The organism is Streptomyces sp. NPDC048361 (assembly GCF_040651795.1).
In the GTDB taxonomy this organism is placed as follows: domain Bacteria; phylum Actinomycetota; class Actinomycetes; order Streptomycetales; family Streptomycetaceae; genus Streptomyces.
Genome location: NZ_JBEZKW010000039.1, coordinates 1 through 56872 on the forward strand (window position 1 = coordinate 1; position 56872 = coordinate 56872).

Consider the following 56872-nt stretch of genomic DNA (forward strand, 5'->3'; position numbering starts at 1 on the left):
GCATCTGGACCTGGCTGCCGCTCGGCAAGAAGGTCCTGGACAACATCTCCACCGTCGTACGCGAGGAGATGGACGCCATCGGCGCGCAGGAGGTCTCCAGGTACACCTGGCGCAGGGCTTCGAGGACCGCCGGGTCGGGCTTGGCCCACATGCCGCGCGACTCGGCCTCCAGGAGGCGTTCCGCGATGCCGTGCAGGGCCCACGGGTTGGCGTTCTGCAGGAATTCGCGGTTGGCCGGGTCGAGGACGTACGTCTCGGTGAGCTTGTCGTACATCCAGTCGGCGACCACGCCGGTCGTGGCGTCGTAGCCGAACAAGTAGTCGACGGTGGCGGCGAGTTCGAAGGCACCCTTGTAGCCGTGGCGGCGCATCGCCTCGATCCACTTGGGGTTGACGACGCGGGCCCGGAAGACGCGCGAGGTCTCCTCGACCAGGGTGCGGGTCTTGACGGTCTCGGGGCGGGTGGAGTCGCCGATGTACGCCTCGGGCGCGGTGCCGCGCAGGGCGCGCACGGTGGCGACCATGCCGCCGTGGTACTGGAAGTAGTCGTCCGAGTCGGCGATGTCGTGTTCGCGGGTGTCGGTGTTCTTGGCGGCGACAGCGATGCGCTTGTACGCCGTCTCCATCTCGTCCCGCGCCGGGCGCCCGTCGAGTTCGCGGCCGTAGGCGTAGCCGCCCCACACGGTGTAGACCTCGGCGAGGTCGGCGTCGGTGCGCCAGTTGCGGGAGTCGATGAGCTGGAGCAGGCCCGCGCCGTAGGTGCCGGGGCGGGAGCCGAAGATGCGGGTGGTGGCGCGGCGTTCGTCACCGTGTTCGGCGAGGTCGGCCTGGGTGTGGGCGCGGACGTAGTTGACGTCGGCGGGCTCGTCGAGGGAGGCCGCGAGGCGGACCGCGTCGTCGAGCAGGCCGATGGTGTGCGGGAAGGCGTCGCGGAAGAAGCCCGAGATGCGCAGGGTGACGTCGATGCGGGGGCGCCCGAGTTCGTCGAGCGGGATGGGCTCCAGGCCGGTGACCCGGCGCGAGGCGTCGTCCCAGACGGGCCGTACGCCGAGCAGGGCCATGGCCTCGGCGACGTCGTCGCCCGCGGTGCGCATGGCGCTCGTACCCCACAGGGAGAGCCCGACGGAGGTCGGCCAGTCGCCGTTGTCGGTGCGGTAGCGCTCGGCGAGGGATTCGGCGAGTGCCTGGCCGGTCTCCCAGGCGAGCCGGGAGGGGACGGCCTTGGGGTCGACGGAGTAGAAGTTGCGGCCGGTCGGCAGGACGTTGACGAGGCCGCGCAGCGGGGAGCCGGAGGGGCCCGCCGGGACGAAGCCGCCGTTCAGGGCGTGCACGGTGTGGTCGAGTTCGGCGGTGGTGGCGGCGAGACGCGGCACGACCTCGCGGGCCGCGAACTCCAGGATCGTGCGCACCTGTTGGGGCTGATCGGCGGGAAGCGCCGCGAGATCCCACCCTGCGTCGTCCATCAACTGCACGAGGCCGCGGGCCTGTTCCTCGGCCTCGTCGGCGGTGGTGCGGGTGGCGGCGGACTCGTCGAGCCCGAGGGCTTCGCGCAGGCCGGGCAGGGCGGTGGTGCCGCCCCAGATCTGGCGGGCGCGCAGGATGGCGAGGACCAGGTTGACGCGGTCGGCGCCGGCCGGGGCGTTGCCGAGGACGTGCAGGCCGTCGCGGATCTGGACGTCCTTGATCTCACAGAGCCAGCCGTCGAGATGCATGATGAACTCGTCGAAGCCCTCGTCCTCGGGCCGGTCGTCGAGGCCGAGGTCGTGGTCGAGTTTGGCGGCCTGGATGAGCGTCCAGATCTGGGCGCGGATCGCGGGCAGCTTCGCCGGGTCCATGGCGGCGATCTGGGCGTGCTCGTCGAGGAGTTGCTCCAGGCGCGCGATGTCTCCGTAGGAGTCGGCGCGGGCCATCGGCGGTACGAGGTGGTCGATGAGGGTGGCGTGCACGCGGCGCTTGGCCTGGGTGCCCTCACCGGGGTCGTTGACGAGGAACGGGTAGACGAGCGGGATGTCGCCGAGCGCGGCGTCGGGGCCGCAGGCGGCGGACAGGCCGGCGTTCTTGCCGGGCAGCCACTCCAGGTTGCCGTGCTTGCCGAGGTGGATCATCGCGTCGGCGCCGAATCCGCCGTCGGCTGCGCTCGCCGCGATCCAGCGGTAGGCGGCCAGGTAGTGGTGCGAGGGCGGCAGATCGGAGTCGTGGTAGATCGCGATCGGGTTCTCGCCGAAGCCGCGCGGCGGCTGGATGAGGATGAGCAGGTTGCCGCGGCGCAGGGCGGCGAGCACGATGTCGCCCTCCGGGTCGCCGCCGTGGCCGACGCGGGAGCGGTCGAGGAACATCTCGCCGGGCGGCGGCCCCCAGTGCTGCTCGACGCCTGTGCGCAGTTCCTCGGGGAGGGTGGCGTACCAGCGCTTGTAGTCGGCGGCGGGGATGCGGACCGGGTTGGCGGCGAGCTGCTCCTCGGTGAGCCATTCCTGGTCGTGGCCGCCGGCGTCGATGAGGGCGCGGATGAGTTCGTCGCCGTCGCCGGAGACGAGACCCGGGATGTCGCTCTCGGGCCCGAAGTCGTAGCCCTCGGCGCGCAGCCGGCGCAGGAGTGCGACGGCGCTGGCGGGGGTGTCGAGGCCGACGGCGTTGCCGATGCGGGAGTGCTTGGTGGGGTACGCGGAGAGGACGAGCGCGAGGCGCTTGTCGGCGGCGGGGATGTGCGCAAGCTTCGCGTGCCGCACGGCGATGCCGGCGACGCGGGCGGCGCGCTCGGCGTCGGCGACGTAGGCGGGCAGCCCGTCCTCGTCGATCTCCTTGAAGGAGAACGGCACGGTGATGAGGCGGCCGTCGAACTCGGGGACGGCGATCTGGCTGGCCGCGTCGAGCGGCGAGACACCCTCGTCGTTCTCCTCCCAGGCGCTGCGCGAGCCGGTGAGGCAGAGCGCCTGGAGGATCGGTACGTCGAGTCCGCTGAGCGCGCCGGCGTCCCAGGACTCGTCGTCGCCGCCCGCGGAGGCGGTGGCGGGCTTGGTGCCGCCCGCGGCGAGGACGGTGGTCACGATGGCGTCGGCGGCGCGCAGTTCGTCGATGAGCGCGGGCTCGGGGTCGCGCAGCGAGGACACGTACAGCGGGAGCGGGCGGGCGCCGGCGTCCTCGATGGCGCCGCACAGGGTGTCGACGAAGGCGGTGTTGCCGCTCATGTGGTGGGCGCGGTAGTAGAGAACGGCGACGGTGGGGCCCTCGACGGGGCGGGCCGTGCGCTCCAGGGGGCCCCAGGACGGGGCGGGCGCGGGCGGCTCGAAGCCGTGGCCGGTGAGCAGCACGGTGTCGGAGAGGAACCGGGCGAGCTGGTCGAGGTTGGCGGGGCCGCCGTGCGCGAGGTAGGCGTGCGCTTCGGCGGCGATGCCGACGGGGACGGTGGAGGCGGCCATCAGCTGGGCGTCCGGAGCCTGCTCGCCGGTGAGGACGACGACGGGCAGCCCGCTCGCGGTGAGCTGGTCGAGCCCGTCCTGCCAGGCGCGTACGCCGCCGAGGAGCCGTACGACGACGAGGCCGACGCCGTCGATGAGCGCGGGCAGGCTGTCGAGGTCGAGCCGCGACGGGTTCGCGTACCGGTACGGCACGGGGCCGCCGTGTGCGGCGCGGGCGCTGAGGAGGTCGGTGTCGGACGTCGACAGGAGCAGGATGGGGCGGGGGTCCTCCGCGGGCTCCCCGGACGAGTGCAGCATGCGGCGTCAGGCCTTCCTCGGGGTGTCCGCGCCCCGGGTGGTGTCGGATGGTTCTCCCTTGCGGGGAGCGGGAGTTCCTGGCTCACCCGGGCTCCGAGGCTTCCTCGGTACGGGCTCACAGTGGCGGGACCGCGCCGGAATCACACCGGGCTTCCTCCCCTGTCGCCGTGGCCGGCGACGCCGGCGGGTCGGTTGGCCCGCCGCCTGCATAGTAGCGACCCGCCCCACCCCCACCCCGGCCGAGCCCGCACGGGGCCCCTTCCAACCCCGACCTGCGGACCGTGCCCGCTTCCCGCGCAGTTCCCCGCGCCCCTACAAGCGTCGGTCGGCTGCGGACCGTGCCCCCGTCTCGCGCAGTTCCCCGCACCCCTGGGTGGGCTGCCCTTGGCAGGGCCACCCAACCCCGCACCCCACACCCCGCGGATGCGACCTGGGTATGCTCGCCGCCATGCCGCCCCCCTCCGCAACACCCCCCAACCAGGGCGAACCCCCCATAGGGTGCACCCCGGGAGCAGTCACGCGTACCCCCGTCGTACGGGACCGCGACGACGCCTGCCCCGGAGCCCTGCGGCTGCACACCGCTGCCGACGGCAACCTCGCCCGACTCCGCCTGCCCGGCGGCATCTTGACGGCCCGTCAGGTCGAGGCGCTGGCCACCGCCGCCGAGCGGTACGGAGACGGCCACCTCACTCTCACCTCCCGCGGCAACGCGGAGCTGCGCGGCATCGCGGCCCCCCACACCAACGCACTCGCCGAACTCCTGCGCCACACCGGCCTGATGCCCTCCCAGACCCACGAGCGCGTACGCAACATCATCGCCTCGCCCCTGGCAGGCCTCGACGGCCGAGGCCACGACACCGGCCACGCCACGGCCACCGGCGGCGCCACCGGCACCGGCACCCGTACCGGCGGCGGCACCGGCACCGGCATCCGCACCCGCCTCCACGCCCTGGACGCCCTCCTGTGCGCCCAGGCCTGGACGACCGCTCTCTCCGGCCGCTTCCTGTTCGCCCTGGACGACGGCCGCGGCGACGTCGCGCGCCTCGGCGCCGATGTGACGTTGCTCGCACAGGAGCAGGACACCGTCGTCGTACGGATCGGGGCGAGCGCGCTGCGCGTGGCCGCGGCCGACGCACCCCGCGCCGCCCTGGAAGCCGCCCGCGCCTTCCTCGACACCGCCACCGCCGCGGGCAACGGCGCCTGGCGGGTCCACGAACTCCCCCCGGGCCACGAGGTCGACCTCGCCTCCGCCCTGGCTCGCGCGCGCATCCCGGCCACCCCCGCCCCCGTACCGGACGACGCGCAGGAGGCCGCCCCCGCCCCGCCCCCCGGCATCGTCGCGAGCCCCGACGGAACGTACGCCCTGGTCGTGGCCCCCGTACTGGGCCGCGTCTCCGCCGCGCGGCTCCGGGCGCTCCCCGGCCCCGGCGGCGAGGTCAGGATCACCCCGTGGCGCGGGTTCGTCGTCCCCGGCTTCGACGAGCCCGGCGCCCGCGCCCGCCTGCGCGAACTCGACGACGCCGGCTTCACCACCCGCCCCGACGCCCCGTGGGCCGGGGTCGGGGCGTGCACCGGCCGCCCCGGGTGCGCCAAGGCGCTGGCCGACGTGCGCCGGGACGCCCTGCCGGGCACGGGCGGCCTGCCGGTCCACTGGTCGGGGTGCGAGCGGCGCTGCGGGCATCCGCACGGCGACTGGGTGGACGTGACGGCCACCGCCGAAGGCGACTACACGGTGACGGTACGGGGCGTACGGGAGCACCAAGTGCCGCTGGACAAAGGCGGGTTGGGGTCAGCGGTCGCCGGTGCGCGGGGCGACGGCCGGCCGGGAGCGTACGGGCCGGGGCCCCGCACAGGGACAGGGACCGGGACAGGGACAACGACGAGATGAGCGAGAGCACAGTGTTCGACTACGAGAAGGACGGCGCGGAGATCTACCGCCAGTCCTTTGCCACGATCCGCGCCGAGGCGGACCTCGCCGGGCTGCCCGCCGACGTGAGCCAGGTCGCGGTCCGCATGATCCACGCCTGCGGCATGACGGACCTGACCCGCGACCTCGGCTACACGCCGGCCGTCGTGGCCCGGGCCCGCGAGGCGCTGCGCGCGGGCGCGCCGATCCTGTGCGACGCGCGGATGGTGGCGAGCGGGGTGACCCGCAAGCGGCTGCCCGCCGACAACGAGGTGATCTGCACCCTGAACGACCCCTCCGTGCCCGACCTCGCGGCGAAACTGGGCACCACGCGCAGCGCCGCCGCCCTTGAGCTGTGGCGCGACCGGCTCGACGGCGCGGTCGTGGCCGTCGGCAACGCACCGACCGCCCTGTTCCGGCTGCTCGAAATGATCGAGGAGGGCGCCCCGCGTCCGGCGGCCGTCATCGGCGTACCGGTCGGATTCATCGGCGCCGCCGAGTCCAAGGACGCGCTCGCCGCGCACCCTTCGGGCCTGGAGCACCTGGTGGTACGGGGCCGGCGCGGAGGCAGCGCGATCGCCGCCGCCGCACTCAACGCGATCGCGAGCGAGGCGGAATGAACGAGAACAGCAGCGCGACGGGCCGTCTCTACGGGGTCGGGCTCGGCCCCGGCGACCCGTCCCTGATGACGGTGCGCGCGGTGGAGGCGATCGCCGCGGCGGACGTCGTGGCGTACCACTCGGCGCGACACGGCCGGTCCATAGCGCGCTCGATCGCGGCGCAGCACATTCGCGCCGACCACATCGAGGAGAAGCTGGTCTACCCGCTGACCGTGGAGACCACCGACCACCCCGGCGGCTACCGGGGCGCGCTCGACGACTTCTACGAGGAGGCGTCGGCGCGGCTCGCCGTCCACCTCGACGCGGGCCGTACGGTCGCCGTGCTCGCCGAGGGCGACCCGCTGTTCTACGGCTCGTACCAGCACATGCACAAGCGGCTCGCGCACCGCTACCCCACCGAGGTGATCCCCGGGGTGACCTCGGTGAGCGCCGCGGCCGCCCGGCTCGGTGAGCCGCTGGTGGAGGCCGAGGAGGTGCTCACCATCCTGCCCGGCACGCTGCCGGAGGAGGAGCTGACCGCGCGCCTGGCCGCCACCGACTCGGCGGTGGTGATGAAGCTGGGGCGTACGTTCACCAAGGTGCGCCGGGCTCTTGAGCGTTCGGGGCGGCTGGACGAGGCGCGGTATGTGGAGCGCGCCACGATGACGGGCGAGCGGACCGGCCACCTCGCGGACATCGAGGCCGATTCGGTGCCGTACTTCTCCGTCGCGGTGCTGCCCAGCCGTATCGGCGCGGTCAGCCATCTCGGCGCGATCAGCCCTACCGGCGCGGTCGGCCCTGTCGCCGCGGTCGGCCCTGTCGCCGCGGTCAGCGCTGTCGCCGCGGTCGGCCCTGTCGCCGCGGTCAGCGCTGTCGACGCCGTCGCGCCGGAGCGTGCGCGCGGTGAGGTCGTGGTCGTCGGCACCGGTCCCGCGGGCCCGCTCTGGCTGACACCCGAGTCGCGGGGCGCGCTCGCCGCGGCCGACGACATCGTCGGCTACACCACATACGTGGACCGGGTGCCCGAGCGCCCCGGGCAGCGGCGGCACGGCTCGGACAACAAAGTGGAGTCGGAGCGCGCCGAGTTCGCACTCCAACTGGCCTTGCGGGGCAGGCGGGTTGCCGTGGTGTCGGGCGGTGACCCGGGCATCTTCGCGATGGCCACCGCCGTCCTGGAGGTCGCCTCGCAGCCGGAGTACGCGGACGTTCCCGTACGGGTCCTGCCGGGGGTGACCGCCGCCAACGCGGCCGCCGCCCGCGCGGGCGCCCCGCTCGGCCACGACTACGCGACGATCTCGCTCTCCGACCGGCTCAAGCCGTGGGAGGTCATCGCCGAGCGCCTGCACGCCGCGGCCTCCGCCGATCTCGTCCTCGCGCTCTACAACCCCGGTTCGGCGAGCCGCACTTGGCAGGTGGCCAAGGCGCGCGAGCTGCTCCTGGAACACCGGGCGCCGGACACCCCGGTCGTGGTGGCCCGGGACGTGGGCGGCCCCGCCGAGCGCGTCCGCGTCGTGCGCCTGACCGACCTGGACCCGGCCGAGGTCGACATGCGCACGATCCTGCTGGTCGGCTCCTCGCAGACGCGTACGGTACGGCGCGGCGACGGCGAGGAGGTCGTCTGGACGCCGCGACGCTACCCGGAGGGCTGAACCCCGCGCGGCGCTGTACCGGAGCGCAAGCCCCGGCGCAGCGCTACCCGGAGGGCCGGCCCGCGCGGCGCCAGGCGGTGAGCAGGTGCGTCCAGGCGGCCGCCTCCTCGGGGGTGGCCGCCACGGCCACCCCGTCCGGGACGGGTGGCCGGCGCACCACGACGACGGGGATGCCGGCCTCGCGGGCGGCGGTCAGCTTGGGCGCGGTCGCGGCGCCGCCGCTGTCCTTGGTGACGAGCACGTCGACGCGGTGCCTTCGCAGCACCTCCCGCTCCCCCTCCAGCGTGAACGGTCCGCGGTCGAGCAGCACCTCCATCCGGGCCGGACAGGGCGGCTCGGGCGCGTCCACGGAGCGCATGAGGAACCACACCTCGTCGAGGGGGGCGAAGGCGGCGAGGCCCATGCGTCCGGTGGTCAGGAAGACGCGGCTGCCGAGTCCCGGCAGCAGGGCCGCGGCCTCGTCGAGGGAGCCGGCCGGGTGCCAGCGGTCGCCGTCGCCGGGGACCCAGCCGGGCCTGCGCAGCGCGAGCAGGGGAACATGGGCCTGCGTGGCGGCGGCCGCCGCGTTGAAACTGATCGTCCGGGCGAAGGGGTGGGTGGCGTCGATGAGCGCGTCCACCGCGTGTGTACGCAGCCACGCGGCGAGCCCGTCGGCGCCGCCGAACCCGCCGACACGGACCTCGCCCGGCGGCAGCCGGGGTTCGGCGACCCGGCCCGCGAGTGAACTGGTCACGCGTACGCCGCCGGCCCCGGCGTCGTGCAGCAGCCCCGCGAGCCGACGGGCCTCGCCCGTACCCCCCAGAATCAAGATGTGCACAGGATCCGGTTCCGTTCGTGAGTGAGGCCGAAGGTCATGAGTGAGGCGAAGGGCGGGCGTGGGGCGGCGGGGGGACGCGAGGCGCAGGGCGAGAGTGTGGTGGCGGGCGGGGGCGAGGCGCAGGGCAAGCATGAGATGGCGGGCGGACGCGACGCCCAACTCAAGCACACCGGCCTGCGCCCCGGCTGGACGACCGGTGCCTGTGCGACGGCGGCCACGACGGCGGCGTACACCGCGCTCCTGACCGGCGACTTCCCCGACCCGGTGACGATCACGCTGCCGCGCGGCCAGACCCCCGCGTTTGCGCTCGCCGCCGAGGAGTTGGCCGCCGGGTGCGCGATGGCGGCGGTGGTGAAGGACGCGGGTGACGACCCGGACGTGACGCACGGCGCGCTGATCCGCTCGACGGTACGGCTGCTCCCGGCCGGCTCGGGTGTGGTGTTCCGGGCGGGCGAGGGCGTGGGCACGATCACCCTGCCCGGGCTTCCGCTCGCGGTGGGCGAACCGGCGATCAACCCGGTGCCGCGCCGGATGATGACGGACCACGTGAGCGAGGTGGCGGGGCGGCACGGCGCGACGGGCGACGTGGAGATCACCATCTCCGTCGACCACGGCGCCGAGATCGCCCGCTCCACGTGGAACCCGCGCCTCGGGATCCTGGGCGGCCTCTCCATCCTGGGCACGACGGGCATCGTGGTGCCGTACTCGTGCTCGGCGTGGATCGACTCCATCCGCCGCGGGGTCGATGTGGCGCGTGCGGCGGGCCGTACGCATGTGGCGGGCTGCACGGGCTCGACGTCGGAGCGGACGGTGGTCGCGGAGCACGGCCTGCCGCAGGACGCGCTGCTCGACATGGGCGACTTCGCGGGCGCGGTCCTCAAGTACATACGCCGTCACCCGGTGGACCGCCTCACCCTCTGCGGCGGCTTCGCCAAACTCTCCAAGCTGGCCGCGGGCCACCTGGACCTCCACTCGGCCCGCTCCCAGGTGGACAAGGCGTTCCTGGCGACCCTGGCCCGCGAGGGCGGCGCGAGCGCATCGCTGGCCGCGGAGGTGGCCGAAGCCAACACGGGCCTCGCCGCGCTCCAGCTGTGCGAGGCGGCGTCGGTCCCCCTGGGCAACCTGGTCGCATCCCGCGCCCGCGACGAGGCACTCGCGGTCCTGCGGGGTGCGCCGGTGACGGTGGACGTCCTGTGCATCGACCGAGCGGGCCGGGTGGTGGGCCGCAGCACCCCAACGCGCTAGCGCCGGCCCGGCCCCCCGGGGCCCGTACAGGAGGCACCGGGTGCCCTGCAGGGGCGCGCGGAAGGGCGCGGGTGCCTCCACCGGTCCGCACCCGAAAGCGGGTTGGGGGCGCGGGGACCTGCGCGAGAGGCCCGGCGTGGCTAGCGGCCGAGGGGGTGCCGTGGGCCCGGGGCGATGCTCAGGCCCGGCTGCGCGCAGCGCGGGTGGTTCAGTCTCGGCAGCGTTCTGCCGAGTACAGGTGGCTGTCCCGGAAGCCGGAAGCCCCCAGCACCCGCCCCACCAAAATCACCGCCGTACGCACCACACCCGCGCCCTTGACCTGCCCCGCGATGTCCGAGAGCGTCCCGCGCAGCACCAGCTCCTCCGGCCGGGACGCGAAGGCCACCACCGCGGTGGGGCAGTCCGGGCCGTAGTGCGGCAGCAGCTCCTCCACGACCCGGTCGACGTACCCCGCCGCCAGGTGCAGGACGAGCAGTGCACCGCTGCGCCCCAGCGTCGCCAGATCCTCGCCCTCGGGCATCGCCGTGGCGCGCTGCGCGATGCGCGTCAGGATCACCGTCTGGCCCACCGTGGGCACGGTGAGCTCCCGCTTCAGCGCGGCGGCGGCCGCCGCGAACGCCGGCACCCCCGGCACCACCTCGTACGGCACCCCCGCCGCGTCGAGCCGCCGCATCTGTTCGGCGACGGCGCTGAACACCGACGGGTCACCGGAGTGCAGCCGCGCCACGTCGAGTCCCGCCTCGTGGGCGCTTACCAACTCCCCAGTGATCTCATCCAGGTTGAGCCGCGCGGTGTCCACGAGCCGGGCGCCGTCCGGGCACTGCGCGAGGAGTTCGCGCGGCACCAGGCTGCCCGCGTACAGACACACCTGGCAGGAGGCGAGCGTACGGGCGCCGCGCACCGTGATCAGGTCGGCGGCGCCGGGCCCCGCGCCGATGAAGTACACGGTCATGTGGCTGCTCCTGAAGGGGTGTTGACGGATCCGGGCGACGGCGGCGGACCGGGTTTGACGACGGCCCACTGGGTGACCGGCATGGCCTGACGCCAGCCCGTGAAGCCGCCGACCGGCACGGCGTGCGCGACCGCGAGCCGGACGAGTTCGCCGCCGTGGCGCCGGTACCACTCGGCGAGCAGCGCCTCGGATTCAAGGGTGACGGTGTTGGCGACGAGGCGCCCGCCCGGCGCGAGCGCCTCCCAGCACGCGTCGAGCAACCCCGGAGCGGTGAGCCCGCCGCCGATGAACACGGCCTGGGGACAGTCGAGTTGGGCCAGTACGCCCGGCGCTGCTCCGGTGACGACCTTCAGCCCCGGCACACCGAGCCGTTCCGCGTTGCGCCCGATCCGCTCGGCCCGCACCGGGTCCCGCTCGACGCTGACGGCCCGGCAGGACGGGTGCGTGCGCATCCACTCGACCGCGATCGAACCGGATCCGCCGCCGATGTCCCAGAGTGTCTCGCCGGGCGCGGGCGCGAGCGCGCCGAGCGTGGCGGCGCGGACGTGGCGCTTGGTGAGCTGGCCGTCGTGCTCGTACGCGGAGTCGGGCAGTCCCGGTACGGCGCCGAGCCGGAGGGCGCCGGGGGCGCGGCGGCACTCGACGGCGACGACGTTGAGCGCGTCGCCGGGTGCGGCGTCCCACCGCTCGGCGCTCCCCTCGACGCTCCCCTCGACGACGGTCTCGCGCTCGGACCCGAGCTGTTCGAGGACCCGCATCCGGCTGGGCCCGAACCCGCGGTCGCACAGCAGAGCCGCGACCTCGGCCGGGGTGCGGGCGTCGGCGCTCAGTACGAGGACCCGGCGCCCCTCGTGCAGCACCGCCGCCAGCCGGGCCGACGGCCTGCCGACGAGCGTGACGACCTCGGTCTCCTCGACGGGCCAGCCGAGCCGGGCGCAGGCGTAGGAGAGGGAGGAGGGGTGCGGCAGCACGCGGGGCGGGGCGCCCAGCACCTCGGTGAGGGTGCGCCCGATCCCGTAGAACATGGGGTCACCGCTGGCCAGAACGGCGATCCGGCGCCCGAGGTGGGCTTCGATCAGCCCGGGTACGGCGGGGCGCAGCGGGGTCGGCCAGGCGAGGCGCTCGCCGCCGCACTCGGCGGGCAGCAACGCGAGCTGCCGGGCCCCGCCGACGATCACCTCGGCCCCGGCGAGCACCCCGCGCGCCGTGTCCGCGAGCCCACCCCACCCGTCGGCCCCGATGCCGACGACGGTGACGTCGGGGCGGGGTGCTGCGGGAGCGGGGTTCACGGTGTGCGTACCTCGGGGTGTGCGTTGGGGGGCTCGGACGCGGCCCGGGGGGACGGGCCGCACTCTACTGTCCGCCCTGGTGGGCCGGGCGTCCCGGGTCCCGGGCGCCGAGCCCGTTCACTTCGCGGAGACGGACGGCCCCGGGGTCCGCGGGCGCCTGTCCGCCTGCTTCCGGGGCGCCCGGGCGGCCTCCTCCCGGTGTGCCGAGGCCGCCACCTCCCCATGCGCCGCATACACCTCCTCCCCATCCGTCGCCGCCGCGCCGCCCGCCGCCGCCCCGCCCTCCGCCGCGCCGCCCGCCGCCGCCCCGCCCTCCGCCGCGCCGACGCCGCGTCACCTGGCGCTCAGACGACCCGCTCGGACGTCCTGCCGAAACGGAAACCCCTGGTCAGGGGCGTTTCGTTGCGTGCGGGTCCGCGCATGCGAAGGGCGTATCCGATGAGCGCGTGGTTGAGCATGTACAGGCGGGGCTCCTCGCGGCCTCCCTCGGAGAGCTGGTCGACGACCCAGGCGACGGGGGTGGCTCCGTCATAGGCGTCCCTGGGCTCGAACAGGAGCTGGGAGCAGCCGATCTCGCCGAGCACGTTGAGCGTGTAGGCGAACGGATAGGGGCGGTTGACCCGGTCGTCGTCGGTGCGGTTCAGGTCGGGGAAGCAGTCCACGAGCCGGTCGAGCACGTCGTCGCCGATCAGGTCCATCCGGCCGGTGAGCATGGCCGTCTGGATGATGTAGGCGTACGCGATCCCGTTGAGGAAGTAGTTCGCTCCGGGGTCGATGTGCGCCCACGCGCCGACGATGTCCTCGATGAGCGCGTCCCGTTGCGGCACCTGCTCGTCGAGACGGTCGAGGTTGTGCAGGGCGATGATGTAGTACAGCCCCATGTGGGTGCGCTCGACCGGGGTGATGCGCTGCATCAACTCCCGGGCCTCGGCCAGCCGGTCCCGGCCGTACATGAGGTACTCCTGCGGCCGGCTGCTCATCGCGATGGCGTTCAGCATGGTCAGGAGCGGATAGATCTTCGGGAAGCTCTCCGACATGGGCTGCGGAAAGGCCGGGGCGGCATCCAGCTCGTCCGCGCGGTCGAGGTGGTCGAGGACTTCCTTCACATGGTCGCGGCCTTCGTCCCGGATGAACCGTTCGTAGCCGATCAGGCATGTCACCGACAGGAGGACGGCGCCGCCGCGGCCGCGGAAGAACGGCGCCGGGATCTGCTCCAGCAGGGCCAGCGCCTCGCGTACGTAGTTGCGGGCTCCGGTCACCAGCCTTTCCTGGAGGCCGAGTTGGCCGAGTGCGAGGAAGACCGCGGAGTAGGCGGACAGCTTCTCGTACTGGCCGTGGCGCCCGGCGTTCTCGTCCTTGATCTGGTCCGGCTCGATGGAGTCGGCGACGGCGAGGATCTCCGCGGGGAAGTCTGTTTCCGGGGTGATCAGCAGGCCCGTGTCCAGGCCCAGTTTGGCGAAGGCGTCCATCAGGATGCAGCCGGCCATGAGCCGGAAGTACGGATTCCGCTGCGCGCGGACGGCCGCGAGGACCGGGGCCAGGCCGGCTGCCAGGTCGGGGCGGCTCAGGGAACGCTCCGGGTCGGCGGCGGCCAGGACGAAGTCGGCCAGGAGGCGGGAGAACCTGGTGTAGGCGTCGCTCTCCAGGCCCTTGGCCGTGAGCAGCGCGAACGTCCGGCGGATCCGCTCGGCTGCGTCGGGATCGTAGGCGACGGGGTACTGACCCAGGCCGATGCCGCGCACCATGCGGCTCCACGGCGTGGCGATCATGCGGGTTTCGTTCGTCAGGTGGCTCAGGCCGCTCACCGGGACGGAGTGGACAGCGGACGTCATGGGGGACAGCTCTCTGTGGCGGGGGAGGTGGGGTGCCGGCCCGGGCGGCGCGGGGCGCACTGCCGGGGCCGGCGGGCAGGCCCGGGGGAGGGTGCGGTGCGGGCCGTCAGTCGAGCGGGCGGCGCAGCCGGGGCGTCTTGAGGCCGAGGAACTCGGTCCTGGTGCCCTCCAGCATCTGCAGGGCCCAGTTCAGCCACTTGATGCCTTCGCAGTAGATCGCGACGGGGCGGCGCTGGGTCTGGTAGGTGTCCAGGAGCGTGCCGTCCAGTTCCTTCTGGAAGTGGAAGGGAGGCATGGCGGTGAAGTGCTGCCCCATCATGAACACGAAGCGGACCAGCCAGTGCGGGTCGTCCCTCAGGTAGGCCGAGTCGGGGTCGTCGAGACCGAGCGCGGCCGTCATCACGGGAGCGAAGTAGTCCTCCATGCCCCGGGGGGCAGCGGTGTCCACCGTGCCCGCGTGGTGGGTCACGTCGCGTACGCGGTAGGCCTTCTGGTACGGGTTGTCGGCCAGGAACGCGATGTCGATCGCGGGAGTCCGGCCCTCGCCGACGTCGGCGGTCAGCGTGAACTGCTCGAAGTGGATCTCGTCGTAGTGGCCGATGGAGTTGTGCCAGGGCTTGTTGTCGTACATCGCGTCGTCGCGGGTCTCCCTGCCGTCGCTCTTGTAGCCGATCGCCCGGGGATCGAGGAACTTGATGCCCAGCGTGGCGGGCGTGATGGCGTCGAGTGCCGCGTCGATCTCCGTCTGCGGCGCACCCGCTTCGATGAGTCTCTGGGCGTACCGCAGCGGCTCACTGTCGCTGATCTTGACGTTCTCGGTGTTCGTGTCGCCCATGACGAGCGAGTGGAAGGCCGGTTCGAGGATCTCCAGGAAGTCCGGGGCCGCCCTCAACCGCTCCAGTACGGCGGCCGAGTTGAGGTAGGACACGCCGTTGATGACGATCCGCTCACTGTCGAGGAGATGCTCGTTGAAGGTCCCCGGCGCGGTGCGGCGGCACAGGTCCAGGCGGTCCTCGATCTTCTTGAAGTACGAGGTGTTCAGGGTCTCGCCCGGCGCCAGGACGCGTCCCACGCTGTGCACGTTCTCGTTCAGTACGCGGATGATCTGCTCGTAGAGGCGGGCGACGACCGCGGGCGGCGGTGTCTGTTTCTCCACGAACCGGCTGACCTCGTCGCCCGGCACATAGCTCATCTCGTAGATGACCTCCCGCTGGGTCGTGCGGCCGTCGCGCTGCAGATGGGGCGGGACGGGGACCTCGCGTTCCAGGGTGGTGAAGGCTTCGGGGAAGTGGTCACGCACCGGGGCGGGCAGCGACTGGAGGTATTCGGCCTGCTTCTTGGCCTTCGCGAACGGCGGCAGCATCACGCCGTCCCCGTCCGGGTTCCACCGCGCGGTCGTCAGGGCTTCGCTGAGGATCTTGCGTACCGTGACGCGGTCCTCGCCCGGCTTCCTGACGAAGATCGTCATGGATTCGCTGCCGCCCTTGCCGAAGTTGACGATCGCCTCCCTCGGGTTGACGTAGGCGTAGACCGTGCTGGAGAGGACCTTGCGGCTCTGGGCGTTGTCCAGGACGCGTTCGTTCTCGCCGGTCAGGGCGAGGACACAGGCGTATTCGAAGGCGTCGAGGGCCGGGTTGAGCCGCTTGTGCCAGGCCTCGGCCGGTTCCACGACGGCGATCGCGTCCCAGTGGTACGGGCCGGCGTCGACGCTGGTGCCGTCGAGGTCCGAACCGAGGGCGATGATCCGGCAGTTGCCGTTGAGGTGGATCGTGCGCGACTCGGTGTTCAGGGTGCGGCCACGGAGCACGGCGCGGGTGGCGTCCTCCAGGTCCTTCTTCGACTGGATGGGCACGCCCTCGGGCGACACGACGGGAATCACGGCGCCGGTGAGGCTCTGCACCACCAGCGCCACGGCGTCGTCACGCAGCCGCGCCGCGGACAGCGCTACGGCGTCGGCGAGGGAGATCGCGCCGGAGACGGCCAGCGCGACCAGCCAGCCGAGCGCGTCGCTGCCCTCCAGGTAGTAGTCGCTCTGGGTGAACAGCGCCGGCCGGTTCCGCGCCAGCGTGTGGAAGAGCAGGTACTGGTAGACGATGCGGTGGTCCACCGGCGGAACGCGCTCCCTGCTCCCGCGCAAGCTCTTGAGCATCTGGTTGTACGCCTGGAGCGCCGCCGGCTGGGTGCTGAGGAGCAGCTCGGTCCTGATGGCCAGTTCCTCGTCGTCGAGGCCGACCAGGGCGTCGAAGTGGAAGACGACGACCTCGGGGCGGCAGGTGTCGACCGTCCTCACCTCTTCACCGCCCGCACGGTCGATGACGTGGAGTTCGGCATACGCCTTGCCGAGGAGCGCGGGGTCCTCGGTCGTGATCCGCTTCTTCAGGCGGGCCTTGGTGACGAGTTCGCCCCGGTGGACGGCGATGTCCTGCCGGTAGTTGCGGGTGTGCTGGAAGATTTCCAGCAACTCGTGGAAGGAGTCCGTGCCTTCACGGTCGGGGCAGAGCATCTCCGCCATGACGACGCGGCCGAGTGTGCGGGAGTAGTAGTCGTCCCAGTCCTCGCCGGCGGCGGCGAGCCGGAAGAGCTCGCGAAGGACGTCGTAGTCGCCGCTCTCCAGCCGGTCGCCGGTGGTGTACAGCTTTTCCAGCCGCGTCATCAGGTCGTCCGCCACGCCCAGGGCGTGCAGGAAGGCGTCGGTGTCCGCGGGTTCTCCCGTGTAGGCCAGGACGGGGGCGGCGATCTTGTTGTCCTTGAGCAGGTCCGCGGACTTGTTGCCGAGCCCCAGTTCCAGGACCATCTCCACATCGAGGCTGTCGAGGGTCGCGCAGGTGTCCCGTGATGCCATGACCTCGTCGGTCATGGCCAGGATGCCCCGGCGGACACCGTCCGCGGTGGTGAGCAGGGACTTGTCGTGGTTGGAGACCACGGGTACGCGGGGCTCGGCGAACCGGATCCGCTGCATCCGGAGGAACTGCTCCAGGGCCTGGCGGGCGGGCCGCATCCGTGCGGAGTGCGCGAGGAAGACGGTCGGGTCCTTGAGTTCCCGGGTGGCCACGTCCGGGACGCCGGCGATGAACCGGTCGAACGCCGTCTTGATTCCGGAGCGGATGTAGACGTTGGCCTGCGTCGGGGAGTACGCCTTGTGCAGTTCGGCGTCCTCGACCGGGTAGGTGCCGCGCACCGCGGCCAGGGCCGACTCGAGGGCGTCCCGGCTCGACGCCTTCACCGCGACCACGTGGAAAGGTTCCGGCACGAGAGGGGTGTGCCGGACGGATTCCGGCAGGTAGCAGGCGATGTTCCGGGCGAAGGTCTCGTCGCTGCTGCGGCCGCCGGCCGCCAGCAGCATGAGCGGGGTGAACGCCTGGGCGATCTTCACGCCGTCGAAGACGGACAGCGCGCCACTGGCCACCGCGGCCGTCAGGATGCCGAAGCTCTCGCCCGTGTAGGCGACGAAGCTGAGCGGCGTCCCGTTCTGCTCGGCCCGGTCGCGCAGGTAGGCGTCGAGGACCAGGCTGTGCACCAGCAGGGCGGCCCCGATGAAGCCCTGTCGTTCCAGCTTCCCCTCGGGAAGGTTCTCGGATGCCGCGAGGAGCAGGTCGGGCCGGGAGGGGAAGCCGAGGGCCCGGGCGGCCTCCTGGTAGATGTCGGTGATCTCGGGGATGCCGGAGTCGAGGAGGTCCCGGCCGAGGTCCCGGTAGGAGGCCCGGCTTCCCAGACCCGGGAAGAATCCGGCCACGCGTATGCGGTCCTTGGTGCTGAGGAGACCCTCGAAGGGTGCGGCGCGGCGGGTGGTGACCGGGGCCGGCTGGACGGGGGCCGGGGCGGGGGCCTGGACGGGGGCTTGGACGGGGGCCTGGGCGGGGGCCTGGGCGGGGGCCTGGGCGGGGGCCTGGGCGGGGGAGATGAAGCTGGACACGTGCATCGCCTTCTCGCGTTGGACTGTGCGGCGACGGCCGATTCCGTCGCTCCGTCGCGGTGCGTCACGCGCTCGCCATTGGGCGCGGATTGCATTCCCGCAGAAAGTTCTTCCGGTAATGCGACCGATTTCCTGATCGGCCAGCCAGAAGAATTCTGTCCAATCGCCCTGCCTGATTCAATGCATTCCAATACAGGCTTCTTCACATCTCCGCAAGGTCGGCGATGAAGTTTTCAAGAAACGTCCGACAATGTCAGAGGCTCGTCAAACATGCAGGTCAGACCGGTGGCCAGGCCGGTTTTCGCCCAGACATGAAAGCAGGGTCAAGAGGGCGTTGAAGCCCTCTTGACCCTGATAGGAGAATGGCAGGAGACCCCTCCCCTGACCTTTTGTCAGACGACGGTCTCGACCTTCTGCGCCGGAGAGACGGCGCTGCCCGAAATCACCTTGGACGAAGCGGCGCGGGTGCTCAGGGAGCCCCCGGTGAGAGCGACGAGGAGGGCAGCGACGGCCAGGCCGGCGCCGACCCACAGAGGGGACACGAAGCCGAACCCGGCGGCGATGGTCAGGCCGCCGATCCAGGCACCGAGCGCGTTTCCGACGTTGAAGGCGGCCACGTTGGCACCCGCGGCCATGGTGGGCGCGTCGTCGGCGTACTTCATGATCCGGACCATCAGGCCGGGCGCCGCCGAGAGGCCGATGGTGCCCATCAGGAGCAGGGAGACGATCGTGGCGATCTTGTTCTCCGCGGTGAGGGCGAAGACCACGAGGACCACGGTGAGGACGGCCATGATGCCGGCCAGCGCGGCGTTGAGGGACCTGTCGGCAGCCTTGCCGCCGACGAAGTTGCCGATGAACGTTCCCACACCGAACACGACGAGCAGCCACGGCACGGTGCCGGTGGCGAACCCGGTGACGTCGGTGAGCGTGAAGGCGATGTAGGTGTAGGCGCCGATCACGGCACCGAAGGCGAGGACGCTGAGCGCGAGCGAGACCCAGACCTGACCGCGGCGGAAGACCGCGAGCTCCCCGCGCAGGCTCGACCCGACGGACGTGGTCTGCGGCACCAGGGCCTGAATGCCGATCAGCGCGATGACGCCGATGACCGTGATGGCCCAGAACGTCGAGCGCCAGCCGAACTGCTGGCCGACGAACGTGCCCAGCGGCACGCCGAGCACATTGGCCGCGGTGAGGCCGCCGAACATGAGCGCGATGGCGCTGGCCTTCTTGTTCTCGGCGACCATGTCGGAGGCGACGACCGCGCCGACACCGAAGAACGCGCCGTGGCACAGGGCCGCGACGACGCGGCCGGCCATCAGCAGCGAGTAGGTGGGTGCGACGGCCGAGATCAGGTTGCCCACGATGAACAGCAGCATGAGGCCGGCCAGGGACTTCTTGCGGTCGAAACGGGCGATCGCGGCGGTCAGTCCGACCGCGCCGATCGCGACACTCAGCGCGTAGCCGGACACCAGGTAACCGGCGACCGCCTCGGAGACGTCGAAGTCGGCTGCCACCTCGGGCAGCAGACCTACGATCCCGAACTCGGTGAGGCCGATTCCGAAGCCTCCGAGTGCCAGGGCAATGAGCCCGATAGGCATGTGAAAAACCCTTCGTTGCAGTGGCAGGCGGTACGGGACCGTGCCGTGCCGTGCCGGATCAGAATAAATCGAAGTATCGCAGTATTACGATGTGAGGTGTCAAGCCCGCGGCTGGCCCGCGGCTCGCCCTGGGCGCGCGGTCGACGACGGCGTAACGTATCGCCTAACCTCGATGCATAGAACCGGCCCCGCGCCCGCCTGAGGAGGTCCCATGACGACACACGACACGCCCGCGACCGAGGACCCCACGGCCCTGGTCGATCCCCTGAAGGCGCTCGCACATCCTGTGCGCCTCCAGGTGCTGCAGTGGCTGCGCGCCCCCGAACAGCACTTTCCCGTCAACGAAGTCGGCGTCTGCGTCAGCCACATCCAGGCCAAGACCGGACTGGCACAGTCCACCGTCTCCGCCTACATGGCGGTGCTCGAACGTGCCGGCCTCGTCCGCTCCGCACGGGTCGGGAAGTGGACGCACTACCGGCGCGACGAAGAGCGCATCGCCCAGCTCATCGAGCAGATGGGACGCGACATCGGAGCCATCGGTGACAGCGGGTCCCCTCGGTGACAGCGGCGCCATCGGGTGGCATCGGCCCGGTGAAGGCCGCCCGGCGCCGAGGCTGACGCGGTCCGGCTCAGGGGTGCGCGGGCTCATCCGTGGCCCATCCGGTAACCGACCCCGCGGATGGTGATGACCCAGCTGCTGGCGCCGAGCTTCGCGCGCAAGCTGCTCACGTGTGTGTCTATGGTGCGGCTGGAGTCCGCCCAGCTGGTGTCCCACACTCTGTCCATCAGCTCCTTCCGGGATATGACGTTCTCGGGGTCCGCGGCCAGGATGTGCAGCAGCTCGAACTCCTTGCCTGTCAGGCTCACCCGCCCACCGTGCAGGCGGACTTCACGGGTTTTGCCGTCCAGCTGGAGCGGGCCTATGGAGATGCTCCGGGTCGGCTCCGGCCGGGCGTGGGCGCGGCGCAACACGGCCTCGATGCGCGCCGTCATCTCGCGCACACCGCACGAGGCGAGGACGCAGTCGTCCGCGCCGGCCTGGAGGGCGAGGACACGGTCCAGTTCGGTGTCGCGGGCGGTGACGGTGATGACGGGTTTGTCCCCCGCCTCCCGGATCGCCCGGCACACCTCCAGGCCGTCGATATCGGGAAGGTCGAGGTCGAGCACGACCAGATCCGCGTGCTGGTGCACGCGCAACGCCTCCTCCCCGGTCTCGACACTGGTCGCGGAGTAGCCGTGCCGGCGCAGGTAGCGCAGGCGCTCCTCCGCCGCGGCGGCGTCACCCTCGACCACCAGTACGCGGACCTTGAGCGCCTCGGTGACGGTACTGAGCTGCGGACCGGCGGAATCCGCCGCGTCCCGTCGGCCAAGCCATGCGACGTGTCCCCCCAGAGTCATCTCTCCCCCTCCGTACGAGATAAATAATAGTTGCCTTTTTGTTTTTTTGAAACCCCACTCCTGCGAACACCCCTCCGTGCGCCCTCCGGGACCCCGCCTGCGCTGCCCCGATACGCCTCAACTCCCGGGCAGCCGCCCGCCGACAGGGGCACGGAAACCACCGCGCCGCCGCGCCGACGGCTGCCGGCGGGGGCGCGGCGGCAGAGTCGGGACCTCACCCCCTCCGGCCCGGATGGGACGGCTCCACTCCGCCGACGACGCAGGCCGACTCACACCGTCCGAGCCAACGCGGACGTAGGTGATGGAACGTCAGTTATGCTCGTCCGCAGCCGGTTTGCTGTGAACCGATGGGATGAGCGCGAGCACATGGACCCTCCTCCGGGCTGCCCGCACGACAGCCCTGGGCCCACCCCGGAAGCAAGGCCCCGCGGGGCGCGCCGGCCACGTTGGGCACGTCGTACGCACCCGGCCCGGGGCAGGGTTGCGCCCGTGCGTCTGGATCTGCGCGATCGTGGCGGGCGATACCTCGGGGTTTCGATGCCACGATCACTTCCAGACATATAACATAGTGATCGCTACCTTTTTTTTGTTCCCCGGACGTCTCGGCATACCCTGGGTCGCAGTCCCGCCGCAGCTGGGGACGGCTCTGGGACCACCGGGGCGGACTACCGAACCCCGCGAAACTTTGCCCGGCCTTGGGTTCGCCTCCGCTCGGGCACCGCAGCCGGGCACCGCCGCTCGGGCACCGCAGCCGGGCACCGCAAAGGGCGCGTGTCCTCGTCCCGATGTGCGGGCGGGTCAGCTCCACAGAACGCGACGCACACTGATGTGCCTGTCCGACGGAAGGTCAACGGGATGCAGGAACGAGCTGCACGCACACGGCAGGCCCTGATCCATGCCGCGGCCCTGGAGTTCGACCAGATCGGGTACGCCGCCGCGTCCCTGGCCGGCATCGGCAGGGCCGCGGGCACCTCGACGGGCGCCGTGACCTTCCACTTCACGACGAAGGCGGCGCTGGCCGACGCCGTACACGCGCACGGGGTGGCGGCGACACGCCACGCCATGGAGCAGGTGGATCACCGGGCGGGCCCGCTGCGGACCGCCATCGCCATGGCGGGGGCGGTGGTGCGATGTCTGGAGAACGACGTCACCGTGCGGGCGGCGGCACGTCTGGACCAGGACCGCGACGCCTACGCACACCGGTGGAGTGCCACATGGTCGACCGCCGTTCAGGACGAGCTGGCCGGGGCACCCGGCCCTCCACCGGGCGCCCCAACCGGCCCCTCACTCGTTCTTGCGCTCCTCGTCTACCTGGTGCACGGGGCAGAGGTGACCGTGCGCGCGCAACACCGCGAGCACGCACCCGCGGCCCGGGCGGGCAGCGTGTCGGAGCTGTTCACCCGGATGTGGGAGACGCTCCTCCCGTCGGTGGAGTGGCCGCCGCAGGCTTGAGCGAGTCGTGCGTCGTGCGTAGTACCGCCCAGCTGCGAACCGCCCCTCTGCACGCGTGGATTCCGCCGTGTGGGGCACAGCGTCACACCTGTCGGCGTCCTACGGCCCGACGGCGTCCTACGGCCCGGCGGCGTCCTACGGCCCGGCGGCATCCTGCGGCCCGGCGGCGTTCATACGGCGCTGCACCCGCCGTCCACCGGAACCGCCGCTCCGGTCATGAACGATGCCTCGGGGCCGCAGAGCCAGACCGCCACCCGCGCGATCTCCTCCGGTGCGGCGAGGCGCTTCTGGACCGCCCGTGCGACGGCGCCCTTCTCCAGTTCGGGCACCTCCCGCAGCGCCTGCTCGATGAGTTCGGTGCGCGTGACGCCGACCATCAGCGCGTTGACCCGGATGTCCCGGTCGCCGTACTCGGCCGCGGCGGCGCGGGTCAGCCCGAGGACAGCGTGCTTGGCCGCCACATAGGGCGCCACGGCGCCGGTGGCGAACTGGCCTGCTGTACTACAGGTGTTGACGATCGCCCCGCCCCTGCCCTGGGCGAGCATCACGGGCACCTGGTGGCGCAGGCAGTTCCACACGCCCCGTACGTTGACGTCCATGATCCGGTCGTAGACATCGTCGGCCAGCTCGTGCAGGGGCGTGGACATCGTGCCCCAGCCCGCGTTGTTGAACGCCGCGTCCAGCGAGCCGAACGTGTCCACCGCGGTGGACACGGACCGCTCGACGTCCGCGGGCACGGTCACATCTCCCGGCACGGGCACCGCCGTTCCGCCTTCCGCGGCTATGGCGGCGGCAAGCTCCCGCAGCCGGTCCGCACGCCGGGCCATGAGAACGACGTTCGCCCCCCGCGCCGCGAACAGCCGCGCGGCCGCCGCACCGATACCGCTGGAGGCCCCGGTCACCATCACCGTCCTGCCACCGAGCTCCGCTGTGTCTCTGCCCTCGGACATCCCCATGTTCGTCCCCCCACTCGTTCACGTGCATTGATCACGCCAAGCACTCGCCCGCCCCAGGCCCTCGGGCCGTCCAGGGCGGCGACCCCAGGCCCCCGGGCCCCCGGGCCCCCGGGCCCCCGGACCGCCCGAGGCGGCACTCGGCCCCGGACGGCCCACCCCTCAGTCCCCTCAGTCCCGCCTGCCCCGCGCGTGCCCGAACTCGAGACGCGCCACGGCGCTCGGCACCGCGATCGACGGCAGCACGATCCGCCACATCTCCTCGATGCGCTGCGGCAGGTCGGCGCGGCCCGACTCTATGGACGAATGCATCTGAGCGCCGGTACAGGCGTTGACGATCAGCCGTGCCGCAGCCTCCACGTCGACCGCTTTGCGCACCTCCCGCCCAGTCTGCGCGACGCGGAGGTCCGAGGCGATGATGTCCGTCCACTGCCGGTGCGAGTTCTCCTCGGGGACGTTGAACTGCTCCTGTTCCAGCACCAGGCGTGCCCCCGCGAACAGCACGGGGTCCTCGGCGAGCCCGTACGCCCAGGTCAGCGTGATGTCGATGGCATGCTGCAACCCCTCGGACCGCTGCTCGGGCCGGACCCTGCCGGGCTGGGCGAGCACGATCTCCCGGGCGAGCTCCTCCTTCGACTTGAAGTGGAAGTACATCGCGCCGAGCGTGAGACCCGCCCTGTCGGCGATCTTCGAGACGCTCGCGCCGGCGAACCCGAGCTCGCCGAAGACCTCCGCCGCCGCCTGGACGAGCGCCTCCCTCGTTCGTACCGCACGTTCCTGCTTCACGGCTCGCTGGGCCATCCCGCCTCCTCCAATAATGCTCGACAAAAAAAACAACAGACACTATTTTATTCCTTGATCATGCCCGGCGTCCAACCCGTGCCCGTCAAGATCGAAGCAACTCAGGGGGAGTAGCACCGTGTCTCACAACACCGCGGAAGCACCATGCACTGGTGAAGCACCGTCGATCACATCCGCATCGCCGCAAGTCCGCACCCGCAGCGCGCTGAAAGAGTGTGTCGGCAAGCGGGACCTGTCGGAGGTCTTCGTCGTCGACTGCCTGCACCTGTGCGACAGCGAGCAGACCGTCACCGTCGCGTGGCCACGGGCACACGCCTTCTACACGCCCACGCCGCACGCGCACAGTCCCCTGCTCTTCACCGAGAGCGTGCGTCAGGCGCTCGCCGTGTCCTGCCACACCGCACTCGGCATACCCATGGACTACCACCTGGGCTGGACGTATCTGAATCTGGCCGTGGTCCCCGAAGCGCTGCGGACCACGCGGCGGCCGGCCACGCTCGACCTGCGGATCGTCCACTCGGCGATCAAGCGCCGCCGGTTGGGCTCGGTCCAGCTGACCGCACACGTACAGGGCACCATGGACGGCGTGTACGCGGGGTCCGCCGAGGTCCACTACAGCGCCCACCCGACCAGCATCTACAACCGGCTCCGCGGCCCCTACGCCGATCGCACCGCCTTCCTGCGGGCCGCCCCACCCACGTCCGCCGTCGCTCCCGGACGCGTGGGGCGCACCCACACCCGGGATGTCGTGCTGTCCCCCACCGGCGCGACGGACCGGTGGCGGCTGCGGGTCGACACCGGCCACTCCGTCCTCTACGACCACCCTCACGACCACATTCCCGGCATGGTGCTCCTGGAGGCGGTAAGCCAGGCGGCCCGGGCCTGCTTCGCGGCACCCGCGACGCCGGTGGCCTTCGACACCACCTTCGACGGGTACGTCGAGTTCGACGCACCCTGCCTGCTCGCCGGCACCCGCCTGAGCCCTGACCTCCAGGGACGTCCGCGCGTACGGATCGACGCCCATCAGCGGGAACGGCGGGTCTTCAGCGCGGTGGTGACACTCGCTCCCGACGAAACCCGCTGACGCGGCGCCCGGCGCCGGGCTCCCCTCCCGAGGCACAGCGCCTGGGGAGCCCGGCGCGGCGCGGCGGGGCCCGGGGTACGGGCCCGGGGGGCTCCGCGACCGGGCGAACAGGTCGGCGTAGACCTCTTGCGGCTTGGTCCAGACCAATGCCAGTCTGCCAAGTACCGCTACCAGAGGGCGACTTGGCGCGCCCGCGCTTCGCCATGGCCGCCCCGCCTCCCCACAATCAAGGAGCACTCGCATGTCCACTCGGCGTACCGCAGCGTCCCTGGGTGTCCTCGGGGCGACCTCCCTGACGTTCCTCGCCCTGGCCCCCGCCCCCGCTTCCGCGCACGGAGCCATGTTCAACCCGGTCAGCCGCGTCGCCGCCTGCTACGCCGAGGGCCCGGAGCATCCGGTCTCGCAGGTGTGCAAGGACCTCGTCGCGGACTCCGGCACCCAGCCGCTGTACGACTGGAACGAAGTCAACATCGCCAACGCCAACGGCCAGTCCCGCCAGCTCATCCCCGACGGCAAGCTGTGCTCGGCCAACCGGGACAAGTACCGGGCGCTGGACTGGGCCCGTACCGACTGGCCGTCCACCAGCGTCTCGGCCGGACAGTTCCCCTTCAAGTTCCGCGTGACGGCGGCCCATTCGGGCACGATGACGGTGTACATCACGAAGGAGGGCTTCGACCCGACGAAGCCGCTGAAGTGGTCCGACCTGGACAACACGCCCGTGGCCACGTACCAGACCCCGCGGACCGCGACGGACGGCTACTACAACTTCACCGGTACGCTGCCGGCCCGCACCGGACGCCACATCATCTACAAGGTCTGGCAGCGCGACGACAGCCCGGAGGCGTTCTACAGCTGCTCGGACGTGGTGTACGGGTCCGCCGCGGCCGGGGCGGGTGCGGCGAAGTCGGCGGCGGCGCCCACGGAGCAGAGGATCGCGGCAGGCGCAGCCCACTCCACGGTGAGCCACCACGGCCACGGCGGCGACCCGGCGCCGGCGCCCGCCGCGGCCCCGACCCCCTCGCCGGGGGGTTCTGCCGCCCCCCAGGCCCTGGCGGCGGTCTCGACGGCGAGTGTCCTGGGAGGCGGCGTCGTCCTCCTGCGCCGCCGCCGCGCCTGACCCCGAACCCGGCCCCCGTGCGGGTTGCTCGCGGCCCCCAACCCCGCCAGGGGTGCCGAGCCGAACTCCGCCCGCCCACCGCCTAGTTCGAGGGGAAGAGCTTGCCGATCAGGAACTTGGTCAGCTCGTCGGCCGGGGCCGTACCGTCGGGTGACTGGTTGAGGTTGACGAGCACCACGACCGTCGCCCGGCGCTCGGGGTCGAAGCCCACGAAAGTGTTGTAGCCGGGGATCTGGCCGTCGTGCCCGATGAAGCCGAGCACCTTGGCGATGCCGAGCCCGTACTCCGGGGCCCCCGGAACGTCGGACGTCGGCACGAAGTTCAGCCGTTCGCGCTGCACTTGGGGGCTCAGGAGCGCTCCCTTGGCGAGTGCGGGCGCCCAGCGCCGCAGGTCCTCCACGGTGGACACGGCCGCGCCCGCCGCGTCCGCCCAGGAGGCGTTGACGTGCGTGACGTCCAGCGGGTTGCCCGCCGACCAGTCGGCCCAGGCGGCGTCCTTGCCGGTGAGCACCGGGGCGGTCAGGCTGGCGACGTTGCCGATGAACTGGTAGCCGCGCGCCCGGGGCCCCGGGATCGTGGCGTCCCGGTTCAGGCTGGTCTCGTGCATGCCCAGCGGCTCGAACACCCGCTCCTGGAAGAGGTGCTCAAGGGGCTGCCTGGTCAGCTTCTCGGCGATGAGGCCGAGCAGTACGTAGTTCGTGTTGGAGTAGTGCCAGCCCTCGCCCGGCGGGAAGTACGCGGCGTGACGGAACGCGACGTCCAGCAGCTCCTGCGGGGTCCAGTGGCTCTCGGGACGGTCGTCGAGCCGCCGGTTGAACCCCAAGTCCTCCGAGTAGTTGTAGAGGCCGCTCGTCATCTGGAGCAGCTGGCGGATGGTGATGTGGCGCCCGTTCGGCACGCCTGGGCGGTACGCCGACACGGGGGCGTCCAGGTCGATCAGGCCCTCCTGGACGAGCTGGAGGATCACCGTCGCGGTGAACGTCTTGGTGATGCTGCCGACCCGCATGTGCTGATCGGTCCTGACGGGCGCGCCGTTCCTGACGTCGCTGGTGCCGAGTGTCGCGGTCCAGGTGCCGTGCTCGGGGGTCCGCACCGAGATGGTCGCCCCGGGGATGCGCATCCGCTGCATCATCGCGATCAGGTCGGGGGTGAGCTGCTCCGGCGACGGCGTGGGCGACGACGCCGGGTGCGTCACACGTACGTCCCGGGCGCCGGCGGGGGCGCTCATCGCGGGCGCGGCGGCGGTCAGGGGCAGCACGGCGGCGAGCAGCAGCGCGGCCCAGGGCCGGGTCAGCGAGGCGCGGGCCCGGGCAGCCCCGGTGCGCGGCGGGCATCGGTCGGCGGTGCAGTGGGCCAGGGAGTCGGTGCGCATACGTGGCATCCAGGTCGCCTCGGGGGAATGGTGCCCCTTGGTGTAACACCGGGCCGGATGCCCGGGACGGGCTTGCGCCGTAGGTGGGCGTGTCCGCGGTGCGCGGTGGCCAAGTCGTCCCGTACCGGGCGCCCCATGGAATCCGGGCCATGGTGATGCCTGAACTCCCGCCCCTGTACCCGGAGTCGTGTTCCCTCTGCCGGAAGGGGTGACTTGAGCAGGTGGCTCTGCATGTGGGGAGCGCGGGCGCCGTCTCGGCCAAGTCCTTCCGGCCGGGCAGGCCCTTCGCCGGCAGGAGTCCGCTGACAGCACTGGCCTGCGCAGCCTGCGGGCACGTCATGCCCTTCCTGCTGGACCGCGGCATCCTCGTGCAGGACAAGTAGCCGTTCGCAAGCGGGCCTTGGGGCCTACGTGGTCGGCGGGGCCTACGTAGCCGGCGTCACCTACGTGGTGCGTGCGGCCTAGGCGGCCTGGGCCCGGGGCGCCTGGGCCTGGGCGGCCTACGCAGCGTGGGCGGCGTGGGCGGCGTGCGTGCCCTGGGTGTGCTTGAGGGTGCGCAGGATCAGCCACTGGTCGCCCCACGCCATCGCCGTACCGATGACCGCCATCACGATGCCCAGCGCGAGCTGCCCCGTCGCCGCGCCCAGCGCCATACCCGCCACCCCGAGCCCGTACCGGATCACGAACCGCACCACCAGCAGACCCAGCGCCAAAAACCGCGTCCGCTTGTTCTTCCACAGCGACTTCATGTACCGGATCCGCGCCCTCAACACCGTGAACGCCAACACGATCTGCACGATCGCCACCACCGGGATCAGCGCGTACAACACGGGATACGCACGAGCGATGTCGAAGATCCCCGCGAACACACCCACCAACGGGAAGTACCAGTTGGGCAGACCCCTCAGGACACCCGCCTCGACCGCGTGAGCCCGACCCTCGACCCGGACCTCGGCCCGAACCGGCATCTCCATCGCGACCATGGCACTCATGGCGTTCCCCTCACGTTGTCCCAGTGACCGCCGACCCCTGCCGACACCCCTGATACTCCCGCCCGCAGCCCACCCCACGGCAGAGCGAACCGTCCTCACTGCCCCAGGACAAATGTCATCGCCGCTTCATCCGCCACCAAGGAGTCGATCTCATGCAACCGTCGGAATCACCGTCCCCGTCGTCGCCGTCCCCCGCCTCGGATCACGAACCCGGCAGCATGGTCGGGCTTTTCTGGGTCACCGGGGACGCGGTGTACCTGGGCACGCCGCCCGCGGCCGGGGGCGGAGGCGTGCAGCTCACCGTCGAAGGGGTGCGGTTAGTACGCGCCACGGAAGACGCACCGCACCGCGACTGGCGCTGGTCCGAGCTGCTGGAGGTGCGGGTGAACGACGCGCCGACCCGTTCCGCGGCGGTGCGGTGGGCGACCCACGCGTTGTCCGTGGGGGCCGCGGTCTTCGACCTGTGGGTGCCGGGTGAACCACCGTCGATGACGGTCACGCTCACCCCGAAGAAGGGGGACGACACCACGGCCGAGGTCTTGTCGGGAGCCGCGGTCGCCTACTCTCCGCGCGAAGTGGATCTCTCTCTCGGACTGCTTGCCCGCTTCGTACGCGGCGAGTCCTCGCCCACGGTCCCGATCCGGTGGTGGAACGAGGTCCGGCCCGCCCGCGTCCTGCGCTCACGCGACCGCGAGGCCGTACTGGAAGAGTGGTCGCACGGGACGTATCCATGACCTACAACCTCCTCACCGTGGACCCCCTCGCCCCCGCCACCGTGGCTGTCGCGGCGGAGGACTGGAGATCGGGGGCCGAGCTCAGGCGCCCTCTCGCCCTCGATCACCGCGCGGCCGGCCGGCACGGCCGATGGGCCGTGCCGGGTTTACGGACGTGGGCCGGGGCCGTACCACTGGAGGGGCTGGCCGGTGACGGCTGCGATGCACTCGAAGTCCCGGTCCCGGTGGAGCAGCGTCAGGCCCTGGAGTTCGGCCGTCGCGGCCACGACGAGATCGACGGCTCCCGCGCTGCGGTGTTGACCCCGTTCGGTCAGGGCGTCCTGGACCTGCCAGGCACGGGTGTAGGCGCGGTCGTCGACGGGGACCCAGCTGAAGATCGTCCGGACGTTCTCGATGCCTCGCACCCGGTCTTCGGCCGATCGGGCGCTGTAGAAGAACTCGAGCTCTGTAATCGGGCATGTGGCGATCAGCCCGGCCGCGGCGGCCTGGTCCCATCCGTACTGCTCGGCCTCACCGTGCAGGAACCGGGCGAGCGCACTGGTGTCGATCAGGAATTGTGCCCCGTTCACCTGCGGTAATTCGCCTTGTCCTCGAAGGTCTCCAGGTCGAACGCGCCCTCGCCGGCCGCGGCACGCAACCGCGTCAGGGCGAGTGCTCGGCGCCGGTTCTCCAACACCTCGCGCAAAGCGGTGTTGACGGTCTCCTTCTTGGTACCGGTGCCGAGCGCCTTCGCCACCTCGGTCAGGAGCTCGTCGTCGAGGTCGATCACTGTTCGGCTCATCCGGGCACCCCTCCTCGGGATATCAAGAGTGGTATCGATTATATCCGGCCTGGTCGCGGGGAGCCAGGGGCTCACATTGTCGCGGCATGCGCGCCCTGGGTGTGCTTGAGGGTGCGCAGGATCAGCCACTGGTCGCCCCACGCCATCGCCGTACCGATGACCGCCATCACGATGCCCAGCGCGAGCTGCCCCGTCGCCGCGCCCAGCGCGAGACCGGCCACCCCGAGCCCGTACCGGATCACGAACCGCACCACCAGCAGACCCAGCGCCAGAAACCGCGTCCGCTTGTTCTTCCACAGCGACTTCATGTACCGAATCCCGGGGGCCGGGGCTCAGAGGCTGCTTGCCGTGATGTCGCCGTACGCGGTGGTGGCGTGGATGGCCAACTCCGCTCCGCTGCCCTTGGAGTTGGTGAGGGAGTTGTGCACGCGGCCGTACGAGGTGCCCGCGTCCAGGGTGGCGTCGGTGCCGGGGGCGGCGCCCACGGAGATCGCGCCGGACTCCGTGCGCAGGGTGAGGGTGCCGTGCAGGGCCTCCGCGACGTGGATGTCGCCGGACGACACCCGGATTTCGCTGTCGCCCGCCAAGCGGCCGACGGAGACGTCAGCGGCGTGCACGGTCAGGCGCAGGGCCGCGGCTTCGTCGACGTGGGCGACGCCGTGGGCGCCTTCGAAGACCACGTCACCGAGACGGCCGGCCGTGCGGAACTCGGCGCCGGCGGTCCTGGCCTCGACCCGGGAGCCCGCGGGCAGGTGGACCGTCACGTCCACGGAGCCCGTGGGGCCGAAGTACTGGTTCTGGGTGGGGGCCTCGATCCGTACGACACCGTCGGTGTGGCTGACCGTGGTCTGTTCGGCGGCCTTCACGTCGCGGCTCTTGGCGGTGTCGGCGGCCTTGACCTCGACGGTGGCGTACGACTGGTCGGCGGCGACCACCCGGATCCGGCCGGCGGGGATGGTGAGGACGGCGGTGATCGGGGCGGCGGCGGTCTCGAACTTCTGCATGGTGTGCTCCTGCGACTCGTTGTCCTGCGCGGTCCCGTCGTCCGGTCACCGCGTCGTGTCGCAGAGAGTGCGCCGGGCCGGTTTCAGCTCGACGTCACCTTGGTTTCAGTGGGGTTCAGGCCGGGTGCGGCCGCGCCGGTTCAGCCCGGCCCCCACCCCTTCCGACCGGCGGGGCGGAAGCGGCGGGGCGGAAGCGGCCGGGGCGAAAGCGGCGGGGCTGAGCCGTTCAGCATGGACCCCTCACATGTGCACCGGCCCCTCCGACGGTCCCACCGCCTGCCGGGGCGGGCCCTTGCGGTAGAGGATGACCGAGACCACCAGGCCCAGGGCGAAGAAGGCCGCCGACCACCAGTACGCCGTCGAGTAGCTCTGCAGCTGGGCCTGGACCTGGGTCGCGGGGGTGGGGCGGCGGCCCACCAGGTAGCTGGTGGCCGCGCTCGTGGCGAGGGTGTTCAGCAGGGCCGTGCCGATCGAACCGCCCACCTGCTGGCTGGTGTTGACCATCGCCGACGCCACACCCGCGTCGTGCGCGGCCACCCCCGCCGTGGCCATGCTCATCGCCGGGGCGAAGATCAGGCCCATGCCGACGCCCATGACGAGGAGCGGGGGCAGGACGTGGCCGGCGTAGCCGCTCGTCGCGTCCAGGGCCGTCATCCAGGCGAGGCCCGCCGCGCCGAGGCCCATGCCGAGCGGCACGATCGGCTTCGCGCCGAGACGCGGCACGAGCTTGTTCTGGGCGACGACCGAGCTGACGATCATCGCGCAGACCATGGGCAGGAACGCGAGGCCCGTGCTGACCGGGGAGTACCGCAGGATCTGCTGGAGGTAGTACGTCAGGAACAGGAACACGCCGAACATGCCCGCGCCGGAGATGAACATGGCGAGGTAGGACGCGCCCCGGTCCCGGTCGAGCGGGACCCTCAGGGGCAGCAGCGGGTGCTTGGCCCTCGTCTGCCACCAGGCGAACGCCACCAGCAGGACGCCGCCCGCCGCGAGGAATCCCCACGTCTGCGGCGAACTCCAGGCGTGGGTCTCGGCGTTGGAGAACCCGTACACGATGCAGAACAGGCCCGCCGAGACCAGCACGGTGCCGGGGATGTCGAGCTTGGGGCGGTCGGTCGGCGCGCCCGGGTGCAGCAGCCGCAGAGCGCCGATGAAGGCGAGCGCGGCGAAGAGGAGGTTGACGTACAGGCACCAGCGCCAGTCGAGGTACTCGGTGAGGATGCCGCCGAGCAGCAGTCCCACCGCGCCGCCGGTGCCGGCGACCGCGCCGTAGATGCCGAACGCCTTCGCGCGTTCCTTCGGGTCGGTGAAGGTGGTGGTGAGCAGCGAGAGCGCCGCCGGTGCGAGCAGCGCGCCGAACACGCCCTGGAGGGCGCGGGCGGTGACGAGGACCTCGAAGTTGGGTGCGGCGCCGCCGATCGCGGAGGCGAGGGCGAAGCCGACGAGGCCGGTCAGGAAGACGACCTTGCGTCCTACGAGGTCGGCGATGCGGCCGCCGAGCAGCAGCAGCGAGCCAAAGGCGAGCGCGTACGCCGTCACGATCCACTGGCGGTTTCCGTCGGTGAAGCCGAGATCGCGCTGCGCGGAGGGCAGCGCGATGTTCACGATGGTCGCGTCGAGTACGACCATGAGCTGGGCCAGCGCGATGACGCCGAGCACGAGCCAGCGGTGCTCGTGTCTGGCCCCGGTGTGCGGCGCCTGCGGCGGGGCCGCGCCCTCACCGGCGTACGCGGCGGACGGGGGCGGGGTCAGCCGTCCGGGCGGGTGCCCGCCCACGGGCTCGCGCGTGGCACCGGCCGGCGTGCCGGGTGCGGCTCCGGCCGGCGTGCCCGGCGGGGAGTCGAGCGCGGACAGATGCTCGGTCGCGGCCGCTATGCGCGCGGCGCGTCCTTCCTCGGCGGCGTCCTTGGTGTGACGGCCCATGTGCGCGTCTCCCTCGGTGATCTCCCGTTCGCGATCGCCCCTTCCTCACGCTAAGTGAGGCCCAGGGGTTCCGCCACGCGAGTGAACGCCGGCGGGGACGCCGGGGCGGGCGGGTGCGCGGGTGGGTCCGCGGATGCCCGTACGGGAGCGGACCGGGCGGAAGTGGCGGGGTCGGCGGGCTTTCCCCGGGCCCGTCCCCGTTCGTCCCAGGGACGGCTGGGACGCATGTCCGCCTCGCCCTCCGGACACCTTTGCTGACACAGGGTCACTTACTCGGGGACCCCGCACCTTGGAGAACACAGACATGAACCGAAGCACCGTGCGCAACAGCGTCGTCGCCGTCGCCGCCCTGCTCGCCCTGTTCCCGACCACCGCGATGGCCGCCGCGCCGGCCTCCGCACCGGCGAAGGCGACCGCCACCACCGCCCGGCACCACAAGCTCCTCGCGCAGGGCACGGTGGTCACCGGCCACGGCCGTCTGCTGCACGTACGAACCGGCGCCGGCGTCACCTACCGGGCCACCGGCACCCTGCGCTCGGGGCACCAGGTGGCGCTGATCTGCAAGAAGGACGGGAGCGCGGTCCACGGCAACCGGGTCTGGTACCGCCTCGCCGCCCACCACGCGCGGTACGTGTCCGCCCACTACGTACGGGTCGCGGCCGGGTCCTCCGTGCCGTGGTGCTGACACGCGTGCGGTTGTGCCGACGCACTGAGCTGTTCCGACGCGCTGAGGCTGTGCCGACGCGCTGAGGCTGTGCCGATGCGCGTGGCGCTGCCGACGCGCTGAGGCCGGATCCATTCGGCACCGCCGGAGGCGATCCGTTCACCCGCACCATCGCCCGTTCGCCCTGGGGGCCGGAGCTTGACTCCGGCCCCTGAGGGGTACGGATGCCTCTCGAACGGGACGTTCTGGACTTTTTGGGAGGGACCGCGTGGCCCAGTGGCAACCGCTGCCCGAGTCGACCCGACCCGAACTCCGGCTCCTCATCGAGGAGTTGAGGCATCTCAAACAGAGCTCGGGGCTGAGCCTCGCCGGCCTCGCGGCCCGCACCACATACAGCAAATCGGCGTGGCACCGCTATCTCCACGGGGACAACCTGCCGCCGCGTGACGCGGTCGACGCCTTCGGCGCCCTGGGCGGCGCCGAGCACCACGCCCGGCTCCTGGAACTGTGGGACTTGGCGGTACGCCCACCGCGGCCCCGGATCGAGACCCCGGGCAACCCGGGCAACCCGGCCGGCCCCGCCGGCACGGCCGGCCCGGCTGACCTCGCCGGCACGGTCGGCCCCGCCCGCCCGGTCCGCCCCGCCGGCCCGGTCACCCGGCCTGCCCCGGCCACCCCCGTCACCACCCTCGCCGCCCCGCCCTCGCCGGAGCCGCCGCCCGCGTCGCCCGCCCGGCGCACCCACCTGCGTACGTTCACGATCGCCGCCGCGCTCGCCCTGATCGGGAGCGCCGCCTGGGCCGCCGTACCGCACGCCTCCCATGCGACCTCCCACGCGACGCCGACCCCGGCCGCGCCCGCGGCGTCCGCCTGCGGGGGCGCCGGCTGCCAGGGCGCCGACCCGGCCCGCTCGGCCTGCCGTAGCGACGCCCGTACGCAGAGCGCGCTGACGACGGCCTCGTACGCGGTGAAGCTCCGCTTCAGCCCGTCGTGCGACACGATCTGGTCGGAGGTGCGCTCCAGCTCGACCGGCGCCGACACCGAGAGCCCCATGCTGGTGGCGCCCGACCCCCGGCAGGCCGAGGCCTGCGCCGAGGTCGGGCGGACAATGCTGTGCACGGGCCACACCCAGGCCGGCCCGTGAGGGGGGTCAGCGACGGGCGCCCTCGATGCGGGCGGCCACCTCGCCGAGGCGGGCCAGGTCGTCGGAGGTGAGGACGAGGTCGGCCGCGGCGGCGTTCTGCTCCAGATAGCTGACGCGCTTGGTGCCGGGGATGGGCACGATGTCCTCGCCCTGGGCGTGGACCCAGGCGAGGGCCACCTGGCCGGGGAGCGCCTCGTGGGCGCCGGCGATGGCCCTGATGAGGTCGAGGGCCTGCTGGTTGGCGTCGAGGTTGTCCTGGCTGAAGCGGGGCATGCCGCGGCGCATGTCGTTGGCGTCGAACGCGTCACGGGTGGTGACCGCGCCGGTCAGGAAGCCGCGGCCGAGCGGCGAGAACGGGACGACGCCGATGCCCAGGCGGCGGGCGGTGGGGAGCACGGACTCCTCGATGTTCCGGGTCCACAGCGAGTACTCGCTCTGGACGGCGGTGACGGGGTGGACGGCGTGGGCGCGCTCCAGCTCGTCGGCGGGGAGTTCGGAGACGCCGATGTGGCCGATCTTGCCGGCCTTCACCAGTTCGGCCATCGCGCCGATGGAGTCCTCGATGGGCGTCTTCGGGTCGACCCGGTGCAGGTAGTACAGGTCGATGTGGTCGACGCCGAGCCGCGTCAGGGACTCCTCGCAGCTGCGCCTGATGTACTCCGGGTCGGCGCGCAGCACCATGCCGGTGCCGGGCCGTACGTCGTGGATGCCGCACTTCGTGGCGAGGACGACCTCGTCGCGGCGTTCCCTGAGCGCGTACCCGACGAGCTTCTCGTTGGCGCCGACGCCGTACAGGCCGGTCGCGCCGTACACGTTGGCGGTGTCGATGAGGGTGATGCCGAGGTCGAGGGCGCGGTGGATGGTGCTGATCGACTCGGTGTCGTTGCCGACGCCGTACGACTGGCTCATGCCCATGCAGCCGAGGCCCTGTGCGGAGACCCGCAGTCCTTGGCTGCCCAGAGCGACCTGTCGCATGCTTACGTCCCTTCGTCGTGGGAGCGGCCCGCGGTGAGGCCGTCCCCCTGGGGGTGATCCCCGTGGTGGTGGAACCAGTGGGTCAGACGGCCGACCGCATGACCACCCGTCAGCAGGTAAAGGGCGTGAGCGAGGCCGGTGCGCCGGCCGTGCCGCAGCCACAGGAAGTGGTGGTGGGGCCGGCTGTCGTGCGGGGTGGGCAGCAGGAAGACCAGGAGCAGCGAGACCAGGGTGAGGCCCGCCATCAGGAACAGGGCCGCCTGGAAGGCGATGCGGTAGCGGTCGGTGCCGGCGCCGGGCCCCGGGTGGGCGCCCAGCATGGAGAAGACCGTACCGATGCCGGCGACGCCGAGGGCCTGGCCGATCTGGAAGGCGGTGGTCAGCGCGCCGGACGCGGAGCCCTTGTCCTCGGGCCGGATGCCGGTCAGGACGATCCCGATGAGCGGGGACATCGTCAGGCCCTGGGCGGTGCCCACGAGCAGCAGCGGCAGGCCCAGGCTCCAGGCCGTCAGACCCGGTCCCGCGAGGTGCGCGGTGAGCCAGGCGGAGAGCAGGCCGCCGAGGAGCAGGACGTGTCCGATGGTCAGGACGGCGCGGCCGAGCCGGGGCACCAGGCGCGGCACCACGAGCGAGGAGAGGAAGAAGGCGATGCCTACGGGGGCGAAGGCGAGCCCCGCCTGGAGGGGGTCGAGTCCGAGGCCCACCTGGAAGGTCAGCGAGGTGTAGACGGCGAGGCCCACGATGGTGATGAAGTACAGCACCCCGATGACGGTGCCGACGGCGAACGCGCGCTGGCGGAAGAGGGCGGGGCGAAGCAGCGGGGTGCGGCCCCGGCGTACCAGGGAGCCCTCGTAGCGTACGAAGAGCGCGAACATCGGGACCGCCGCCGCGAACATCGCCCACGTCCACCAGGCCCAGCCCGCGCCGGGCCCGATCAGGAGGGGAAGGACGAGCAGCAGGAGCGAGGTGCCGAGCAGGCCGGTGCCCGCGAGGTCGATGTGGTCGCGGCCTGCGGGCCGGTCGGGGGCCATCACACGGGCGCCGGTGACCAGCGCGGCGGCGCCGATCGGTACGAGGACGAGGAAGGCGGGGCGCCAGGCGAGGCCGCCCAGGTCGAGCTGGATCAGGGCGCCGCCGATGAGCTGGCCCGCCACGATGGCCACGCCGATGGTGGCGCCGAACAGGCCGAGTGCGAAGTTGCGTTCCTTGCCCTCGAAGGTGTCCTGGATGATCGACAGGATCTGCGGGTAGATCAGCGCGGCGCCGAAGCCCTGGACCAGGCGCGCCCCGATGAGGACGGGCGCGTTGGGTGCGAGGCCGCTGACCAGGACGGCCGCGGTGAACAGGACGAGTCCGCCGAGCAGCACCCGGCGGCGCCCCGACACGTCGCCGAGCCGGCCGCCGGTGATCAGGAACACCGCGTACACCAGGCCGTATCCGGCGACCACGAACTGCGCGGTGCCGAAGCCGACATGGAGGGTCTGCTGGAGCGAGGGCATCGCGAGGTTGGCGATGGAGGCGCCGCCCACGACGAGGAACGTGCAGATCAGGCCGACCCCGAGGACGAACCAGCGGGTGCGGTCGGCGGTGACGGCCAGGGGCGCGACGGGGGCGGCCGCCGCCGGGGGCGCGGCGACGCCGGACGCCGCTCGCGCGGGCCCCGGGGCGGAGAGTGTCATGTGCCGGCCAGGACGAGCACGGTCGCCAGGGCGGTGTCGGTGGCCGACGCCGGGTTCTGGCCGGTGACCAGGCGCCCGTCGGTCACCGCGTGCGCGGCGAACTCGGTGGCGGCGGCCTCGTGCTGGGCGCCCAGCTCCTCCAGCGCGGTCTGGAGCGCGAACGGCACCACGTCGGTGAGGCCGACCGCGGACTCCTCGGCGTTGCTGAACGCCGTCAGCCGCTTGCCCTCGACCAGCGGACGTCCGTCCGAGAGCCGTACGCCGACCAGGGCCGCCGGGCCGTGACAGAGCGCCGCGACGACGCCGCCCGCCTCGTAGACGTCACGGGCGTGCTCGGCGAGCGCCGTCGAGCCGGGGAAGTCCCACATGGTGCCGTGGCCGCCCGCGAAGAAGATCGCGTCGTAGGCGTCCGGGTCGATGGCCTCGGGGCTCAGTGTGTCGGCGAGCTTGACGGCCATCTCGGGGTCGGAGAGGAACGCCTTCTGGATCTCGTCGGACAGGTCGACGCCGGATGCCGGCGGGGTGCCGCCCTGCACGGACGCGAGGTCGACGCGGTACCCGGCATCGGTGAACACCCGCCAGGGATGGGCGACTTCGGGCAGGTAGTAGCCGGTGGCGCGGCCCGTGTCGCCCAGCTCCGCGTGGCTGGTGAGAACGACAAGGACCGTCTTGGTGCGGGGCATGGGATCTCCTGCTGCGGGCTCAGGCCTGGGCGGCGGCGAGATTACGGAAGCGCGGGCCGTAGAAGACCGGCTTGCTCAGGTCGGTGTAGGTGTTGATGAAGCCGAACTCGGCCGGGTACAGGCGCGGCAGGTCGTCGATGACGGACTGCGGGATCTGGCGGCGCATGAAGGTGAAGCAGGAGAACACGCGGAACTTCACCATGTGGTGGACGGCTTCGCCGAAGGTGGGCCACTGGGTGACGGGTGAGCCGTTCCACAACTCGTCGAGGTGGACCATCATGCCGGTGTACGTCTGGTCGAACTGGGCCAGCTCCGCCTCGACTTCGGCGCCGTCGGGGTCGGCGGCGAGGATCTTGGCGTAGCCGTCGGCGGGCACGGCGAGGGTGTTGACGACGGCGGGCCAGTCCAGGCGACTGCCCTGGAAGTGCACGGCCTCGGTGTCGGAGGTGAGCTCGAGGGGCGGCTCGGGCGCGCGGTATTCGCGGCCGTACCAGAGTTCGGCGAACTTGCCGTAGTGCGACTCCTCGTGCTGGAAGGAGGCGCCGGCCTGGATGGTGCCGCTGGTCGCGCCCTCGCCCTGCTCCAGGATCTCGTCGATGCCTTCGAGGAGCTGGTCGACGGGGTCGACACCGGGAGTCGGCACGATGGTCTTGAAGCCGATGTTGTCGCCGACCTGGTTGGCGATGCCGCCGCCCTTGACCGCGGCGCGCAGCTCGTCGGCGTTCTCGACGATCGCTTCCTTGATCTGCGAGTAGAGCTTGCCGATGGTCGGGAAGTCCTCGTGGCTGTACTCGTCGGGCAGCAGGAACAGCGGCGACTCCAGGCGCATGAAGTTGCGCAGCTGCGGCTTGGAGAGCGAGGCGAGCCCGATGTACAGGTCGGGCTCCACACCGCCGGGCAGGCCGCGGCGGGGGAACGCCGGATCGAGGTCCTTGATGCGGGGACGGCCGCCGATGGCCGCGAGCATGTTGCCCGCGATGGCCATGTGGACCATCTCCTCCATCAGCACGCTGCGGACGGTGTTGTAGCTGGTGTAGTTCTGCACTTCGAGCGAGAGCATGGCCGAGGTGTAGATCGGCAGCGTGGAGTGCTCCAGCTCTATCGCGGTCTGGAGCGCGGCGCGGATCCAGGCGACGTTGCGCTTGGCCGGGGCCTTGACGGTCTCGTCCTGGGCGGTGGTCATGGCTCGCTTCCTTTCGTCAGGGGGCGAGGAGGGGTGGAGTGGCGGGTACTGCCGGGCCGTTCAGGCGTTCTGCGCGGCCTTGGACCGGCTGAGCAGGACCACCACGAGCAGCGAGCCGAGGCCGAGCACGACGACGGCGAGGCCGATCTGGTGCATCGAGGCCAGCGTGCCGAGCACGGCGACGCCGAGCGCCGAACCGGCCTGGCGCGAGGCGTTGAGCGCTCCCTGCGCGGTGGCGGCGTGGCGCTGCGGTGCGGCGCCCGCCATGTCGGCGGTCGAGGCGGGGATCGCGGTGGTGGCGCACAGGGCGAGGGCGATCTGGGCTGCGACGAGCAGCGCCAGCGGGGTGTCGGTTCCGGAGAACGACAGGATGGTGCCGGAGAGCGCGCCGGCGGCGAGCCCGAACAGGATGAGCGGCCGGGTGCCGATCCGCGCGACGAGGCGGCCGGTGAAGAACGGCAGGATCGCGAGCGGCAGCGTCATGGGCAGGAACGCCAGGCCGGTCTGGAGCGCGGACATGTGGCGATCCTCGACCATCCACTGGGTCATCGCGAACAGCAGCCCGTAGAACGCGAACGAGGCGGCGGACGCGGCGACCATGTCGGCCCGCACCCGGGAGAGCGAGAGCAGCGCCGGGGGCAGCACGGGCTCGTCCGCGCGGCGCTCCACCACGGCGAGCGCGGCGAAGGCCAGGAGGGCGATGACGATGGCGGCGAGCGGCACGGGGCGCGCCCAGCCGTCGGTGCCGCCGTCGACGAGACCGAAGGTCAGTGCGCCGAGGCCGGCGATGGACAGCACGAGGCCCGGGTAGTCGACCTTGCGGTGTGTGGAGGGCTTGTCGGCCGAGAGCTTCCGGGCCAGCACCACGGTGATCAGCGCGATCGGCGGGTTGACGAGAAACACCAACTGCCAGCCGCCCAGGGCGACAAGAGCGCCACCGAGGACCGGGCCGGAGACCAGGCCGAGGGCGCTGATCGCCGCCCACGCGCCGACCGCGCGGGAGCGTTTGGCGGGGTCGGGGTAGAGCCCCGCGAGCAGCGCGAGCGAGGCCGGCACGAGGCCCGCGGCGGCGACGCCGAGCAGGGCGCGTCCCACGATCAGCAGGCCGGCGGAGTCCGCGGCGGCGCACAGCGCCGAGATGACACCGAAGGAGATCAGGGCGGCCCGGTAGATCCGGCGCGGCCCCCAGCGGTCCGCGAGGGAACCGGCGGCCAGCATCAGGCCGGCGAACACCACGGTGTAGGCGTCCACGGTCCAGGGCAGGGCGCTCGCCGAGGCGTGCAGATCCGCGCGCAGGTCGGGCACGGCCACGTTCAGGATGGAGGCGTCGAGCAGGACCAGGAAGTTGCCCACGACGATGCCGGCGAAACGACCCGCCGTCCGGGTGCTCCGCGGAGCCCCCTTGGGCTCGCTGGATGACCGAGACAGCAGCTCGGAGCTCTCAGTTGTCATGGCGTCAGGCTCCATGCCGGCCCGTGCGGACGGCCAGAAATCCGCATCGACTTTAGTGAACTCGCCCGCACGCCCGTTCCCTCCGGGGGCGCGACCGTTTGCATGCCGGCCTGCACCAGTCCCGCCAGGGGCGCGGGGAACTGCGCGAGACGCGGGCACGGTCCGCAGACAACAGCGGGGTTCCTGGGGCTCCGCCCCAGACGCCGTTCGGCCTGAACGGCCTCGTCCTCGAACGCCGGACAGGCTGTCGGTGCGCCCGGCACCGAGCAGCTGGGGGGTGCGGCGCGGGCGGGACCTGTTCCCCGGAGGTCAGGAAGTATCCGCGGACAGCTCTCACCCCATTTCCCCGGCGCGCTAGCTTCGTCTCCACGACCGGTAATTCCGTGTGCTCCCCGCTCGTCGGGTGAATGCCGCGGTCCGGTAATCCGGAACGAAATGGAGTGGTATTCCATGACCGACATCAAGAGCATCGGTGTGCTCGCGTACGACCGGTGCAGCGAGTCCGACACCATCATTCCCTGGGAGATACTGATCGGTGTCGCGGTCTACCTGAAGGAAACGCAGGACCAGGACATCGAGGTCAAGCTGGTGGCCCTCGAAGAGGGTCCGGTCACCATGCAGATGGGCGCGAAGGTCGAGCCGCACGCGGTGCTCCAGGACAACGACCTCTACGACGTCCTGTACATCCCCGGCGGCCGCGGCTCCGGCGTCGCCACCAAGAACGAGCGGATCCTCGACACGATCCGCCACCACCACGTCAACGGGAAGTTCATCGGCGCCAACTGCGTCGGCGTCGGCATCCTGCAGCGCGCCGGCATCCTCGGCAAGACCCCGGTGACGTGCAGCCCGCCCATCTCGCGCCGCCTCAAGGAGGAGGGCGCCAACGTCGTCGAGCCGCGCCGCATGTGGCTCGGCGCGCCCGAGGACCGCATCTGGACCACCGCGGGCGCCGCGTCGATCAACGCCGGCACCCTCGCGATGGTGAACCACCTCTTCGGCGACGAGGTCGGCAAGGAGATGTCGATGTGGTTCGACACCCGCGCCGCCGAGGGCCACGCCCTCTTCGACGTGGTCGGCACCGAGCTCTTCGGCTACCCCGAGGCCGAGGCCAAGATCCAGGACGAGACCGCGGACATCCTGCTTCCGCCGCTGTACTGACCGCTTCCGCCGGCCGAGCAGACTGGAGGACCCGTGATCACGTGCACCACCGTCCTGGACGTCGCAGAGGGCAACGAAGAGCCCTTCGAGAAGATCCTGAACTCCCTGGTGGACCATGTCCGGGCGCATGAGCCCGGCACCCCGGTGTTCGAGTTCGTACGCCACCGCACCACGCCCCGCAGGTACCTCGTCGTCGAGCAGTACGTGGACGAGGCGGCGCTCGCCGAACACAGCGCGAAGGAATACCTCGCGGACATCGTCCCGACGATGCTGACGTATCTCGCGAACCCCCCGCAGCTCGACGCGTACGACCCGGTCGAGATGTGAACGGGAAATCCAGGGAGCAGATATGAGCGAGCAGCCCTACTTCCACATCGGTGTCGTCGTTCCCGATCTGGAAAAGGCGATCGAGTACTACTCGCGTATGCACGGCCTCGATTTCACCAAGCCCGCGCACGTGACGAATCCGCGCATCGAGGATCCACATCCGCACGAGCAGGTCGTGCACGTCGCTTTCTCGAAGCAGGGCCCGCCGTATTTCGAGTTGATCGAATCGGACGGGGACGAGGGAATCTATTCCTCCGCGAAGGAGGGCCAGATCCTCTATCTGGGGTTCTGGGAGGCCGACATGGACGGCCGGATGGAGAAGCTCCGGGCCGAGGGCATCGGCATCGAGGCGGTGTCCCGCAGCGCCGAGGGCGCCACCCCGGACTGGATCATCACGGAGCCCGACGCCATGGGAGTCCGGTACGAGTACGTCGATCTCGCGGAGAAACAGGCCATCGAGACCTGGATCGAGACCGATGAGTTCCCGGGTCTGTGACCCCGGAACCCGGCAGCGGTCCGAGAGGGAGAACCCATGAAGTATGACCACATAGTCGTCGGTGCCGGCTCGTCCGGCGCCGTCCTGGCCAGCAGGCTCACGGAGAACTCCGGCGTCACCGTCCTGCTCCTGGAGGCCGGGCCCGACTGGGCCGACAACGCCGACATCCCGGGCGACATCACCAACGCCCGCACCGTGTCCGTGGAGGACCACGACTGGGGCTACTCGGCCGAGGCCGTGCCCGGCCGGTCCCTCACCTACGCCCGCGGCAAGGTGGCCGGCGGCTGCTCGGCCGTCAACGGGGCGATCGCGCTGCGCGGCATCCCGGCGGACTACGACGAGTGGGCCCAGCTGGGCAACGACCAGTGGTCGTGGAGCTCGATGCTGCCGTACTTCCGCGCGATCGAGGACGACCAGGACTTCGGCGGGCCGCTGCACGGCAAGGGCGGCCCCACCCCGATCGTGCGCCACACCCGCGACGAGCTGGTCCCCTTCCAGGCCGCCTACCTCGAAGCCTGCATCGACCAGGGCTTCGACTACGTCGAGGACCACAACGACCCGGAGTCCACCGGGGTCGGCCCGATCCCGATGAACCGCCGCGGCGACGTGCGGATCTCCACCGCGATCGCGTACCTCACCGAGGCCCGCAAGCGGAAGAACCTCACCATCCGCTCGGGCGCCACCGTGCACCGCGTGCTGTTCGAGGGCACCAAGGCGGTCGGCGTCGAGGTGGAGAGCGGCGGCCGGCTGGAGAAGGTCTACGGCGACCAGGTCACCCTGTCCGCCGGCGCCCTCAACTCGCCCGCGATTCTGCTGCGTTCGGGCATCGGCCCGCAGGAGCAGCTGCGCGCGCTCGGCATCGAGGTCGTCCTCGACCAGCCGAACGTGGGCGAGAACCTCATCGAGCACCAGCAGATCACCGTGGGCCTGCTGCCCAAGGACGGCGTCACCGACCCCGACGACCCGGATGTCCAGGTCCTGGTGCGGTACACCAACCCGGGTTCGCAGCAGTTCAACGACATGCAGCTGTACTTCGTCAGCCGCTACGTCCCGGTCACCCACCGTCCGATCAGCGTGATGAGCGTGCTCCAGAAGCCGCAGTGCCGCGGCCGGGTGTCGCTGCGCAGCGCCGACCCGGGCGTCCACCCGGAGATCGCCCTCAACTCCTACGGCACGGAGGCCGACCGCAAGATCGCCCTCGACGGCGTGCGGCTCTCCTGGGAGATCGCCAACTCCAAGCAGATCCAGGACCTGTCGTCGGGTCTCTCGGACAAGCTGACGCAGCGTCAAGTCGATGACGACGCGCAGCTGCTCGACTACATCCGGGAGAACTCCGCCACCCTGTGGCACCCGGTCGGCACCGCCAAGATGGGCTCCGCCGAGGACTCCACCGCCGTCGTCGACCAGCGTCTGCGGGTGCACGGCGTACAGAACCTGAACGTGGTCGACGCCTCCGTGATGCCGACGCACGTCAGCGCCAACCCCAACCTCACCTGTTACGTCATCGGTGAGCGCGCCGCGGAGTGGTTCCTTCAGAACGCCTGAGCCCGCCCGGTACTCCCGGCCCGGGCCGTACCCCCCCTTCCACGGCCCGGGCCGGGCACGTGGCAGTCAACCGACCGTTTCGCACGAGGAGTTCACTCATGGCCGACGTCACCGACGAGGGATCCAAGCTCGTCCGGCTCTACTACGAGCAGTTCCTGACCGCCCCCGGCGACCTCCAGATCGCCGACCGGATCATGGCGCCCGACGTGGTGTTCAACAACCCCATCTCCCCGGACGGCATCCACGGCCTGCCGGCGTACAAGGAGTTCGCGCTGCGCTGGTACGGCGGGTTCCCGGACCGCGTCTTCACCATCGACGACCTCCTGGAGCAGGGCGACAAGGTCGCCGCGTCGTTCACCATCACCGGCACCCACCGCGGTGTGTTCATGGGCGCGGCCCCCACCGGCGGGCACATCACGGTCCGCGGGATGAACATGTTCCGTATCGAGGGCGGCCTCATCAAGGAGGTCAACGCCTTCTTCGACCCGCACCAGCTGCTCGCACCGCTGGGCCTGGACGGATGAGCCCCGCGCCGGCGGCGAAGGGGAGGATCGCGGTCCTGATCGAGGAGCACTTCGACCAGAGCGAGTTCCGCGCGTTCAACGGGTACTTCCCCAGCCAGGGCTACACGGTCGAGTACGTCTCGCACCTGTGGGGCCAGCCGTCGCTGACCTTCGGCAGCAACCCCGACAACGGCTCTGTCGAGGAGCACATCACCGTCACCACCGAGGTCGCCTCGATCGACCCGGCCGACTACGACGGCGTGATCCTGATCGGCGCGTATGCCATGGACCGGCTGCGCTACCAGGCCCAGGTGGCAGGTCCCCGCAGCCGCAACAAGGCGCCGGCCGTGGAGTTCCTGCGTGCGGCGATGGCCGTGGAGGGCCTGAAGGTCGGCACGATCTGCCACTCCTTGTGGCTGCTCTGCGCCGACCGGCAGCTCCTCGAAGGCCGCCGGGTCACCTGCGCCCACAACATCGTCTGTGACGTCGAGAACGCGGGCGCCGAGGTCGTCTACGAGGGCGACGGCACCGCGGAGCTGGTGGTCGACGGCGATCTCGTCACGGCCAAGCACCCCGAGATGACCGACCGGTTCATGGACACCTTCGTCCGCGCGATCGAAGCGGCCGACCGACACCGCTAGGAGAGGCCATGCCCAACCAGCAGCAGATACGCGCCGCCGTCGACGGCTACGCGGAGAGCTTCAGCAAGAAGGACCGGGACGGTTTCGCCGCCCTGCTCGCCGAGGACGTCGTCCAGTACGAGCCGGTCGGCGCCCCCGCCAACCAGGGCAGGGCCGCTGTCGTCGGCTTCTTCGACGGGGTCTTCGAGGTGATCGACCGCGTCGAGTTCCGGGTCACCGATGTGGTGGTCACCGGCGACGAGGCCGCGTTCAGCTTCCACATCACCGCCCACAAGAAGGACGGCGGGAGGGTCGAGGACCGCGGCATCGACACCTTCCGGGTCGGTGACGACGGCCTGATCACCGAGATCAAGGGCTACCACGACGAGGCCCACACCCAGGTCGCCGGGGGCTGATCGGCATGCGGGGGGTCCTGGACGCGCCCGAGGCGGGCGTCGCGCGTGGTACCTACACCGGCAAGGTGCGGCTGCGCCGCGGCCGGGTGCGGCTGAGGGTGTCCAACGAGGGCCACCACCGTGCCGCTTCCCCGCTCGAGCTCTTCTTCGACCTGGTCTTCGTGGTGGCGGTCGCCGAGCTCACCGAGGTGCTGCTGCACGCACCGACCTGGGCGGGGGTGCTGCGGTTCACCGCGCTGTTCGTACCGGTGTGGTGGAGCTGGGTCTGCTACACCTTCTACGCCGACCGCTTCGACAACGACGACCGCGTCTACCGGCTGATCATGATCGCCGCGATGATGGCGGTGCTGACCCTGTCGGTGGCCGTGCCGACCGCCTTCGCCGGCGGACCCGGCGCGAAACGGTTCTCGCTCGCCTACTTCGTGGTGCGGCTGATCCTGCTCGGCCTGTATCTGCGCGCCCACTACCACGTACCGCGGGCGCGGCCCCTGACCACCCGCTTCCTCCAGGGGTATGGGTTCGGCGCGGTGATCTGGGGGGTCTCGGCGCTGGTGCCGGCGCCGTACTGCTACGCGCTGTGGGCGACCGGGGTGACGGTGGAGCTGCTCACCCCGATCGTGTCCACCTCGGCGATCGCCAAGGTGCCCTTCAACGTGTCCCACGTGCCGGAACGGTTCGGCCTGTTCACCATCATCGTGCTCGGCGAGGTCGTGGCGCTCAACGCGATCGGGATCGCGGCCAGCGGGCTGCGCGGCGGGACCCTGGCCGTGGTGGCGGGGTCCTTCCTGATCGCCGCCGGCCAGTGGTGGCTGGTCTTCGACCACGTCGACGCGAGCCCGCTGCGCAAGTGGCGGCTCACCGGCCAGGCGTACGTCTACGGCCACCTCTTCGTGCACGGCGGTATCACGGTGACCGGCGTCGGCGGGCTGCTCGCCGCGCAGGCCGCCAACGGCGGCGGCCGGATGCCCCTGGACGGCGGGCCGGTGCTCTGCTTCGGCATGGCGGCCTTCCTCTTCGGGGTGGGCGCCATCCATCTGCTCAACGTGGGGCGCCGGGGCGACCTGCGCTCATGGTCCCGGCTCGGCCTCGGCGCGGCCTTCGTGCTGTTCGGCGTCGCCGGCGGCGCACTGCCCACCGTGCTCATCGAAGGGGTCCTGGTGGGCGGGATCACCTGCCAGATCCTCGTGGAGAGCCGGGCCCCCGCGGTGAGCGACGCCGCAAGCAACCACTGACTGGGAGACATCCATGTCCAACGCTGTGAATTTCACGTTCTCCGACACGGTCGCCGGGCGGGTGACCGCCTTCGACCAGGACAAGCGCCGCTTCACGCTGAGCACCGCGGACGGCCGGGAGTTCGAGGTGGACCTCGACGGAGGCCCCAGCGCCGAGCTGCTGCACAACCTGGGCGAGCCCTACCAGGACGCCTCCGGGCACATCGACGAGCTGATCGAGCCGGGCCGGTTCGTCTTCGCGTACGGCGTCTTCTACCCGGGGAGCGAGACCACCCGCTTCGAGGCGAAGCGGCTGATCTTCGTGGGCCGCGGCGCCGACGACTTCCGCTTCGAGGAGGAGGGCTGGTGGGTCCGGCAGATCGAGGAGATCGCCGCGTTCTACCGCAAGGCCCAGTTCGGTGACGGGCCCGTCGACTTCTCCCGCTACCGCACCGAGATCCGGCTCGGCGGCGAGAAGACCGCGAGCCACGTCCAGGAGACCGACACCATCTCGCGGCTCGTGTACGGGATGGCCTCGGCGTTCCTGCTGACGGGGGACGACCAGTACCTGGAGGTCGCCGAGCGCGGCACCGAGTACCTGCGCGAGCACATGCGCTTCGTCGACACCGACGAGAACGTCGTGTACTGGTACCACGGCCTCAAGGTCGACGGGGAGACCGAGACCAAGCTGTTCACCTCGGAGTTCTCCGACGACTACGACGCGCTGCCGGCGTACGAGCAGATCTACGCGCTCGCGGGCCCGGTGCAGACGTACCGGATAACCGGCGACCCCCGTATCAAGGCCGACGCGGACGCCACCATCCGGCTCTTCGACCGGTTCTACCTCGACCCCGAGCACGGCGGCTACTTCTCGCACATCGACCCGATCCTGCTGAGCCCCGAGCACGACTCGCTCGGCCCCAACAAGGCCCGCAAGAACTGGAACTCGGTCGGCGACCACGCGCCGGCGTATCTGATCAACCTGTATCTGGCGACCGGTGAGCAGAGCTACGCCGACATGCTGGAGTACACCTTCGACACCATCGTGGAGCGCTTCCCCGACCTCAAGCACAGCCCGTTCGTACAGGAGCGCTTCCACAAGGACTGGTCGCACGACACCACGCACGGCTGGCAGCAGAACCGGGCCGTCGTCGGCCACAACCTGAAGATCGCCTGGAACCTGGCGCGCATGAACTCCCTGCGTCCCAAGGACAGTTACCTCCAGACGGCCGCCTCCATCGCCGAGTCGATGCCCGAGGTCGGCGCCGACCGTCAGCGCGGCGGCTGGTACGACGTCGTCGAGCGGGTCAGGGCGGACGGCGAGGACGCGTTCCGCTTCACCTGGCACGACCGCAAGGCGTGGTGGCAGCAGGAGCAGGCGATCCTCGCCTACCTCATCCTGCACGGCGTGACCGGACGCGCCGCGTTCGCCACCGAGGCCCGGGACGCGCAGGCCTTCTACAACGCCTTCTTCCTCGACCACGACGAGGGCGCCGTCTACTTCAACACCCTCGCCAGCGGGCTGCCGTACCTGCTGGGTGTGGAGCGGCTCAAGGGCAGCCACTCGATGTCGATGTACCACTCGGCGGAGCTGTGCTACCTGGCCGCGGTCTACAACAACCTGCTGGTCAACGGCAAGGCGATGGACTTCTGGTTCAAGCCCGACCCGGCCCTGGTGGAGGACGGTCTGCTGCGGGTCGCGCCCGACCTGCTGCCGCCGGGCTCGGTGCGCATCGACGCGGTGGACATCGACGGCGAGCCGCACACCGACTACGACAGCGCAACCCTGACCGTGCGGCTGCCCGAGACCTCCGGACGGATCAAGGTCCGCGTCCGGCTCGCCGCGAACACACCTGCGGAGGTGGCCCGATGACCGTGCACGTCACCACCCGGACCGTGGGCAAGGCCACGGTGATCGCGCTCGAAGGGGAGATCAACTCCACCACCTCCGGGGGCCTCCAGGCCCAACTGCTGCCTTTTATCGTGGAGTTCGCAGAAGTCCTGATCGACCTGACCGGCGTCACCTACATCTCCAGCGCGGGACTGCGGACCCTGCTCATCGTGCACCGGCGGGCCCAACAGGTCGCGGCCGAGATCGTGCTCATCGGACTCTCCGACGAGGTCAGGTTCGTCATGAACGCCACCGGCTTCCTCGACTTCTTCAAGATCGCCGATGATCTCGACGTCGAGCTGGAACGCGCCGCGCGATGACCACCTCCGAGACGCGCGAACGCGTCGACTCCTTCCCGACCCGGCGGATCGGCGCCCACCGGGTACGGGCCGGACGGCTCTTCCCCTACGGCGCCGTCCCGGTGGCGGGCGGAATCAACTTCTCCGTCTACTCCGACCGCGCCACCGCGATGAGCCTGGTCCTCTTCGACAAGGGCTCACCCGAGCCGTTCGCGGAGCTCGCGTTCCCGCCGGAGTTCCGCATCGGCAGCGTGTACGCGATGACGGTGTTCGGTCTCGACGCGGAGAACCTGGAGTACGGGTTCCGCGCGGACGGGCCCTTCGACCCGGCGGCCGGCGACCGCTTCGACCGGCAGCGCGTCCTGAGCGACCCGTACGCCCGGCGTCTTTCGGGGCGCGAGGTGTGGGGCGCCGAGCCGGACTGGGACGACATCTACCAGTACCGCGCCCAGGTCGCCGACGACGACTTCGACTGGGGCGAGGACATGCCGCTCGGCATCCCCGGCGAGGACCTCGTCATCTACGAGACCCACGTCCGCGGCTTCACCCGCCACCCCTCCTCCGGCGTGGACGCCCCCGGCACCTACGCCGGCCTCCGCGACAAGATCCCCTACCTGCGTGAACTGGGCGTCAACTGCGTGGAGTTGCTGCCCGTCTTCGAGTTCGACGAGCTGGACAACCCGCGCACCAACCCGGTGACCGGCGACCGGCTGTACAACTACTGGGGCTACAACACCGTCTCCTTCTTCGCCCCCAAGGCCGGCTACGCCGCGACCGGACGCTTCGGGATGCAGGCCGACGAGTTCAAGTCCCTGGTCAAGGAGTTCCACAAGGCCGGCATCGAGGTCATGCTCGACGTGGTGTTCAACCACACCGCCGAAGGCAACGAGCAGGGCCCGACCATCTCCTTCCGCGGCCTCGACAACGCCACGTACTACATGCTCACGCCGCACGGCGAGTACTACAACTTCAGCGGCACCGGCAACACCGTCAACTGCAACCACCCGGTCGTCCGCGACTTCGTGCTCTCGTGTCTGCGCTATTGGGTCTCCGAGTACCACATCGACGGCTTCCGCTTCGATCTGGCGGCCATCCTCGACCGCGCGCAGGACGGCACCCCGCTGCCCAACCCGCCGCTCCTGGAACAGCTCGCCTACGACCCGGTGCTGCGCCACACCAAGCTGATCGCCGAGGCGTGGGACGCCGCCGGGCTCTACCAGGTCGGGCACTTCCCCAACTACGGCCGCTGGTCGGAGTGGAACGGCAAGTACCGCGATGTGGTGCGCCGCTTCGTCAAGGGCGAGCCCGGTCTCGTCGGCGAGCTCGCCACCCGCATGGCCGGCTCCCCCGACCTCTACCAGGGCCGCACCGCGACCGCGTCGGTCAACTTCGTCACCGCGCACGACGGCTTCACCCTCGCCGACCTCGTCTCGTACAACGACAAGCACAACGAGGCCAACGGCGAGAACAACGGCGACGGCGGCAACGACAACCACAGCTGGAACTGCGGCGAGGAGGGCCCGAGCGCCTCCGCGCACGTACGCGACCTCAGGCTGCGGCAGATGAAGAACATGATGGCGCTGCTGCTCACCAGCCAGGGCGTGCCGATGCTCCTGGCCGGCGACGAGGTGGGGCGCACCCAGCTCGGCAACAACAACACCTACTGCCAGGACAACGAGCTGTCGTGGTTCGACTGGGGCCTGGTCGACGCCAACGCCGAACTGCTCGCTTTCGTACGGGCGTTGACGGCCTTCCGGCACGCGCACCCCGTGCTGCGCGGCGCCGAGCACCCGGGCGGCGCCGACCGCGTGGGCAGCGGCCTGCCCGAGGTCAGCTGGCACGGGGTGCGCGCCTGGCAGCCCGACTGGTCCGCGCACAGCCGCATCCTCGGCATGCTGCGCTGCGGCCGGCACGCCAAGGGCGGCACCGTCGCCGACGACCACGTCTACGTCGGGATCAACGCGCACTGGGAGGCCCACGACCTGGAGCTGCCCCAGCTGCCCGGTGACGAGAGGTGGCACCTGTTCGCCGACACCTCCGCCGCCGCGGCCCACCCGCTCGGCGCGGAACCGCCGCTCGACCACCCCGGCCGGTACCACCTGGGCCCGCACTCCGTGGTGGTCCTCGTCGGCCGCGCCCCCGCCACCCGTACCAGCCAACCCTCCTGAGGAGACACCGTGACGTTCGACGCCAGGCTGCGGATCAACGACCGCGTCGCCACCATCGAGCTCAAGGGCGAACTCGACGCCAAGACCGCCCCCCAGTTCCACGAGACCATCACCAGCGCCGCGCAGGCCGGCTCCGTCGAGCTGGTGATCCGCGCCGAACACCTCACCTACCTCTCCAGCGCGGGCCTGCGCTCGCTGGTCTTCGCCCGCCAGCACATGGGCGACGGCACCCGCATCGCCGTGGTCGGCGCCGCCGACTCCGTGGCCCGCACGATTCGCCTCGCGGGCTTCGACTACAGCATCGACCTCGTCGACGCCTGAAGGGGAGGCGGTCCCAGATGGCGCTGGACTTCGGTGCCGTGATGCCCGAGATGGCGGAACCCGCCCTGCCGCAGGCCACTCTGCACGTGCCGGCCGAGCTCGAACAGCTCGACCGGATCGCGGAGTTCGTGCTAGCTCTGTGCGCCGAGTCCCGACTGCCCCAGGACTCGGTGTACCGGCTGCGGCTCGCCGCGGACGAGCTCGCCACCAACATCGTGATGCACGGCTATCACGGGGCACCCGGCGAGATCGTGGTGGCCGGGGGCATCACCCCGGCCCGGGTGTGGGTCCGCTTCGAGGACGACGCCCCCGCCTTCGACCCACGGCAGGGCATGCAGCCGCCCGCCCTCGACCTGCCGCTCGCCGAGCGGCAGGTCGGCGGGCTCGGCGTCTACCTCGCGTTCACGGCGGTGGACTGCTTCGGCTACCGCCTGGTGGCCGGACGCAACGTGAGCACCCTCGCGGTGAACAGGCCGCCGAGCGGATAGATGGGACGAGATGTCACAGACAAACGTGCTGGTACTGGATGAAGGCCGCAACGCGCCCGCCGAGCTCCTCAAGGCGCTCCACACCGTGGGCGCCCGGGTACGCGTGCGCACCCCCGGGGACGTGCTCGGCGCCCAGCACGGGCAGGTCCCCGGGACGGAGGTGCTCCTCGTGCACGCCGACGTCTCCCCCCACACCGTGCGGGCGGTGACGCGGCGACTGGACGACGAGGGCAACAGCCCCACCGTCGTCGCCTTCGCCGAACACGACCTGCATCTGCTCGGCAGCCATGTGCACGCCGGCTCCGACTATCTGGTGCCGCCCTTCTACCCAGACCTGATACGGGCCCGGCTGCGCAACTGCCATGAGCACGCGCAGCTCAGCCGAACCGTGCAGGACGTCGCCGCACACGCCGAACTCCTCGGCTACGAGCGGGAGTTGGAGATCGGGCGGGAAATCCAGATGGGGTTTCTGCCGGACTCGCTGCCCAGCCCCGACGGATGGGAGATCAACGTCCGGTTCCGGCCCGCGCGGACCGTGGCCGGGGACTTCTACGACGTCTTCGAACTCGTCAACAAGCGGCGTCTGGCCCTGGTCGTCGCCGACGTCTGCGACAAGGGCGTCGGCGCCGCCCTGTTCATGGCGCTCATCCGCAGCCTGCTGCGGCACACCGCCGAGCAGAGCGGCCTGCAGAACCTGATCGCCGCGGACCTGCTCGGCGAGGACGCCGCCTGGCAGGAGCAGAGCCGCGCCATCCCCGTCGTCGGCGCCACCCCGCTGCTCAACGCCGTCGTCGGCACCAACAACTACCTCACCCGCAACCACATCCGGCAGGGCTACTTCGCCACGATGTTCTTCGGCGTCCTCGACCCGGTCACCGGCAACCTCGTCTACATCAACGGCGGCCACAACCCGCCGGTCCTGGTCAGCGGCGACGGCGCCGAACCGGTGCTGCTCAACCCGACCGGGCCCGCCGTCGGCGTCATCCCCGACGTCACCTTCTCGCTGGGCTACACCCAGTTCCGCCCCGGAGACACCCTGTTCATCTACACCGACGGGGTGACCGAGGCGCGTTCGGCGACGGGTGAGTTCTTCGGTGAGGACCGGATGCTGCGCCACCTCACCGAGGCGGCGCTCAGCGGCGACGAGCTGCTCGACCACATGGACGGGGCGCTCGGCGAGTTCGTCGGCCCCGCCGAGCAGTCCGACGACATCACGATGATGGCCGTCCACTGGCGGCGGCCCGAGGGCGCGGTCTGACCCAGCACCGGACCCGCCTGTGCCTGCCGCGCCTCACCGAACTACCGGGTGGAAACCATGTCTCAGATCATCACCGTGCACTCCTACCGAGGGGGGACGGGCAAGTCGAGCACGGCCGCCAACCTGGCGCTGCTCCTGGCCTCCGCGGGCCGCCGGGTCGCCCTGGTGGACACCGACATCCAGACGCCGTCCCTCGACGTGATGTTCAGCGACGCGATGGCGCCGGTACGCCGTTCGCTCACCGACTATCTGGTGGGGCGCTGCGAGATCGAGGACGCCGCCTACCCCGCAGACACCGACGCGGGCCACGGCGGCCTCTTCCTCGTGCCGGCCAGGAACCGCGCGGCCGGGGTCAACGAGATCATGGGCCGCGGCTACGACGTGGGCCTGCTGCGCGAGGGCTTCGACCGGCTCATCGACTCGCTCGCCCTGGACGTGCTGCTCCTCGACACGCACGCCGGGTTCAACAACGAGACGGTGACCGCGATGGCCAGCGCGGACGTCCTGGTCATCCTGACCCGGGCAGACCGCCTCGACCTCGCCGGCGCCGGCGAGACGATGGCGCTCGCCGGGCGGCTCGGCTGTGTACGGATGAGCGTCGCCGTCAACCTCGCCCCGGACGGCGGCGTGGGCGAGCGGATGCGCGCCGAGGTGGAGAGCGCGTACGCCACCAAAGTGACCGCCGTGCTGCCCTACGCACCCGAGATGGCGTCCCTCGCCGGTGAGCGCCTGTTCAGCACGGCCTACCCGCACCATCCGCTGGTCGCGGGGTACCGCCGGATCATCTCCGAGGTCAGCAACGGCACCAGCGCCATCCGCAGGTGACCGCCCGTCCCCGACCGCACGCCGTCGACCGCACCCCTTCCCTGAGACCGCACCCCGGTGCGAGGAGGCACACCACGATGAAAGGCACCACCATGCCGAAGAACGGCAGGGCGCCCGTACGGACCACGGCGGCCGCCGCCCCGGCCGCCCGCACCGAACGGCCCGCCCCGGTGGCGAAGCCGGCCGGGACGCGGACGTTCGCGCCGACCGTGGGCCGGATCCCGGTGGTCGACGTGCGCCCCCGCGTCGACGACGGGCGCCGGCCCGCCCGGGCCGTGCCCGGCGAGGTGTTCGAGGTCTCGGCGACCGTCTTCCGCGAGGGCCACGACGCCGTCGCCGCCAACGTCGTCCTCACCGGCCCGGACGGCACCGCGGGCGAGTGGAGCCCGATGCGTCTGCTCGCCCCCGGCACCGACCGGTACGCGGCGCGGGTCAGCGCCGATCGCGAGGGCGACTGGACCTACCGCGTCGAGGCGTGGAGCGACCCGGTGGCGACCTGGCGGCACGCCGCCGAGATCAAGGTCCCGGCGGGCCAGGACGTCGAACTGGTCCTGGAAGAGGGGGCGTTGCTGCTCGAACGCGCCGCCGACGCCTTCGACACCCGTGAGGCCACCCCGCTGGTCGCGGCCGCCCGCACCCTGCGGGACGCCGCGCTGCCCGCCCAGGACCGGCTCACCGTGGCGCTTCGCCCCATCGTGACGGCGCTGCTCACCGCGCGCCCGGTGCGCGAGCTGCTGACGGTGTCCGCCGAATATCCGCTGCGGGTCGACCGCGAGCGCGCCCTGTACGGCGCCTGGTACGAGATGTTCCCGCGCTCCGAAGGCGCCGTGATCGCCACCGCGGCCGACGCCGACGGGGTGCCGCCCGCGCCGGTCAGCGGCACGTTCCGTACCGCGTCCGAGCGTCTGCACGCCATCGCCGGCATGGGCTTCGACGTGGTCTATCTGCCGCCGGTGCACCCCATCGGCACCACCCACCGCAAGGGCCCCGACAACACGCTCACCGCGGGCCCGCACGACCCGGGCTCGCCGTGGGCGATCGGCTCTGCGGCCGGCGGCCACGACGCGATCCACCCCGACCTCGGCACCCTCGACGACTTCGACCACTTCGTGGCGGTCGCCGCCGGGCTCGGCATCGAGGTCGCGCTCGACTTCGCGCTCCAGTGCTCGCCCGACCACCCCTGGGTCACCGAGCATCCCGAGTGGTTCCGCCACCGGCCCGACGGGACGATCGCGTACGCCGAGAACCCGCCGAAGAAGTACCAGGACATCTACCCCGTCGACTTCGACACCGACCCCGACGGGCTGCACCACGAGTGCCTGCGCGTGCTGCGGCACTGGATGGCGCACGGGGTGCGGATCTTCCGCGTGGACAACCCGCACACCAAGCCGGTCGCCTTCTGGGAGCGCCTGATCGAGGCGGTCCACGAGAGCGACCCCGATGTCCTGTTCCTCGCGGAGGCCTTCACCCGGCCCGCGATGCTGCACACCCTGGCGAGGACCGGCTTCCACCAGTCGTACTCGTACTTCACCTGGCGCAACTCCAAGGACGAGGTGGAGTCCTACCTCGCGGAGCTGGCCGGGCTCGGCGGCGAGGAGAGCGCGGCGTATCTGCGCCCCAATCTGTTCGTGAACACCCCGGACATACTCAACGCCTACCTCCAGTACGGCGGCCGGCCCGCCTTCGCGGTGCGCGCGGTGCTCGCCGCGATGGCCGGACCCAGCTGGGGCCTGTACGCCGGTTTCGAGCTGTACGAGAACGTGCCGGCGGGCCCGGCGAGCGAGGAGTACCTGAACTCCGAGAAGTTCCAGTACCGGCCGCGCGACTGGGACGGCGCGACGGACACCCTCGTCCCGCTGATCCGCACCCTCAACAGGGTGCGCCGCGCCCACCCCGCCCTGCACCAGCTGCGCAATCTGCGCTTCCACCGCACCGACAACGACGCGGTGGTCTGCTTCTCCAAACGGGCCGACGGCGCCGCCGACTCCTCCGGCGACGACTGGGTGCTCGTGGTGATCAACCTCGACCCGCACAGCGTCCGCGAGGCGACCGTGTGCCTGGATCTGCCGGCGCTCGGCCTGGAGCGCTCGGACACTTTCGCGGTGCGCGACGCGCTGTCCGGCGAGACCTTCCAGTGGGGCCGCGACAACTACGTACGCCTCGACCCGCGCCGGCAGGTCGCCCACATCTTCACGGACGGGAACCCGCAGTCGTGACCACCGCAACCAAGCCCTCCACGCAGCTCGCCGCCACCGACCTCAAACGCCTGGTCACGGGCGAGGTCAGCGATCCGCACGCCCTGCTCGGCGCCCACCCGGCGCCGGGCGGCACGGTGGTGCGGGTGCTGCGGCCGTTCGCCAACGCCGTGACGCTCACCCGCCCCGACGGCGCGCCGCTCGCCGCACTCGTCCACCAGGCCGGCGGGGTCTTCACCGGCCTG

Annotated in this window: 51 protein-coding genes and 1 riboswitch (1 of these 52 cut by a window edge); of the genes, 29 read left to right on the forward strand and 22 right to left on the reverse strand. The window is 71.4% G+C overall.

Annotated features, from left to right (window positions below; translation table 11 throughout):
* On the reverse strand, positions 1–3712 hold a 3712-nt coding region (cobN, locus tag AB0D31_RS22110; protein WP_362725686.1), incomplete at its 3' end, for a cobaltochelatase subunit CobN.
* A gap of 71 nt (positions 3713–3783) precedes the next feature.
* Positions 3784–3869, reverse strand: a riboswitch (cobalamin riboswitch).
* 291 nt (positions 3870–4160) lie between these two features.
* Here cobN and AB0D31_RS22115 point away from each other — a divergent pair.
* Genes AB0D31_RS22115 through AB0D31_RS22125 form a run of 3 tightly spaced genes read left to right on the forward strand, consistent with a single transcriptional unit; the run spans position 4161 to position 7866 of the window.
* A complete protein-coding gene (locus tag AB0D31_RS22115) occupies positions 4161–5600 on the forward strand; it encodes a cobalamin biosynthesis protein CobG (RefSeq protein ID WP_362725689.1) in 1440 nt (479 codons plus the stop codon).
* On the forward strand, positions 5597–6238 hold the full coding sequence (locus AB0D31_RS22120; protein ID WP_362725692.1) for a precorrin-8X methylmutase: 642 nt from the start codon (positions 5597–5599) through the stop codon (positions 6236–6238). The genes AB0D31_RS22115 and AB0D31_RS22120 overlap by 4 nt, the downstream gene beginning before the upstream one ends.
* A complete protein-coding gene (locus AB0D31_RS22125) occupies positions 6235–7866 on the forward strand; it encodes a precorrin-2 C(20)-methyltransferase (RefSeq protein ID WP_362725695.1) in 1632 nt (543 codons plus the stop codon). Before AB0D31_RS22120 ends, AB0D31_RS22125 begins: the two co-directional genes overlap by 4 nt.
* A gap of 43 nt (positions 7867–7909) precedes the next feature.
* Here the strand turns inward: AB0D31_RS22125 and AB0D31_RS22130 are convergent, their stop codons facing one another.
* Positions 7910–8683: a cobalt-precorrin-6A reductase gene (locus AB0D31_RS22130; protein ID WP_362725697.1), complete on the reverse strand. Its 774-nt coding sequence runs from the start codon at positions 8681–8683 to the stop codon at positions 7910–7912.
* A gap of 135 nt (positions 8684–8818) precedes the next feature.
* Between AB0D31_RS22130 and AB0D31_RS22135 the strand changes: the two genes are divergently transcribed.
* Positions 8819–9928, forward strand: a complete 1110-nt coding sequence (locus tag AB0D31_RS22135) for a cobalt-precorrin-5B (C(1))-methyltransferase (RefSeq protein WP_362725856.1) — start codon at positions 8819–8821, stop codon at positions 9926–9928.
* A 208-nt stretch (positions 9929–10136) separates the two neighbouring features.
* Here AB0D31_RS22135 and cobM read toward each other — a convergent pair whose 3' ends face one another.
* From cobM to AB0D31_RS22160, 5 genes are all read right to left on the reverse strand, one after another.
* On the reverse strand, positions 10137–10880 hold the full coding sequence (gene cobM / locus AB0D31_RS22140) for a precorrin-4 C(11)-methyltransferase (RefSeq protein ID WP_362725700.1): 744 nt from the start codon (positions 10878–10880) through the stop codon (positions 10137–10139).
* The gene (cbiE, locus tag AB0D31_RS22145; protein ID WP_362725703.1) at positions 10877–12169 is read right to left on the reverse strand and encodes a precorrin-6y C5,15-methyltransferase (decarboxylating) subunit CbiE; all 1293 of its coding nucleotides are present in this window, start codon (positions 12167–12169) and stop codon (positions 10877–10879) included. Before cbiE ends, cobM begins: the two co-directional genes overlap by 4 nt.
* Positions 12170–12513: 344 nt before the next feature.
* On the reverse strand, positions 12514–14001 hold the full coding sequence (locus AB0D31_RS22150; RefSeq protein ID WP_362725706.1) for a hypothetical protein: 1488 nt from the start codon (positions 13999–14001) through the stop codon (positions 12514–12516).
* Positions 14002–14107: 106 nt separating this feature from the next.
* Positions 14108–17914, reverse strand: coding sequence for an ACP S-malonyltransferase (locus tag AB0D31_RS22155; RefSeq protein ID WP_362725708.1), 3807 nt, complete (start codon positions 17912–17914; stop codon positions 14108–14110).
* Between the two features lie 392 nt (positions 17915–18306).
* Positions 18307–19512: an MFS transporter gene (locus AB0D31_RS22160; protein WP_362725711.1), complete on the reverse strand. Its 1206-nt coding sequence runs from the start codon at positions 19510–19512 to the stop codon at positions 18307–18309.
* A gap of 211 nt (positions 19513–19723) precedes the next feature.
* On the opposite strand from AB0D31_RS22160, the gene AB0D31_RS22165 reads away from it, so the two are divergent.
* On the forward strand, positions 19724–20074 hold the full coding sequence (locus tag AB0D31_RS22165) for a metalloregulator ArsR/SmtB family transcription factor (protein WP_362725714.1): 351 nt from the start codon (positions 19724–19726) through the stop codon (positions 20072–20074).
* 83 nt (positions 20075–20157) lie between these two features.
* Here the strand turns inward: AB0D31_RS22165 and AB0D31_RS22170 are convergent, their stop codons facing one another.
* Positions 20158–20910 (reverse strand): response regulator transcription factor, encoded by a 753-nt coding sequence (locus tag AB0D31_RS22170; RefSeq protein WP_362725717.1) that lies wholly within the window; start codon positions 20908–20910, stop codon positions 20158–20160.
* Between the two features lie 855 nt (positions 20911–21765).
* Between AB0D31_RS22170 and AB0D31_RS22175 the strand changes: the two genes are divergently transcribed.
* Positions 21766–22362, forward strand: a complete 597-nt coding sequence (locus tag AB0D31_RS22175) for a TetR family transcriptional regulator (protein WP_362725720.1) — start codon at positions 21766–21768, stop codon at positions 22360–22362.
* A gap of 170 nt (positions 22363–22532) precedes the next feature.
* On the opposite strand, the gene AB0D31_RS22180 is transcribed toward AB0D31_RS22175, so the two are convergent.
* Positions 22533–23312, reverse strand: coding sequence for a glucose 1-dehydrogenase (locus AB0D31_RS22180; RefSeq protein WP_362725723.1), 780 nt, complete (start codon positions 23310–23312; stop codon positions 22533–22535).
* Between the two features lie 174 nt (positions 23313–23486).
* Complete coding sequence (locus AB0D31_RS22185) at positions 23487–24116, reverse strand: ScbR family autoregulator-binding transcription factor (protein WP_362725726.1); 630 nt, start codon at positions 24114–24116, stop codon at positions 23487–23489.
* A 118-nt stretch (positions 24117–24234) separates the two neighbouring features.
* Between AB0D31_RS22185 and AB0D31_RS22190 the strand changes: the two genes are divergently transcribed.
* Positions 24235–25200, forward strand: a complete 966-nt coding sequence (locus AB0D31_RS22190) for a ScbA/BarX family gamma-butyrolactone biosynthesis protein (protein ID WP_362725729.1) — start codon at positions 24235–24237, stop codon at positions 25198–25200.
* 241 nt (positions 25201–25441) lie between these two features.
* The gene (locus tag AB0D31_RS22195; protein WP_362725732.1) at positions 25442–26317 is read left to right on the forward strand and encodes a lytic polysaccharide monooxygenase; all 876 of its coding nucleotides are present in this window, start codon (positions 25442–25444) and stop codon (positions 26315–26317) included.
* An 82-nt stretch (positions 26318–26399) separates the two neighbouring features.
* Here the strand turns inward: AB0D31_RS22195 and AB0D31_RS22200 are convergent, their stop codons facing one another.
* Positions 26400–27689, reverse strand: a complete 1290-nt coding sequence (locus tag AB0D31_RS22200; RefSeq protein ID WP_362725735.1) for a serine hydrolase domain-containing protein — start codon at positions 27687–27689, stop codon at positions 26400–26402.
* Positions 27690–27910: 221 nt separating this feature from the next.
* Between AB0D31_RS22200 and AB0D31_RS22205 the strand changes: the two genes are divergently transcribed.
* On the forward strand, positions 27911–28072 hold the full coding sequence (locus AB0D31_RS22205) for a hypothetical protein (protein ID WP_362725738.1): 162 nt from the start codon (positions 27911–27913) through the stop codon (positions 28070–28072).
* A gap of 117 nt (positions 28073–28189) precedes the next feature.
* Here the strand turns inward: AB0D31_RS22205 and AB0D31_RS22210 are convergent, their stop codons facing one another.
* A complete protein-coding gene (locus AB0D31_RS22210; RefSeq protein WP_362725740.1) occupies positions 28190–28681 on the reverse strand; it encodes a hypothetical protein in 492 nt (163 codons plus the stop codon).
* A gap of 152 nt (positions 28682–28833) precedes the next feature.
* Here AB0D31_RS22210 and AB0D31_RS22215 point away from each other — a divergent pair, with 152 nt between their 5' ends.
* A complete protein-coding gene (locus AB0D31_RS22215; protein ID WP_362725743.1) occupies positions 28834–29415 on the forward strand; it encodes a hypothetical protein in 582 nt (193 codons plus the stop codon).
* A gap of 146 nt (positions 29416–29561) precedes the next feature.
* Here AB0D31_RS22215 and AB0D31_RS22220 read toward each other — a convergent pair whose 3' ends face one another.
* From AB0D31_RS22220 to AB0D31_RS22240, 5 genes are all read right to left on the reverse strand, one after another.
* Complete coding sequence (locus tag AB0D31_RS22220; RefSeq protein WP_362725745.1) at positions 29562–29984, reverse strand: PIN domain nuclease; 423 nt, start codon at positions 29982–29984, stop codon at positions 29562–29564.
* Complete coding sequence (locus AB0D31_RS22225; RefSeq protein ID WP_362725748.1) at positions 29981–30196, reverse strand: type II toxin-antitoxin system VapB family antitoxin; 216 nt, start codon at positions 30194–30196, stop codon at positions 29981–29983. Before AB0D31_RS22225 ends, AB0D31_RS22220 begins: the two co-directional genes overlap by 4 nt.
* A 71-nt stretch (positions 30197–30267) precedes the next feature.
* The gene (locus tag AB0D31_RS22230) at positions 30268–30504 is read right to left on the reverse strand and encodes a hypothetical protein (protein ID WP_362725751.1); all 237 of its coding nucleotides are present in this window, start codon (positions 30502–30504) and stop codon (positions 30268–30270) included.
* A gap of 24 nt (positions 30505–30528) precedes the next feature.
* Entirely contained in the window at positions 30529–31200 is a 672-nt protein-coding gene (locus AB0D31_RS22235; RefSeq protein WP_362725753.1) for a DUF4097 family beta strand repeat-containing protein, read from the reverse strand.
* A 240-nt stretch (positions 31201–31440) separates the two neighbouring features.
* On the reverse strand, positions 31441–33126 hold the full coding sequence (locus AB0D31_RS22240; RefSeq protein WP_362725756.1) for a DHA2 family efflux MFS transporter permease subunit: 1686 nt from the start codon (positions 33124–33126) through the stop codon (positions 31441–31443).
* Positions 33127–33430: 304 nt separating this feature from the next.
* Between AB0D31_RS22240 and AB0D31_RS22245 the strand changes: the two genes are divergently transcribed.
* A complete protein-coding gene (locus AB0D31_RS22245) occupies positions 33431–33811 on the forward strand; it encodes an SH3 domain-containing protein (protein WP_362725758.1) in 381 nt (126 codons plus the stop codon).
* Between the two features lie 247 nt (positions 33812–34058).
* Positions 34059–34934, forward strand: a complete 876-nt coding sequence (locus tag AB0D31_RS22250) for a helix-turn-helix domain-containing protein (protein WP_362725761.1) — start codon at positions 34059–34061, stop codon at positions 34932–34934.
* A 6-nt stretch (positions 34935–34940) separates the two neighbouring features.
* Here the strand turns inward: AB0D31_RS22250 and AB0D31_RS22255 are convergent, their stop codons facing one another.
* Genes AB0D31_RS22255 through AB0D31_RS22275 form a run of 5 tightly spaced genes read right to left on the reverse strand, consistent with a single transcriptional unit; the run spans position 34941 to position 40906 of the window.
* Positions 34941–35909 carry an aldo/keto reductase gene (locus AB0D31_RS22255; RefSeq protein ID WP_362725763.1) on the reverse strand — a complete coding sequence of 323 codons (969 nt, stop codon included), beginning with the start codon at positions 35907–35909 and terminating at the stop codon, positions 34941–34943.
* Positions 35910–35911: 2 nt separating this feature from the next.
* Complete coding sequence (locus tag AB0D31_RS22260; protein WP_362725766.1) at positions 35912–37588, reverse strand: MFS transporter; 1677 nt, start codon at positions 37586–37588, stop codon at positions 35912–35914.
* On the reverse strand, positions 37585–38271 hold the full coding sequence (locus tag AB0D31_RS22265) for a type 1 glutamine amidotransferase domain-containing protein (protein ID WP_362725769.1): 687 nt from the start codon (positions 38269–38271) through the stop codon (positions 37585–37587). Before AB0D31_RS22265 ends, AB0D31_RS22260 begins: the two co-directional genes overlap by 4 nt.
* 19 nt (positions 38272–38290) lie before the next feature.
* Positions 38291–39454, reverse strand: coding sequence for a ferritin-like protein (locus tag AB0D31_RS22270; RefSeq protein ID WP_362725772.1), 1164 nt, complete (start codon positions 39452–39454; stop codon positions 38291–38293).
* Between the two features lie 60 nt (positions 39455–39514).
* Positions 39515–40906: an MFS transporter gene (locus AB0D31_RS22275; protein WP_362725775.1), complete on the reverse strand. Its 1392-nt coding sequence runs from the start codon at positions 40904–40906 to the stop codon at positions 39515–39517.
* 450 nt (positions 40907–41356) lie between these two features.
* Between AB0D31_RS22275 and AB0D31_RS22280 the strand changes: the two genes are divergently transcribed.
* The 17 genes from AB0D31_RS22280 to glgB form a co-directional block, all read left to right on the forward strand.
* Entirely contained in the window at positions 41357–42064 is a 708-nt protein-coding gene (locus AB0D31_RS22280) for a DJ-1/PfpI family protein (RefSeq protein WP_362725778.1), read from the forward strand.
* 33 nt (positions 42065–42097) lie between these two features.
* Positions 42098–42391 carry a putative quinol monooxygenase gene (locus AB0D31_RS22285; RefSeq protein ID WP_362725781.1) on the forward strand — a complete coding sequence of 98 codons (294 nt, stop codon included), beginning with the start codon at positions 42098–42100 and terminating at the stop codon, positions 42389–42391.
* A gap of 22 nt (positions 42392–42413) precedes the next feature.
* The gene (locus AB0D31_RS22290; protein WP_362725784.1) at positions 42414–42887 is read left to right on the forward strand and encodes a VOC family protein; all 474 of its coding nucleotides are present in this window, start codon (positions 42414–42416) and stop codon (positions 42885–42887) included.
* A 36-nt stretch (positions 42888–42923) separates the two neighbouring features.
* Positions 42924–44432, forward strand: a complete 1509-nt coding sequence (locus AB0D31_RS22295; RefSeq protein ID WP_362725786.1) for a GMC family oxidoreductase N-terminal domain-containing protein — start codon at positions 42924–42926, stop codon at positions 44430–44432.
* 98 nt (positions 44433–44530) lie between these two features.
* Positions 44531–44956, forward strand: a complete 426-nt coding sequence (locus tag AB0D31_RS22300) for an ester cyclase (RefSeq protein WP_362725789.1) — start codon at positions 44531–44533, stop codon at positions 44954–44956.
* On the forward strand, positions 44953–45576 hold the full coding sequence (locus tag AB0D31_RS22305) for a DJ-1/PfpI family protein (RefSeq protein ID WP_362725792.1): 624 nt from the start codon (positions 44953–44955) through the stop codon (positions 45574–45576). The genes AB0D31_RS22300 and AB0D31_RS22305 overlap by 4 nt, the downstream gene beginning before the upstream one ends.
* Before the next feature lie 8 nt (positions 45577–45584).
* Positions 45585–45971 (forward strand): nuclear transport factor 2 family protein, encoded by a 387-nt coding sequence (locus tag AB0D31_RS22310; protein ID WP_362725795.1) that lies wholly within the window; start codon positions 45585–45587, stop codon positions 45969–45971.
* Positions 45972–45976: 5 nt separating this feature from the next.
* Positions 45977–47203, forward strand: a complete 1227-nt coding sequence (locus AB0D31_RS22315; RefSeq protein WP_362725798.1) for a low temperature requirement protein A — start codon at positions 45977–45979, stop codon at positions 47201–47203.
* Between the two features lie 13 nt (positions 47204–47216).
* On the forward strand, positions 47217–49055 hold the full coding sequence (locus AB0D31_RS22320; RefSeq protein WP_362725801.1) for an AGE family epimerase/isomerase: 1839 nt from the start codon (positions 47217–47219) through the stop codon (positions 49053–49055).
* Positions 49052–49393, forward strand: coding sequence for an STAS domain-containing protein (locus tag AB0D31_RS22325; RefSeq protein ID WP_267058946.1), 342 nt, complete (start codon positions 49052–49054; stop codon positions 49391–49393). Before AB0D31_RS22320 ends, AB0D31_RS22325 begins: the two co-directional genes overlap by 4 nt.
* Positions 49390–51540 (forward strand): glycogen debranching protein GlgX, encoded by a 2151-nt coding sequence (gene glgX, locus AB0D31_RS22330; protein ID WP_362725804.1) that lies wholly within the window; start codon positions 49390–49392, stop codon positions 51538–51540. The genes AB0D31_RS22325 and glgX overlap by 4 nt, the downstream gene beginning before the upstream one ends.
* 9 nt (positions 51541–51549) lie before the next feature.
* Positions 51550–51861 (forward strand): STAS domain-containing protein, encoded by a 312-nt coding sequence (locus tag AB0D31_RS22335; protein WP_328311913.1) that lies wholly within the window; start codon positions 51550–51552, stop codon positions 51859–51861.
* A gap of 17 nt (positions 51862–51878) precedes the next feature.
* Positions 51879–52349, forward strand: a complete 471-nt coding sequence (locus AB0D31_RS22340; protein WP_362725807.1) for an ATP-binding protein — start codon at positions 51879–51881, stop codon at positions 52347–52349.
* Positions 52350–52359: 10 nt separating this feature from the next.
* The gene (locus AB0D31_RS22345; RefSeq protein ID WP_362725810.1) at positions 52360–53607 is read left to right on the forward strand and encodes a SpoIIE family protein phosphatase; all 1248 of its coding nucleotides are present in this window, start codon (positions 52360–52362) and stop codon (positions 53605–53607) included.
* A gap of 57 nt (positions 53608–53664) precedes the next feature.
* Positions 53665–54432, forward strand: a complete 768-nt coding sequence (locus tag AB0D31_RS22350) for a MinD/ParA family protein (protein WP_362725813.1) — start codon at positions 53665–53667, stop codon at positions 54430–54432.
* A gap of 77 nt (positions 54433–54509) precedes the next feature.
* Positions 54510–56648, forward strand: coding sequence for an alpha-1,4-glucan--maltose-1-phosphate maltosyltransferase (locus tag AB0D31_RS22355; protein WP_362725816.1), 2139 nt, complete (start codon positions 54510–54512; stop codon positions 56646–56648).
* On the forward strand, positions 56645–56872 hold the 5' end (the start) of the coding sequence (gene glgB / locus AB0D31_RS22360; protein WP_362725818.1) for a 1,4-alpha-glucan branching protein GlgB. Its footprint extends 1959 nt past the window's final position; 228 of the gene's 2187 nt are visible here — the first part of the coding sequence; it begins with the start codon at positions 56645–56647; its stop codon lies off the right edge, out of view. Before AB0D31_RS22355 ends, glgB begins: the two co-directional genes overlap by 4 nt.

Coding starts and splice junctions, on each gene's coding strand:
- AB0D31_RS22325 (WP_267058946.1), top strand. CDS start 49,052: ATGACCGTGCACGTCACCACCCGGACCGTGGGCAAGGCCACGGTGATC.
- AB0D31_RS22180 (WP_362725723.1), bottom strand. CDS start 23,312: ATGTCCGAGGGCAGAGACACAGCGGAGCTCGGTGGCAGGACGGTGATG.
- AB0D31_RS22295 (WP_362725786.1), top strand. CDS start 42,924: ATGAAGTATGACCACATAGTCGTCGGTGCCGGCTCGTCCGGCGCCGTC.
- AB0D31_RS22315 (WP_362725798.1), top strand. CDS start 45,977: ATGCGGGGGGTCCTGGACGCGCCCGAGGCGGGCGTCGCGCGTGGTACC.
- AB0D31_RS22260 (WP_362725766.1), bottom strand. CDS start 37,588: ATGACACTCTCCGCCCCGGGGCCCGCGCGAGCGGCGTCCGGCGTCGCC.
- AB0D31_RS22355 (WP_362725816.1), top strand. CDS start 54,510: ATGAAAGGCACCACCATGCCGAAGAACGGCAGGGCGCCCGTACGGACC.
- AB0D31_RS22340 (WP_362725807.1), top strand. CDS start 51,879: ATGGCGCTGGACTTCGGTGCCGTGATGCCCGAGATGGCGGAACCCGCC.
- AB0D31_RS22320 (WP_362725801.1), top strand. CDS start 47,217: ATGTCCAACGCTGTGAATTTCACGTTCTCCGACACGGTCGCCGGGCGG.
- AB0D31_RS22175 (WP_362725720.1), top strand. CDS start 21,766: ATGCAGGAACGAGCTGCACGCACACGGCAGGCCCTGATCCATGCCGCG.
- AB0D31_RS22170 (WP_362725717.1), bottom strand. CDS start 20,910: ATGACTCTGGGGGGACACGTCGCATGGCTTGGCCGACGGGACGCGGCG.
- AB0D31_RS22115 (WP_362725689.1), top strand. CDS start 4,161: ATGCCGCCCCCCTCCGCAACACCCCCCAACCAGGGCGAACCCCCCATA.
- AB0D31_RS22245 (WP_362725758.1), top strand. CDS start 33,431: ATGAACCGAAGCACCGTGCGCAACAGCGTCGTCGCCGTCGCCGCCCTG.
- cobM (WP_362725700.1), bottom strand. CDS start 10,880: ATGACCGTGTACTTCATCGGCGCGGGGCCCGGCGCCGCCGACCTGATC.
- AB0D31_RS22235 (WP_362725753.1), bottom strand. CDS start 31,200: ATGCAGAAGTTCGAGACCGCCGCCGCCCCGATCACCGCCGTCCTCACC.
- AB0D31_RS22125 (WP_362725695.1), top strand. CDS start 6,235: ATGAACGAGAACAGCAGCGCGACGGGCCGTCTCTACGGGGTCGGGCTC.
- AB0D31_RS22200 (WP_362725735.1), bottom strand. CDS start 27,689: ATGCGCACCGACTCCCTGGCCCACTGCACCGCCGACCGATGCCCGCCG.
- AB0D31_RS22215 (WP_362725743.1), top strand. CDS start 28,834: ATGCAACCGTCGGAATCACCGTCCCCGTCGTCGCCGTCCCCCGCCTCG.
- AB0D31_RS22225 (WP_362725748.1), bottom strand. CDS start 30,196: ATGAGCCGAACAGTGATCGACCTCGACGACGAGCTCCTGACCGAGGTG.
- AB0D31_RS22135 (WP_362725856.1), top strand. CDS start 8,819: ATGGCGGGCGGACGCGACGCCCAACTCAAGCACACCGGCCTGCGCCCC.
- AB0D31_RS22300 (WP_362725789.1), top strand. CDS start 44,531: ATGGCCGACGTCACCGACGAGGGATCCAAGCTCGTCCGGCTCTACTAC.
- AB0D31_RS22255 (WP_362725763.1), bottom strand. CDS start 35,909: ATGCGACAGGTCGCTCTGGGCAGCCAAGGACTGCGGGTCTCCGCACAG.
- AB0D31_RS22270 (WP_362725772.1), bottom strand. CDS start 39,454: ATGACCACCGCCCAGGACGAGACCGTCAAGGCCCCGGCCAAGCGCAAC.
- AB0D31_RS22230 (WP_362725751.1), bottom strand. CDS start 30,504: ATGAAGTCGCTGTGGAAGAACAAGCGGACGCGGTTTCTGGCGCTGGGT.
- AB0D31_RS22350 (WP_362725813.1), top strand. CDS start 53,665: ATGTCTCAGATCATCACCGTGCACTCCTACCGAGGGGGGACGGGCAAG.
- AB0D31_RS22305 (WP_362725792.1), top strand. CDS start 44,953: ATGAGCCCCGCGCCGGCGGCGAAGGGGAGGATCGCGGTCCTGATCGAG.
- AB0D31_RS22290 (WP_362725784.1), top strand. CDS start 42,414: ATGAGCGAGCAGCCCTACTTCCACATCGGTGTCGTCGTTCCCGATCTG.
- AB0D31_RS22210 (WP_362725740.1), bottom strand. CDS start 28,681: ATGAGTGCCATGGTCGCGATGGAGATGCCGGTTCGGGCCGAGGTCCGG.
- AB0D31_RS22185 (WP_362725726.1), bottom strand. CDS start 24,116: ATGGCCCAGCGAGCCGTGAAGCAGGAACGTGCGGTACGAACGAGGGAG.
- AB0D31_RS22280 (WP_362725778.1), top strand. CDS start 41,357: ATGACCGACATCAAGAGCATCGGTGTGCTCGCGTACGACCGGTGCAGC.
- AB0D31_RS22265 (WP_362725769.1), bottom strand. CDS start 38,271: ATGCCCCGCACCAAGACGGTCCTTGTCGTTCTCACCAGCCACGCGGAG.
- AB0D31_RS22195 (WP_362725732.1), top strand. CDS start 25,442: ATGTCCACTCGGCGTACCGCAGCGTCCCTGGGTGTCCTCGGGGCGACC.
- AB0D31_RS22310 (WP_362725795.1), top strand. CDS start 45,585: ATGCCCAACCAGCAGCAGATACGCGCCGCCGTCGACGGCTACGCGGAG.
- glgX (WP_362725804.1), top strand. CDS start 49,390: ATGACCACCTCCGAGACGCGCGAACGCGTCGACTCCTTCCCGACCCGG.
- AB0D31_RS22275 (WP_362725775.1), bottom strand. CDS start 40,906: ATGACAACTGAGAGCTCCGAGCTGCTGTCTCGGTCATCCAGCGAGCCC.
- AB0D31_RS22120 (WP_362725692.1), top strand. CDS start 5,597: ATGAGCGAGAGCACAGTGTTCGACTACGAGAAGGACGGCGCGGAGATC.
- AB0D31_RS22240 (WP_362725756.1), bottom strand. CDS start 33,126: ATGGGCCGTCACACCAAGGACGCCGCCGAGGAAGGACGCGCCGCGCGC.
- AB0D31_RS22150 (WP_362725706.1), bottom strand. CDS start 14,001: ATGACGTCCGCTGTCCACTCCGTCCCGGTGAGCGGCCTGAGCCACCTG.
- AB0D31_RS22160 (WP_362725711.1), bottom strand. CDS start 19,512: ATGCCTATCGGGCTCATTGCCCTGGCACTCGGAGGCTTCGGAATCGGC.
- AB0D31_RS22165 (WP_362725714.1), top strand. CDS start 19,724: ATGACGACACACGACACGCCCGCGACCGAGGACCCCACGGCCCTGGTC.
- AB0D31_RS22345 (WP_362725810.1), top strand. CDS start 52,360: ATGTCACAGACAAACGTGCTGGTACTGGATGAAGGCCGCAACGCGCCC.